Genomic DNA, 57671 nt, shown 5'->3' on the forward strand with positions numbered 1-57671 from the left:
GTATCCTGCGACTCCCAAGGCCTTGTTTACGGATTCTTAGCGTGGGATTGTCACGCTCAAGAGCAGAAATTAACAGGCACTCCCCCGATGAACGCTGCCACGTTTCTTCGTGACGTCTTTGGATTCGACGCCTTCCGGCCCGGTCAGGAAGAAATTGTCGATGCCGTGACCGGCGGCAAAAACACTCTTGCGATCATGCCCACCGGCGGTGGGAAATCGCTGTGTTTCCAACTCCCCGCCCTTGTCCGCGACGGGGTGACCGTCGTCATTTCCCCCCTCATCGCGCTGATGCGCGATCAGGTCCGCGGCCTGCGCGAGTCAGGGGTTGCCGCGGGCGCGCTCACCTCGGGCAACACGCAAGAGGAAACCGATGCTGTCTGGGATGCCCTTACCGATGGCACCCTCAAACTCCTCTACATGGCCCCAGAACGGCTCGCCGCCGGGGGCATCACCCAGATGCTGCACCGCGCCAATGTCAGCCTGATCGCCGTGGACGAGGCGCATTGCGTCAGCCAATGGGGCCACGATTTCCGACCTGATTACCTGCGGATCGGCGAGCTACGAACCGCGCTCGATGTCCCCCTCGCCGCCTTCACCGCGACCGCCGACGCCGAAACGCAGCAGGAAATCGTCCAAAAACTCTTCGGCGGCACCCAACCTGCCACCTTCCTGCGCGGCTTTGACCGGCCCAACATCCACCTTGCCTTTGCGGTCAAGGACGGGCCGCGCAACCAGATTCTCAACTTCGCCGCCGCCCGCAAAGGGCAATCCGGCATCGTTTATTGCGGCACCCGCGCCAAGACCGAAACGCTGGCCAAAGCCCTGGCCGAGGCCGGGCACCCCACCTGCCACTACCATGGCGGGATGGAGGCCGAAGACAGGCGCGCCGTCGAAACCCGTTTCCAGCAAGAGGACGGTCTAATCGTCTGCGCCACCATTGCGTTCGGCATGGGCATCGACAAACCCGACATCCGCTGGGTCGCCCATGCCGACCTGCCCAAATCGATCGAGGCCTATTACCAGGAAATCGGCCGCGCCGGGCGCGACGGTGATCCAGCCGAAACACTCACCCTCTTCGGCCCCGACGACATCCGCTACCGGCGCCAGCAAATCGACGAAGGGCTCGCCCCACCCGAACGGCGCGCGGCAGATCACGGGCGGCTGAACGCACTCTTAGGTTTGGCCGAAGCACTACATTGTCGCCGCCAAACCCTCCTCGGCTATTTCGGGGAAGAGGCCCAGCCCTGCGGCCATTGCGACCTCTGCGACAAACCGGCTGAGGTGTTCGACGGCACGACACCCGTTCGCATGGCGCTCTCCGCGGCCTTACGCGCCGACGAATGGTTCGGCGCAGGCCACCTGATCGACATCCTGCTCGGCAATATGACCGACAAGATCCGGCAGCGCGGCCACGACAGCCTGCCCACCTTCGGCGTCGGCAAGGACTATGACAAACGGCAATGGCAGGCGATCTTTCGGCAGATGATGGGGCACGACCTGCTGCGGCCCGACCGGGAACGGCACGGCGCGCTGCGGATGACCGAACATGCCCGGCCCATCCTGCGGGGCGAGGCGACCATCGAACTACGCCGCGACACGATCCGCACGGCCAAAACGGGCCCGAAGGTCCGGATGCTGGTCAGCGAAGACGACGCACCGCTACTGTCGGCGCTGAAAGCCAAACGCCGCTACCTCGCCGAACAGGCCAACGCCCCCGCCTACATCATCTTCAACGACCGCACGCTGATCGAAATGGCCGAACGCAAGCCGCGCAATCTGGACGAAATGGCCCAGATCGGCGGGGTCGGCGCGAAAAAACTCGAAAGCTACGGCAAGGATTTCCTTCAGGTCATCGCAGGCGCGGTCGAGGATATGCACCCTGCCCGCCGCAAACTCGCTGGGCGCGATGCGGGCACCACCTATGACCGGCTCCTCGCCGCGCAGGCCGAACTCACCCGAGGCCCCAATGGCACCGATAAACCGATGAGCTGCTCTGCCGGGATGCTGTCCAAGGTCGCGCAACTGCACCAACCCGACCGCGACATGCTGACACGCATGATCGGCGAAAAGTACGCGGAACGGTTCGGGGATGCGTTTCTCGAGGTGCTGGAGGCAGGTTAAGCAAATGCCATAGCCGACGCACACGCCCCGCTATTCCAGCGCAAACACCCTTACCTCACCTTCGGTCAAAGTAACCTGGCCCAACTCATTGCGCTTATAAACCATGGTGTAGGTGCCCGGCGCGATCTGGCGTTCGCTTGTCCCGGTCAGGTTCACGACACGCTCACCGTCCTGATAAAGGCCCAGTGCACCGTCGATCCCGGCCACCTTGCTCACCGTCACGAGGCCGTAATCGGAGGGTGAAATGACAACGTCATCGCCCGGCGCAATCGCGCGCGGTGGTGAGGTATAGTGATCAAACTCAAAGCGATACGTGCCCGGTGGAATTTGCTGTTCATTCTGACCCGCCAGACGGGTCAGCTTTTCACCGGTTTCCTCATCGATCATGTCGACACCGCCTGCCTGCGTGCCGTTCATGACAATATCGGCCAGCCCATAATCGGACGGCGAGACGACAACAGATGTCGACCCTTCGATCACCCGCGGTGGCGAGGTGAAGTTGTCAAATTCGAAGATATAGGTCCCGGGCGGAATCTGCTTTTCATTGGTGCCCGCCAGGCGGGTCAGCTTCTCACCCGTATCCGCATTGATCACATCGACACCCCCCACCTGAGTCCCGTCCAATACGATATCCGCCAACGCAAAATCCGAGGCCGCAAATGTGTAGTCCCCACTGGGCTCCACGACGATGGGTGGGGACGTAAAGTTATCAAACTCAAGACGATATGTGCCGGGAGGCACCTGCCGCACGTTCGTCCCGGCAAGGCGGGTGACCTTTTCATCAGTCGCATCCACGATCATGTCGACACCACCGATTTGTTCGCCATCCAAGACGACCCTGGCCAATCCATAGTCGACAGCTGAAATGACATAGTCTTCACCAGCTTCGACGGGTAACGGCGGTGAGATAAAGTTGTCGAATTCCAGCACATATGTGCCCGGTTGCACCTGCTCTTCCGTCGTGCCGGTCAGACGCACGATGGTTTCATTCGTCTCGGCGTCGACAACATCGATACCCCCGATCACGTCCTCACCCCGCACCATATTGCCAAGGGGAAGGATCAGCGTTGTTACAACGGGTTCTGGTGCAGGCTCCTCTGCCGCCTCGACAATCGTCTCGCGCACCGTCGTCAATGCCGCGTTCAGCGCATCGGCAGAACCGGCCTGATAATATTCGCCACCGCCGTTTTCGGCGATACAGCTTAGCTGCTGATCAGCCGCCTCATCTACGTCAAAGCCCACCACGTGGATTGTCACATCAATCCCCTGCTCCCGCAAAGTCGCCGCCGTGGCACAAGGATCACCATCACAGCTTTCGATCCCGTCCGAAACCAGCACGATGGATACCAGATCCTCATTCTCGCGCAGCAATTCACCGGCCCGTACAAGGCTATCGGCAATCGGCGTCTTACCTTGCGGGGTGATCCCGGACAGCGCTCCCAACAGATCAGGACGCGCCGTCTCACCCGGTGTCGCGATCACCTCAATATCGGAACAAGCACCGCGCTCACGATGACCATAGGCGATCAGACCCACATCGATATCCTGGGGCAGCCCGTCGATCAGGCCCGTCATGACCTCCTTGGCGACGACGATCTTTTCGACCTCATCCACCCGGCCCCACATCGACCCCGACCCATCCAGAACGAACAGCACATCGGATGTCGCCGTGTCGCCCTGCGCGACCACGGGATTGGCAAAACAGAGAAACGGAATCGCAAATGTGGAAATCAGCCGCATCAAAATCTCCTTTTGGCTAAATAACTTATGCATCATGCTATACATATGCCCGGCCGGTCGCAACGAACGGCATATCGAGGGCAATTAACCATAACTTAACTTAACGCACCGTGCGGTCCGTTACCGGTGCAAAGCGAGTATCTGAGTCATATGGAATTCATATGCAATTCCGATAGCGAAATTCGCAGAAAACACAGGGGTTAACGGCCATCCGGGCGCTAAGCTGCGATTTTCGGTTTTTCACCCCTTCCTTCGTGCACCGCTCCGTGCCCCGACGCTGCGGCAATTAACCTTTTCCGGCCCTCTTTCCAAAGCCCTGGATTTCCGTTATGGCCCGCCAATCTGAAAGTGCGGCGCCCGCATCCCAGCGCCTGACAAAGAAGATACCGGGATGAGGGGGAATACGCCCCCTACGCAAAAGGCCTCAATGTGGCCAAACAGGAAAACATGATGTTCAACGAAGTGAAAAAATCAATGCAGTGGGGGCAGGAAACGCTCACACTGGAAACGGGCAAGGTTGCCCGCCAGGCCGACGGCACGGTCATCGCCACAGTTGGCGAAACCTCTGTCATGGCCAACGTGACATTCGCTAAGTCACAGAAACCAGGGCAGGATTTCTTCCCCCTGACCGTCCACTACCAGGAAAAATACTACGCCGCCGGTAAAGTCCCCGGCGGCTTCTTCAAGCGCGAGGCACGCCCGACCGAAAAGGAAACGCTGACCGCCCGCCTGATCGACCGCCCCATCCGTCCACTGTTCGTCCCCGGCTTCAAAAACGAAGTTCTGGTCATGTGCACGGTTCTGTCGCACGACATGGTCAACGACCCCGACATCGTCGCGATGATCGCGGCATCGGCGGCGCTGACAATCTCTGGCGCACCATTTATGGGGCCGATTGCAGCGGCCCGCGTGGGCTTTGAGGATGGTGAATACATCCTGAACCCGGAAATCGACGACATGCACAATTTGCGCATGAACCCTGAACAACGGCTAGACCTTGTGGTCGCAGGCACCAAAGACGCGGTGATGATGGTCGAATCCGAGGCCTATGAGCTGACCGAGGAAGAAATGCTCGGCGCCGTCACATTCGCCCACGAACAAATCCAGCCGGTCATCGACCTGATCATCGGTCTGGCCGAAGAATGCGCGAAAGAGCCGTTCTCTTTCGAAGCCCCTGACTATGCGGACCTTTACGAGGCGGTCAAATCGGCAGGCGAAGACAAGATGCGCGCGGCCTATGCGATCACCGACAAGCAGGAACGTACGAGCGCTGTTGGCGCTGCGAAAGAAGAGATCGTCGCCAGCCTGACAGAAGAACAGCAGGAAGACGGCAACCTCGGCGCAGCCCTGAAAAAGCTGGAATCAAACGTCCTGCGCGGCGATGTCGTCAAGAACCGCAAACGGATCGACGGGCGTGCACTGGATCAGATCCGGCCCATTGTGTCCGAGACCGGTATTCTGCCCCGAACCCACGGTTCGGCCTTGTTTACAAGGGGCGAAACGCAAGGGCTGGTCGTCACGACGCTCGGCACCGGCGACGACGAACAGATGATCGACTCGCTGACAGGCATGTATAAATCGAACTTCATGCTGCACTATAACTTCCCGCCCTATTCGGTCGGCGAAGTGGGTCGCGTCGGCTCACCCGGTCGTCGTGAGATCGGTCATGGCAAGCTGGCATGGCGCGCGCTTCAGGCGGTTCTGCCAGCAGCCACGGACTTCCCTTACACGATCCGCGTCGTGTCCGAGATCACGGAGTCCAACGGCTCTTCCTCGATGGCTTCGGTTTGCGGCGGATCGCTGTCGATGATGGATGCCGGCGTGCCATTGAAAGCGCCCGTCGCCGGCGTGGCCATGGGTCTGGTGATGGAAGATGACGGGTCCTACGCCGTTCTGTCCGACATTCTGGGTGATGAGGATCACTTGGGCGACATGGACTTCAAAGTGGCGGGCACCGAAAACGGGATCACGTCGCTGCAAATGGACATCAAGATCGCAGGCATCACGCCGGAGATCATGAAAGAAGCGCTGGCTCAGGCAAAAGCAGGTCGCTTGCATATCCTTGGTGAGATGTCGAAGGCGCTGACCGATGCCAACGAATTCAGCGTCCACGCACCCAAGATCGAAACGATGCAGATTTCGACGGACAAAATCCGCGAAGTCATCGGCTCAGGCGGTAAGGTCATCCGCGAGATCGTGGAAACCTCTGGTGCCAAGGTCGACATTAACGATGATGGTGTGATCAAGCTGGCATCCAACGATGCCGAGGCGATCAAGAAGGCCTATGACATGATCCATTCGATCGTGGCCGAGCCCGAAGAAGGTGTGATTTACAAAGGGACCGTCGTCAAACTGGTCGACTTTGGTGCCTTCGTGAACTTTTTCGGCAAGCGCGACGGTCTGGTTCATGTCAGCCAAATCGAAAACCGGCGTTTGAATCATCCGTCGGACGTTTTGAAAGAAGGTCAGGAAGTCTGGGTGAAACTGCTGGGCTTCGATGATCGCGGCAAGGTTCGTTTGGCCATGAAGATGGTCGATCAGGACACCGGTGAAGAGATCAAGAAAGAGGAAGCGGCAGAGGGTTAAACACCTCTTCCGAAGTGCTTTTTCAGGGGCCTCGATGTGCGCATCGGGGCCTCTTTCGTTTTTTTGGGAAACTGCAACTGAACGGAGAACTGTTGTGAATTGATCACAACTCTTGGTCTTCGCTGACCAAGGCGGATTTCCACGTGATCAATACCCGCAAATTCACTAGCACGGGCACGGCCGGGGCTGTACGTATACGTAAGGAAGTACGAAATGAAATCTATGACTTTTGCCGGTGCGCTTCTGTTGGCTGCATCGGGTGCGTCTGCACAGGACGCAGGTGAAACGTCCATCGCATTGGGTGTGTCGGGCTTTGGCGGAAGTGTCGAAGCTGCCTATCGCATCGATCCAAGTTTTGCCGTTCGTGGTGCATATTGGGGCGGCGTCAGTTTGTCCTACGAAGAAGACGACGGCGAGACCGATATCGAAGGCGATGTCAGACTTGGTGGCCTGGCACTATTGACCGACTATTACCCGACACAAGGCGGCTGGCGCATATCTGGCGGCGTCTTCTTCTCGACTGGTGAGTTCGAAGCGAGCGGCACGGAAAACGTGAGCGGCACCGAACAGCGGGTGACTACCTCTGCAGAGTTCAACAACGATGTTTCACCCATGATCGCAACAGGTTACGAATTTGAGATGTTGCCACAATGGAACCTCAACATCGAAGCTGGTGTGATTTTTACCGGCGGTATCAATGTGGACTTTACCGCGGATGCTCCCGATGCTCAGGACGATGTCGACAACGATCAGGACCTGCAGGACATCAAGGACGATTTCGAAGACCTTGGCATCTTTCCGCATGTTGGCTTGACGGTCGCATATAAATTCTAAGCACGATCCACTTTGCGACAGGCCGCTGTCATCAGGGCAGCGGCCCTTCTTTTCAATCTTTCAGCTGCGTGGTCCGCAGATAGGGCAGCACGGTCGTGAAATCGCCGAATTTGGCCTTGGCGTCTTCGTTGCTGACGGTCGCGGGGATGATCACGTCATCGCCGACATTCCAGTTTGCGGGGGTTGCGACACCCTTACCGATCGACGTTTGCAACCCGTCCAGCGCGCGCAGCACTTCGGCAAAGTTGCGGCCCACGGTCATTGGGTAGGTCATCGACAATTTCAGTTGTTTGTCCGGTCCGATGATAAAGACAGACCGCACCGTCGCGCTGTCCGCAGGGGTGCGACCGTCGGGCAGATAGGCCTCGGCAGGCAGCATGTCGAAGGCTTTCGAAACCTCTAACCCGTCATCGGCGATAATCGGGAAACCGGCTGGCGCGCCGCCGACCTTTTCGATATCGCCCTTCCATTTCTTGTGGTCCTCGACACCGTCCACACTGACGCCGATCACCTTTGTCCCGCGCTTTTCCCACTCGTCAGCAAGCTGCGCTACGGCCCCAAATTCGGTCGTGCAGACAGGGGTAAAATCCTTCGGGTGCGAAAACAGGATCGCCCAGCTATCGCCGATCCAGTCATGCAGTGAAAACGTGCCATGATCCGTCTCAACCGTCAGATCAGGGATAGTATCGTTGATGCGCAGACCCATTGTATTTCTCCTTCAAATGAGGTGCTTTGGCACCAATATATGCCGCAAGGGCAGGCAGCGCCACCAGCGGCTGCATTGTCCGAAAATCAGCAGGAGAAAGCCGATGATCGAGAAGCGTCAGTTTTATATAAATGGCGAATGGGCCGCACCCGCCGCCGCACGCGATTATCAGGTGATCAATCCATCCACCGAAGAACCTTGCGCCGTGATTTCGCTGGGCGATCAGGCGGATACGGATGCAGCTGTCGCGGCGGCGTCTGACGCTTTTCCCGATTGGGACGTCACCGACCCGGCAAAGCGAGCCCGATATGTGAAGGGCATCCTCGAACAGTATGAGGCCCGCAAGGACGAGATGGCGCAGGCGATCTCTCAGGAAATGGGTGCGCCGATTGATATGGCGCGCGGGTCACAGGCGCCGTGCCTGCCGTGGCATCTGGAAAATTTCCTGAAGGCGTTTGATGAGGTCGAGTGGATCAAACCCCTCGGCCCCCACGCCCCGAACGACCGGATCGCGATGGAGCCGATTGGCGTTGTCGGTCTGATTACGCCGTGGAACTGGCCGATGAATCAAGTGACGCTGAAGGTCATCCCCGCGTTGTTGGCTGGTTGTACCGTAGTGCTAAAGCCATCTGAGGAAGCACCACTATCATCGCTGCTGTTTGCCGAATTCGTGCATGACGCGGGCCTGCCAGCGGGCGTTTTCAACCTTGTGAACGGCGACGGCGCGGGGGTCGGCAGTCAGCTCAGCCGCCACCCCGACGTGGCCATGATCAGCTTCACCGGCTCGACCCGCGCGGGCAAGGCGATCTCGGCCGCGGCGGCAGAGACGCTCAAGCGCGTGACGCTGGAATTGGGTGGAAAAGGTGCCAACGTGATCTTTGCCGATGCTGACGAAAAGGCGGTCAAACGCGGCGTGATCCATTGCATGAACAATTCGGGCCAGTCCTGTAATGCGCCCACGCGGATGCTGGTTGAGCGGTCGATCTATGATCAGGCGGTCGAGACGGCTGCCGAAGTTGCTGGCAAGATCGGTGTCGGCCCTGCGTCCGAGCCTGGTCGCCATATCGGCCCGGTGGTTAACAAGACCCAATGGGACAAGATTCAGGAAATGATCGCGGTGGGCATGAAAGAAGGCGCCCGTCTTATCGCGGGCGGCCCTGGCCTGCCGGAGGGGATGAACAAGGGTTACTACGTCCGCCCAACCGTCTTTGCCGACGTCACCAACGACATGCGCATCGCGCAAGAGGAAATCTTTGGCCCGGTCCTGTCAATCATTCCGTTCGAGGATGAAGCGGATGCAATCAAGATCGCCAATGACACGCCCTATGGCCTCACCAACTATGTCCAGTCGCAGGACGGTGAGCGCCGCAATCGCATGGCGCGTGGGCTTCGGTCAGGCATGGTCGAGATGAATGGGCAGGCCCGTGGCGCCGGGTCTCCGTTCGGCGGGGTCAAAATGTCGGGTCAAGCCCGCGAGGGCGGCATTTGGGGCATTGAGGAATTCCTCGAGGTCAAAGCGATCTCTGGCTGGGCCGCCGAGTAACCTCATGTGCAAGGGCGCACCAATGCGGTGCGCTTTCACCTGTTTCGTGCGACCCAATTCCCCCTATCTTTGATGTAAAGGATAGGAGGCATGAACCATGCTGAAACAAATCAAAGGGCTACATCACGTCACCTCGCTGGCCCGCGATGCGCGTGAGAACAACGCATTCTTCACCAACGTGCTTGGCCTGCGCCGGGTCAAGAAAACGGTGAATTTCGACGCGCCGGACGTCTATCACCTGTACTATGGTGATGAGGCCGGCACGCCGGGTACTGTCATGACCTATTTCCCGTTCCCCATGGCCGGTCGCGGCCGCAAAGGGACGGGTGAGGTCGGGCGGACCACCTTTGCGATCCCGAAAGGGACATCGCAGGCATGGCTGGACCGGCTGGCCACGTTTGAGGTCGCTGGCGTTTCGACCGATACGCGCTTTGGCGACAAACGGGTACTGTTTGACGGGCCGGACGGTGACGGCTTTGCGCTGGTCGAACGGGACGATGACCGCATGCCATGGACAGGCAACGGTGTCGCCGAGGACATCGCGATCCGCGGTTTTCACGGTGTGGATATCCGCCTGCGCGATGACGCGGCGACGTGCGAATTATTGGGGTTTATGGGCTACGAGGTTGCCGACAAAACGGACGACCTGACCCGCATGATCGTACCCGGCGGCAACGCTGCCAATACGATCGACCTGGAGGCCATGCCCAACGCGCCACGCGCGGATCAGGGGGCCGGGTCAGTCCATCATATTGCCTTTGCCGTCGATAATCGCGCGCGGCAGCTGGAGGTGCGCGAGGCACTGCTCGACACGGGCTATCAGGTCACCCCGGTCATTGATCGCGACTACTTCTATGCGATCTATTTCCGCTCACCCGGCGGTGTGCTGTTCGAGGTCGCAACCAACGAACCCGGCTTTGACCGGGATGAGGACACAGCGAATCTGGGTCAAAACCTGAAGCTGCCCAGCCAGCACGAACATTTGCGGTCGCGGTTGGAATCAACCTTGGAGCCTCTGGGCGACTAAAACGGCGCCTTCGCCGTGATCCGCATGCCTTTGCCCCCGTCCGGATGACGGAACTGCAAGGTTTCGGAGTGCAGCATCAGCCTTGGATGGTCCCGGGCGGGGCCATCCGCATAGAACGGGTCCCCAAGAATCGGATGGCCCAACGCCTGCATATGCACCCGCAACTGATGTGACCGCCCCGTGCGCGGCATCAGCCGCACACGGGTTTCGCCGTCGCGCGCCCGGACAACGCGCCAATCGGTGATCGCCTGTTTCCCATTTTGGTGATCGATCATTTGCGTGGGGCGGTTTGGCCAATCCACGATCAGCGGCAGATCGACGGTGCCTGTCTTTTCCGCCATCTCTCCCCAAACCCGCGCGACATAGGTCTTCTTCGTCTGACGCTTCTCGAACTGCAGGCCCAGATGCCGTTGTGCATGGGGCGTCAGCGCAAAGATCATGACACCTGATGTATCCCGATCCAGCCGATGCACCAGCAGCGCTGTGGGAAAGGACGCCTGTACCCGGGTCAGCAGGCAATCGGCAAGGCCCGGGCCTTTGCCCGGAACGGACAAAAGACCGCTGGGTTTGTCGACCAGCAGGACCTCATGATCGTCGTGCAGAATGGTCAGCGGGTCGGTCGGCGGATCATAATCGGTCACGAATAAACACGTTCGCCAAAAATGGCCGAGCCGACGCGGATGTGGGTCGCCCCCAGCGCAATCGCACGTTCGAAATCGCCGCTCATCCCCATGGACAGGCCCGTCAGGCCGTTGCGTTCGGCGACTTTGGCGAGCAGCGCGAAATGCAGTGACGGTTCTTCATCCACAGGCGGGATGCACATCAAACCCTGTAGAGGCAGGTCAAGCGCGCGCACCTCGGCAATAAACGCATCCGCCTCCATCGGCAGGATGCCGGATTTCTGCGGCTCTTCCCCCGTATTCACCTGCACGAACAGATCCGGACACCGGCCCTGTTCTTGCGCGAGCCGTGCGAGGGTCTTTGCCAGTTTAGGTCGATCCAACGTATGGATCGCATCCGCCAGTTCCATCGCCTGCCGCGCCTTGTTGGTCTGTAGCGGGCCGATCAAATGCAGCTTGATCCCCTTGTACCGCGTCCGAAAGTCGGGCCACTTTCCTGCGGCTTCCTGCACCTTGTTTTCGCCACAAATCCTGTGCCCTTCGTCGAGAATCGCCACGACCCTGTCGTTCGGTTGGACTTTCGACACCGCAATCAGCTCTACATCTTGGGGTTGTCGCCCTGCCGTATCACAAGCAGCGTCTATTTTCGCCTGAACATCGGCAAGAGGCATGGCGGACTCCTGAAAACAAGGATCACGGGATGTTTCGCGCCTGAAATAGGGCGGTTTCACAGCGATGTCATGGCCGAAAAGCCGGTGTGGCCATGTTGCATCATTTTTCGGTCACAGCTTTGGAAGCTGCCCAATTTGCTTGAGTGTGCAGCGCCGAAAGCGCAGGTAATCGCCAATGCTAGTAAAACTGGCATTCTTGGGAATGCAAAAAAACACGAGGGAAAATATCCATGAAAAGCATCCTTCTTACCTCGACAGCCTTGGTCGCCTTCGCAGGCATGGCCGCTGCCGATGGTCACGCTTCAATTTCGTTCAGCATGGAAACGACGCTGGGCTACAACGACACTGACGGTAACGATGGCCGTCTGTCTGGTGATGACGACGATCCAGCAACTCCGGACGTTGACGAGTCGCTCGCCGACTTCGACAACGAGCTTGGTTTCTATTGGGAAGGTAATCTGAAAACGACTGCATCCGCAGAACTGGACAACGGTCTGACAGCAGGCGCTTACTTCGAAATTACCATTGCGGAAGACGATGACGCAATCGACAACGATGGCGGCTTGGCTCTGAGTTCGAGCGATTTCGTGTTGTCTTTGGAAGCATCTAACGGTGGTTTGTTCTTCGGTGACACGGGTGTTGCTGGCGACAAATACTGGAAGTCTGCCGGTGACATGGAAGCTGACGGCGTCACAACTGCAACTGACTCTGCCGTGATCCGTGGTGATGTTGACGCAGGCGCTTACAAAGCATCCGTTTCTTACATCGTGAATGACGCTTTTGATGACGACGGCGCTGATCCAAATGACTCGCTGGAGCAGTTGGCATTTGGTGCCGAAGCTGACTTTGGCGTTGTCACGTTGACAGCTGCATATCAGGAAGAAACCGACTTCGTTGATGGCAGCGGCGACTTCAATGCTGACGAAATCTACGGTGTTTCGGGTGAAGGTACATTCGGCGGCGCAACTGTTACACTTGCTTACGCTGAAAACAGCACCGATGACCAGCAATCGACTGGTATCAAAGTGGCCTATCCTTTCGGCCCTGTCACAGCAACCGCCTACTATGTTGACGAGCAAGGCGGCGACCTGGACGGTGAGGCTAACCTTGGTCTGAACGTTGCTTATGCTGACGGCCCATTTGCTGTTGAAGCTGACTACCAGGACGACCAAGGCTCTGAAAAGTGGTCTCTGGAAGGTTCTTATGACGTTGGTAACGGTCTGACACTGTTCGCCGGTGTTCTGAACGAGAACGAAGAAGACGAAGATTTCTTCGCTGCTGCGACCTATGACCTCGGTGGCGGTGCTGAACTGCTCGTGTCTTATGCTGAAGACGACGACGGCAGCCAGGAAGACGAAATCGGTGGCGACGAGTACCAGGAAGGTACGACTGTCGAGCTGACATTCTCGTTCTAAGCTGAACGCGATACGATCTAAGTCAGAGCGGCCCATCCGGGCCGCTCTTTCTTTTTGTGCATCCCGCCTTGTCGCCATCGCGGGCCTTCGCTACACCAACACGCAAGCTCTTTGGGAGAGATGCGTTGAAGACTTTTGTGACCCGCATGCGTTTTGGTTTGGCTGCCCTACTGGTCGCCGCTTTGGCGGCATGCGGCGGTGGCCCGGCCCCGACCCCCCGCGGTGCTGAAAATGTCGCGGTGAACCGTTATTTGTGGGCCGCGTCACTGGATGTGCTTAGCTTCCTGCCGGTGCAAACGGCCGATCCATTCACGGGCGTCATTTCGACCGGTTTCGGCACACCCCCCGGCGGCGGCCGCGCCTACCGCGCGACCATTCAGGTGAGCGACCCGGCTTTGGACGCCCGTTCATTGAACCTTGCGTTGCAATCCCGCAGCGGCCCTGTCGCGCTGGAAACGCAGCGTGCGGTCGAGGATGCCATCCTATCGCGTGCCCGCCAGCTTCGCATTGCCGATGGCGCCCTATAGCCAACGGCAACCCGCCCGATTATGAATAGCGCCGGGCCATCTCGCCCGGCGTTTCCCGTTTGAGAGATCGAAAATGACCACATACGCACCCGCCGAGATCGAGGCGAAATGGCAAAACGCCTGGGCCGAGGCCGAGACCTTCAAAGCCGTCCGCACGGACGACAAACCCAAATACTACGTGCTGGAGATGTTTCCCTATCCCTCCGGCAAGCTGCATATGGGACACGTGCGGAACTACACGATGGGCGACGTGATCGCCCGCTACAAACTGGCGAACGGGTTCAACATTCTGCACCCAATGGGCTGGGATGCGTTCGGGATGCCTGCAGAGAACGCGGCGATGGCCTCGGGCGGGCATCCCAAGGATTGGACCTATCAGAATATCGCCGACATGAAGGCCCAGATGAAGCCATTGGGCCTGTCCATCGACTGGTCCCGCGAATTCGCGACCTGTGACCCGGAGTATTACGGCCAGCAGCAGGCGCTGTTCATCGACTTTCTGGAAAAGGGCCTGATCTATCGCAAGAAGGCCGTCGTGAACTGGGACCCGGTCGATATGACCGTGCTGGCGAACGAGCAGGTGATTGACGGCAAAGGCTGGCGCTCCGGCGCCGAGGTCGAGCGGCGCGAACTGGTCCAGTGGTTCTTCAAAATCAGCGACTATTCCGAGGAATTGCTGAACGCCATCGACGGACTGGATAACTGGCCCGCCAAGGTCAAGCTGATGCAGGCCAACTGGATCGGAAAGTCACGAGGGATCGAGATTCCGTTCCACCCAACGGACGGTGGTGACCCAATCGTCTGCTACTCCACCCGCCCCGACACGATGCGCGGGGCCAGCTTTATCGCGATTTCGCCCGAGCATCCTCTGTCGATTGCCATGTCCACCAATAATTCCGATCTGGCCGCTTTCATCGCTGAAACGCGCAAGATGGACACGACCGAAGCGGCAATGGAAAAGGCCGAGAAGAAAGGCATCGATACCGGCATCAAGGTCAAACATCCGGTCTATCCGGATCAGGAACTGCCCGTCTGGGTCGGCAACTTTGTACTGATGGATTACGGTACGGGTGCCGTCTTCGGCTGCCCGGCGCATGATCAACGTGATCTGGATTTCGCGCAGAAATACGACCTGCCGGTGCAGAATGCGTTCTACATGCCCGGCAACCATGTGCCTGTCGAGAACGAGGCATTGGTGCCCGCCAAGACGGAACCAGTCATCTATATCGATCACTTCGCAGGGATCCAGCAGTCCACCAGCCAGGACGGCATCAATGCGACCATCGACTACTTCGAAAAGAATGATCTGGGTATAGGTCAAACCAAATACCGCCTGCGAGACTGGGGCCTGAGCCGCCAGCGCTATTGGGGCTGCCCGATCCCGGTCATCCATTGCGACGATTGCGGCGTGGTGCCTGAAAAGAAAGAGAACCTGCCCGTTGAGCTGCCCTACGATGTCAGTTTCGACATCCCCGGCAACCCGCTGGACCGTCATCCCACATGGCGCGACTGCGCCTGTCCGTCCTGCGGCAAGCCCGCCAAGCGTGAGACGGACACGATGGACACATTCGTGGACTCATCCTGGTACTACGCCCGCTTCACCGCGCCCGATGCTGCGACGCCCACCGATATCGACGATGCCGCTTATTGGATGAACGTCGACCAGTACATCGGCGGGATCGAGCATGCCATTCTGCACCTGCTCTACAGCCGCTTTTTCGCGCGTGCTATGAATATGACCGGCCACCTGCCCCAAGGCACGTCAGAGCCGTTTAACGCGCTGTTCACGCAAGGGATGGTGACGCATGAGATCTATCAGACGAAGGACGCAAACGACCGACCGGTCTATCATTTGCCGGAGGATGTGACAGGTGGGAAGTTGGCGGATGGGAGAGAGGTCGAAATCATCCCATCGGCCAAGATGTCGAAATCCAAGAAAAACGTTGTCGATCCTGACGATATTCTGGCCAAATACGGCGCCGACACCGCCCGCTGGTTCGTCCTGTCCGACAGCCCGCCAGAGCGGGATGTGGAATGGACAGCCTCGGGCGCGGAAGCTGCGTTCAAACATCTGAACCGCGTCTGGACGCTGTGCGACCGGATCGCTGCCATGGATGACACTAAGGGTGAGGGTGACGACGACCTGCTGCGCGCCATGCACAAGACGATCCACGATGTGACAATGGCGATTGAGACCTTCGGCTTCAACGCAGCCATCGCCAAGATGTATGCGTTCACTGCAACCTTGCAGAAATCCGAAGCGTCCAAGGCGGCGAAGCGCCAATCGATCATGACACTTGCCCAACTGATGTCGCCCATGACGCCGCACCTGTCCGAGGATATCTGGGCGCATCAAGGCGGCGAAGGCCTGATCGCCAACGCACCCTGGCCCGTTGCCGATCAAGCGATGCTGGTCGAGGACACGGTCACCATGCCGATCCAGATCAACGGCAAGCGCCGGGCGGAAATCGTCGTGGCCGCCGATGCCGCCAAGGACGCGGTCGAGGCGATGGCTCTGGAACAGGATGCGGTACAAAAGGCCCTGGCTGGCGCGGTGCCGAAAAAGCTGATCGTCGTGCCCGGCCGGATCGTGAACATTGTCATCTGACCGGCTCCCTCGCCGCGCGGCCCTTTTGGGTCTGCTGGCCTTGTCGGGCTGTGGTTTTCGACCGGTCTATGGCAGCGATCCGACGCTGCGCGGAGCATTCGCGTTTGACACTAGCGAAAGCGTGGCTGGGTTCCGCTTGCGCGAGCGGCTTGAACAACGGCTGGGCGTACCCGACGCACCGAAGTTCCTGCTGCGCGTCCGGCAGCCGGGGCGCAGCAGCCCGGCCGCCGTAACCGCCCAGGGAGAAACGGTGCGTTTCAACGTGATCGGCGGCGCGAACTGGACGGTTGAGCGGTTGGACGATGGTCAGCTTGTGCGCATCGGAAACGTCGAGAGCTTTACGAGCTATGCCGCCACAGGCTCGACCGTTGCGACACAAGCAGCGGAGGAAGACGCGCAGGCGCGCTTGTCGGTCGCGCTGGCGGATATGGTGGTCAGCCGCCTGCTGATCCTGTCCACAGAAGGTGTGCTATGAAGCTTACTGGTGCTGCCGCGCAGACCTATCTGCGCAAACCGGACCCCGCCCATGCAGGCATCCTGATCTTCGGCGCCGACCCGATGCGTGTTGCGACGAAGCGTCAGGAGGTCATCGCGGCCCTGGTTGGCCCGACAGGGGAAGAGGAAATGCGCCTGACACGTATCAACGGGGCTGACCTGCGCAAGGACCCAGCACTGCTGGACGATGCGATCAAGGCGCATGGATTCTTTCCCGGCCATCGTGTGGCTTTCGTGGAAGAGGCGACCGATACGCTGGCCAAGATCGCCGCTGTGGCGCTGGCCGATTGGCGCGACGGCGATGCGCAGATCGTTATGACCGCTGGTCAACTGACGGCGAGGTCGGCGCTGCGTAAAGCGTTCGAAGGCCATGCACAGGCCGCCGCGATCGGCATCTACGACGATCCGCCCAGCATCGCCGATGTCGAGGCGCAACTGGCGTCATCTGGTCTTGGTTCTGTGGATCGGGACACGATGGATGCGCTGATGTCGTTGGCGACCAGCCTAGAGCCTGGAGATTTCCGGCAGACGATCGAGAAAGTCAGCCTTTACAAACAAGGCGATCACGCACCGTTAAGCGTTGCGGATGTCCTCATCAACGCGCCGCAATCGGCCGAGGTCGACGTGGATGATGTGCTGGATGTCGTTGCGGGCGGCCAAGCCGATCAGCTTGGCCCGGTCTTGCGCGGCCTTTACGCCCAGGGCGTTACACCTGTTACCTTATGCATCGGGGCGATGCGCCATTTTCGGCGCCTTCACGTCGTCGCGGCGGATCCAGGCGGTCCGGGCAGCGGGATCGGTCGGCTGCGTCCGCCGGTGTTCGGCCAAAGGCGGGATAAGCTGATGGGGCAGGCAAGCCGCTGGGGGCGCGATCGTCTAGAGCGCGCGTTGACCGCCTTGACGGATGTCGATTTGCAGTTGCGATCGGCGAATACGGCGCCACAGATGGCGTTGATGGAGCGAACGCTGATCAGATTGGCGATGATGGTACGGCGCTAGTTGCCGGCTCCTGCCGCGAGCGCCATGATCACGAACGCGCCCAACAGGATATAGCCACCATTCACGGACCCTTGCGCCGGCTCGAACGGTACTTCTGGTTCAGCGACAGGTGCTTCGATGATCGGTTCGGATAGGCCACCAGCCTGCAGGCTTGTGCCCGAATAGGAAATCAGAAGCGCTGCAAGTGCGCATTTGAAATGACGTGGCATGAAAATCTCATCACTCTTCAAGGTTTCATGCGATTGATACGTCCAGATCGGCCGCAATTCAACTGGTCGCAGCCGTCATGCGGCGCAGGCCGGTCATCGCAAATGAAACGGAAAGAAGCTGGCGAATGTCGCCAGCTTCGTTTTTTGTCGTGCCGACTTAGTCGTCGTTCGCGTTGACGGCGGCTGCAATCAGCAGCGCGGCCAGAACACCAACGATGACGAAAGTGCTGTTGATCGAAGAACCGGCAGGTGCGGGCTCTTCAACGACAACAACGGGTGGTTCCATCACCTCGGGTGCAAGGCTACCAGCCTGTGCGGCGACGCCAGCGACCGTCAAAGCGGTAGCAGCGGCAAATGTCGTTACTAGGCGCATATTTTTTTCCCTCGTTGCATTAGGGCCGGTTTGGACCGGCTTTTTGTTTGCGGAAAGAGTTAGTCGTCGTTTGCGTTCACAGCCGCTGCGATCAGCAGTGCAGCAAGTACACCAACGATCACGAATGTGCTGTTGATCGAGGAGCCTGCGGGCTCTTCTTCGACGACAACAACGGGTGGTTCCATCACTTCAGGGGCAAGACCGCCTGCCTGAGCCGCGAAACCAGAGATCGTCAGGGCAGCTGCTGCTGCGAGTGTTGTTGTAAGGCGCATGTTCATTTTCCTTTATTTTAAAAGGGCCGACAAAGCCGGCCCATCAGTTCACCAAATCGCCGACGGTTTAGTCGTCGTTTGCGTTCACAGCCGCTGCGATCAGCAGTGCAGCAAGTACACCAACGATCACGAATGTGCTGTTGATCGAGGAGCCTGCGGGTTGTTCTTCGACAACCACAACGGGGGCTTCCATGACTTCGGGGGCCAGGCCACCCGCGTTAGCAGCAAAACCGGACACTGCCAAAGCGGCAGAAGCGGCAAGCGTAGTAGTAAGGCGCATATCGGTACTCCATTAATGCACGGGCGGATAACGGCCAAAACCGTCCCACATTGCCCTATTAAATCAGTACACTAGCGAAAATCCAAGATACCTTGATGTAGATTAAAAGACATCGATCTGCAGATAGCCCGCGTCGGGCGATACAGCTTGCAAGCTACGAATAACTGCCCCCGCGTCATTTACCCAATAAACATTGGTAAATTCGAGCGTTTCGCTCTCACATTTTTCTTCAAAACGGGTCGCATTTCGGTCGATTTTGAATTGAGAAACTGTTTCACGTCTCTGAGAAGCGATGCGGCACTGCAACAGTTCCGTCGAAATCTGGTCCATATTTGTGAGGTATTCATGAATGCGCGTCGCTTCGCCGCCACCTGCGCGGATCGCTGCCCAGCTTTGTGAAACGTCCGCCGCCATCAGGTCACGGGGTAGACCGCGGGTTGCGACCACAATTCCGTTTTCAAAGGTAATACTGCTGTTTTCGCTATCCACCCATGTCGACCGGTTCGTATTGGTCCCGGCTACGACATGCGTGTCCCACCGCTGTCGGTTGCGTGTATTGACCCGAATGAATTTGCCCGGATTACCCAGGATCTCTTCGCGGGACGGGGCTGCGGCAGGCTGCGGCGCCTCTTGGCCACCTGTGACGACGCTCGTCAGTTGCGATGCGATGCCACCTTCGGCCAACGGTCCACAGGCACCAAGGAACAACATAATGATCGGGCTGAGCCGACTCAGAAGCCTTATTTTCATCGCCAGAATCTCCCCCATGTGTCGGTCAGATCACCCCTGTGCGCGTCGCGGATGACGCCATACAGCCGGTCGCTGACGCCAAGACGCGCGCCGCCATCACCGACGCGGGTCCGGAAAGTGGTGTTATAAGTGCTGCGTGTCGGCTGCCCGCTCAGGAAATCCTGCGGAATGGTAACCTGGACGCCCTTGTTGTAAGAGCCGTTACCGAAATCTTCGTAATCAAGATCGGTTTGTGTGACATAGGCCCCGATCACCCAGCCATTCTCGAATTCCCGATCGACCGACAGTGTCGCACCCCAGTCACCGGCAAGGTAGCGACCGACATCCAGTTGCGTGTGATATCCGTTACCGAAATCGTAATATGCTGAAATATGGCCGGTTGTGATGTCGTAATCGTATTCTTCGAACCCGAACCGCATATCCGAATCACGTTGGGCGACCTGATTCAATTCGATGCCTACTCCCAGCGGGCTTTCCACCGGCTTCCACAGCAATTCCGTAGATACGCCGCCGAACATGCGCTCCAGATACCCGACGGTGACCCGACCATAAAGATCAGTGCCCGGGCGTGAAAAATGGCTGAGCGTCAGCGTTTCCAATACCGGCACACCGTCATTGCCGTAGCGCCCACCGTCCGATCGGACATTCTGGATATCGGGTGTCCGCTCTTCCCCGTCGGGATCATCCTCTGGTTCAAGAAGGCTTTGGCCAATGCTGCCCGACAGGACAAGATTGGGTCTGATCCGATAGACGCCGCGCAAACTCAGGCCCAGATCGATATCAGCCGATCCGTCGCTTGTGAACGGATTGATCCGGAAGTACGGGCCCAATCCCCACGCGAATGCCGGGCTTTCGTTATTGGGTGCGTTCAACTCGGCCCTGATCCCCGCATCGCCGAAATCGGACCGCGATAACAACGCATCCGTCCCGCCAGCGCGATTTTCGAAACGTTCGAGGTCACTGCGCGCGATCGTGATCGCCGCCAAAGGCACGCCATTGCGCTGCGGTTCAAGGATAAATGCCTCGATCGAAGGTGGCAGCACCTGCGTCGCCATCCGCGCCACCCGGCCCGCCGCCTGCGCCTGCGACCGGTAGCGATTGTTCACATAGCGGATCCGCGCGGTGCGATCGGTCAACGACAACCCGGTGAGCGTGATGCCTTCCAGCTTCAGGATACCCGCCAATGCCTGCGTCAACGCAGCCTCGGGCAATGCATCTCTGTCCCAGGTTTGCGCCGCACGGGCATCCGCGCCGCGCACCTTCACCGGGGCAGGGGCCTGATCAAGGCCACTACCATTGGGGCGTTCGTTCGGGTTCAGCGTGAACGTGCCCGACAGGCCGACCTGATTGCCGTACAGATACGACAGACCCAGCTGCACGCCGTCACGGGGCCGATAAGTCAGGCCGTAATTGTAAGGTGAGTCCGACGTAATCGCGACATTGCCAGCAGCAACCGGGTAGGCATTCGTCGAATACTCGGCCTTCACCCCCCAGCGATCGTTGATCTGATACTCCAGCCCGCCAAAAACCGCAGCATCCCCCCGAAACCACTGATCCGAGGCAAGCTGCCCATCAGGCTCAGCCGGGTCATAGATTGGCCTTTCCACGAAATCACCGCCAAGCGGATTCTCGAACCCGTCCCGCGTCCCCAATGCACCCCAACCGACACCTGCAGTGACGATCAGTCTGTCGCCGAACGACTTGGACGCGACGATGTATTCCGATTGAAATCGTCCTGGCGTCAGAAAATCGCGCAGACCAACGGCGACGGCAGGTAGATAGTCGCCTTCGTTGTTCAAGCGATATCGCAAATCGAATCCGCGTTCGACCTCGCGTTCGCTATCGTCGGGCAGGTCCTGGAAGACATCGACATTCGCATAGCGAAAACTGGTCGAAAGACGGTCGGTCAGCTGAAACGTCAGCGTCGCCCGGGCGAAACCATCGGTGTAGGATAGTGAACCGGCCAGCGTATCCCGCGGCGCGCTTTCGGCGGTCGGCATTTCCAAGAGGCCGGGCGTACCATAAAGCGAATAGCTTGCATCGACGCTTTGCCCTAGCGCACTGGTCGCGAGAAGCATGCCCATGGCCGAAGCACATGGCAGTCGATAGGGAAGCCTGCGCATTATCCGCTCTCCGTCTTATTGTTGAGCCTGTCTAACCCGCCCCGTGCGTTTTGGGAATCCCCCGCTGTCGCAGCCTTCATCAGTGCATTTTTCCGGTTTGATGAAATGCACGCCAGGCATATACCCACCAATGCCACGGTTGCATTTCGTGATTTCCGCCAGCGTGCAGTAACTCCGGTTGGCCTCTCACTTGCGCTTCGTACTTCCGATGACTTCGGCAAACCCTTCTTAGCTCATCCGGCGGTACCGGTCGTGTTTCGCTGGACCTAGTCGGCACCGTCACATGCGTCTCGAAATATGGCACCAGAAATGGTCTTAACATTTCCTGACTGAAAAAGTAGGGTAAATCTCGAAGACGTTCGCCCGACCCTTACCTTGCGAGTTTTAGAGTGAAACATGCCACCGCAGACATCGATGCTTTGGCCAACCGGACCGGTACCGTAAGCGCACCACGATTGCGCGCCGATGGTCTTTGTGTCGGATACGCCGCAAAGAGGATTGTCCACGATGTCGACCTGCAGGCAAATCCGGGTGAAGTGACCATCCTTGTCGGGCCAAACGGGTGCGGCAAATCGACATTGCTGAAGGCGATGGCAAGGGTCCTCAAGCCAATGTCCGGGATGGTGTCGCTGGATGGAAAAAATGTCCACCAGATGCCTACACGTAACTTGGCACGGCAACTCGCGCTTTTGCCACAGGGTCCCGTCGCTCCAGAGGGCCTGACGGTGCATGAGCTTGTCAGTCAGGGGCGCTTTCCGCACCAAAGCCTGACGCGGCAATGGTCGGCTGAGGACAGTCGCGCGGTCTCGGATGCGATGCAGGCCGCCGATGTCACAGAGTTTTCGGACCGTCGTGTCGATAGCCTGTCTGGCGGACAGCGGCAGCGATGCTGGATCGCGATGGTTCTGGCGCAGGAAACAGATGTCATCCTGCTGGACGAGCCGACGACGTTTCTGGATCTCAAGGTGCAGGTCGATGTGATGACTTTGCTACGCGCAATCGCGCGCGAGAAGGGTCGGACCCTCGTTGTCGTGCTGCACGAATTGAATATCGCGGCGATGTTTGCCGACCAGATCGTCATCATGCGCAATGGACGGTTGATCGCCCAAGGCGCGCCGGAACGGGTTATCACGACCGAGAATCTCGCCGCAGGTTTCGGCCTGCAAGCGACTGTCATCAAGGATCCTGTGACAGGTCGGCCCGTTTGCCTTCCTGCGATTGCAGGGCCGGCGATATGACGAAAGCTGGATGGTTCGGTTTGCCGGTCCTTCTGGGTGCACTGGTATTGGCATTTGGCTGGCACATTGCAGTGGGCGCAAAAACAGTGCCGTTGCAGGTCGTGTTGGAGGCGCTTGTCGCCTATGACAAAAGCAATTTCGACCATGTTGTCGTGACCGATTTGCGGCTGCCACGCGCCGTCTATGCCGTGCTGGTCGGGGCTGCCTTGGCGGTTGCGGGTGCCCTGATGCAGGGCGTTACCCGCAATCCGCTGGCTGAGCCGGGTGTTCTGGGCCTGCTGACCGGCGCATCGTTCGTCGTGGTCATGGCGGTGGGATATTTTCGGGTGGTCGATCCGGCCTTTATACCAGTGCTTGCGGCCTTGGGTGCGACCGTGACAGCGGCCTTGGTCTGGGGAATCGCGGCGGCCGCACCCGGTGGATCGACGCCGCTGACTCTCGTGCTTGCGGGCGCGGCAATTACGGGGTTCCTCGCTGCGTTCATTTCACTCGCCCATTTGCTGGATCAAGAGAGCTTTGATCGCTTGCGCGTGTGGCTGACTGGCACGTTGGCTGGGCGGTCAACGGATGTATTGATCTGGGCCCTGCCCTGGCTGATCGGTGGATTGGTTCTGGCGCTTCTACTGGCCCCACAAGTCACCGCCCTCGCCATGGGGGATGAAACGGCTGTAGGTCTGGGCGTCGACGTTGCCCGCATAAAAATGCTGGCAATGCTCGCCGTGATTGCATTGACTGCGGCGGCTGTGGCCATCGCCGGCCCAATGGCGTTCGTAGGGCTTGTAATCCCGCATGTCGCGCGCATCCTGGTGGGGGCAGATTACCGCGCGATCGTGCCGGTCTCGGCCGTACTCGGCGCTGTGTATCTGTTGGTCGTGGATATCGCCGCCCGCATGGTTCTGGCCCCGATCGAGGTATCGACCGGGATCGTGACCGCCCTGCTCGGTGCGCCGTTCTTTGTATGGCTTGTAAGGGCGCGACTATGAGTGTGCTGGTGCTGAGTCCCTGGAACGGGCGCGTCTCACTGCGCTTGCATCGCCGTGCATTGGTGGTCGCTGCGATCTTGCTGGCGCTGGTCGTCAGCGTGAGTGTCGCAAGCCTGATGAGCGGGAGCTATCCGCTGAGCCTGCGCGGCGTATGGGATACGTTGACCGGCAATCCATCCGAAGACATCGCCCAAACCGTTGTATGGGAATTCCGGTTCCCGCGTACCATCGTGTCTGCCGTCGCCGGGGCATTGTTCGGGTTATCCGGCGCGATCCTGCAATACGTCACCCGCAACCCGTTGGCCGATCCGTCTCTTGTCGGCGTCAGCCAGGGGGCCGGGCTTGCTGTCGTTTCCGCGATTGTGTTGTTTCCCGAAATGAATCTGGTCTGGCGTCCTGTGCTGGCCTTTGGCGGCGCGCTCGTCGTGGCGGCCCTGATCCAGAGCATTGCGATGCAGCGCACAGGTGGGGCGACGATGCGGTTTATCCTGACTGGCATCGGTGTTGCGGCCTTTATCGCCGCCATCACCAACGCCATGTTGACATATGGTGACATCGATCAGGCGCAGGCGGCCCTTGGCTGGCTTGCCGGATCGATACACGCCGTTGGCTGGGCCGAGGTCTGGAGCCTGACGCTTTGCCTCGCGATCCTGACGCCCGGTCTGATCTGGTCAGGGCGCTATCTGTCAGCACTACGATTAGGGCCAGAGGTGTCTGTCGGATTAGGCGTGCCAATCAGGGCCGCACGTATCGGGATGATCACGCTTTCGGTGGCGCTTGCGGCCTTTGCCGTCGCTGCCGTCGGCCCCCTTGGCTTTGTCGGCCTCGTCGCTCCGCACCTTGCGCGCCGCTTGGCACATTCTGGTGTCGGACAGCACCTGTTGATGACCGCACTGACGGGCGCGTTAATGGTTGGCTTGGCCGACTTTATCGGTCGCATCGCTTTTGCACCGGTTCAAATACCTGCGGGTATTCTCACCGCGATCCTCGGTGTGCCCGTGTTTTTGTTGTTGATCCTCAAGACCCAATCAACCCGCCAGCTCTAAGCGCCAAGCGCCCAGCCAGCACACATCTTGCAATGATAAAGGAGACGTCCATGCGACGCACCAGTCTTGCTGTGCTGGCCACCTGTGCCGCAACGCCAGCACTTGCCCTTGAATGTGACGATGGCATGCGGGCGTTCACCCATCAGGCAGGTGAAACCTGCATCCCGCAAAACCCAAAGCGGATCGTCTCGCTTGGGTCCAAAAACGTCACCGTGCCATTGATCGAGCTTGGCCACACACCCGTCGGCCGTCAGGGTTCCCTGTGCGAGGATGGGACCGCGACCATCCGTGCCTCCGCGGTGTCCACAGGTGTTGAGTTCGACAACTCCGAAATTGCATTTGTGGGTGACTATCCTGTCGATCTTGAATTGGTCGCGGCCCTCGAACCTGACCTGATCATCTGGCCGGACTGGCAGGATGAGGTGAACATCGATCAACTGAACCTGATTGCCCCGACGGTCGCATATGCCACTGACTCGACCATTCACGACGGGCAGGCCTTCTTTGCGCGCTTGTTGGGGGCGGAGGATCATTTGGTTCGCGCAAAGGCACGTTACGATGCCCAGATCGCACAACTCGCCGCGCTGGTGCCCACGGGCACAACGGTCAGTGTCATTCATGGTAGCGACGGTGGGTTCTGGACGAGCTATCCTTACGGTAATCTTACCCTGATCCTTGAAGATGCGGGGTTCGACGTGGTTGATATCCAGGCGTCGATCGCACCGGGCGAATATCCGACCTTCTCGGCAGAGCGGTTACAGGAGTTTGACGCCGACTGGGTGTTCACGACCTATCGGACGGATCGCGAGGAAACCCCCGTGGATGCGACGGCTGCGATGGAAAACGCCTTTCCCGGATACTGCGAGGTCCTGACGGCTTGCGCAGAAGGCCGCTTTATCGCCCTACCGCGAGAGGAATTGACCACCCCGTCCTATGATGCTGTCGGGGCGGCAATCTTTGCGCTGACCACGCATATGTCGAACCCCTTCACACAGCCGACAAAATAGGAGGTTCTGCCAATGTACCACATCGCACGAACGGTCATTTCAATGTTGATAGCCGTGGTTGGCACCCTCAGCGCCGCCATGGCTCAGGAATTCCCGCTCACCATTGAGACCAAATTTGGCACCGCTTTGATCGCCGAACAGCCTGAGCGGGTTGCGACACTTGATTTCAACGGGGCTGATGACCTGCTCTCCCTTGGCATTCAACCGGTCGCGATCCGCTATTGGTACGGCGACTATGAAAAAACGGTCTGGCCGTGGGCGGCTGATCTTCTGACAACCGATCCGCTGGTCGTGCAGCGCGAGATTGACCTTGAAGCACTGGCAGCCGCGAGCCCTGACATCATCCTGGCCATGTGGTCCGGCATCGATGCCGACATGCATGCGAAACTGTCGCAGATCGCACCCGTCGTCGCGGTACCCGATGGTGTCGGCGACTATGAAATGCCGTGGGATGACCGCGCGCGCCTTGCCGGACTGGCGACAGGTCGTTTAGGGCAGGCAGAGGCCGCGATTGCCGCGCTCAACGCGCGATTTGACGATCTGCAAACCGCCAACCCCGGCTGGCAACGAAGTACCGCCAGCGTCGCCTATCTTTGGGATGGACGTCTTGGTGTTTACGGCAGCGGCGACGTACGGCCGCAAATCCTTTCCGGTTTGGGCTTCAAGACACCCGCAGCGGTGGATGCATTGGTGCCCGAAGACGGCTTTGCCGTCGATATCAGCGGCGAAAGCCTGCCTGAAATCGATGCCGACGTGATCCTGTGGTTCGCCACGCAAGAGGATTTCGGCCCGGTCCTCGATCTGCCGGGCCGCAATGTCCTGCAAGGCGGTGAGGTCTTTGTCGATGACCTTCTGACTGGCGCGTTCAGCCATGCATCACTCCTCAGCTTGCCATACGTGCTCGACCGGCTTGAACCCGCCCTGAACGCGGCCTTTGCCGACCGCGAGACACCCGTTGATTTGACAGAAGGAAACAACCAATGACCCGACAATTAACCTTTGCGGCATGCGCCATGACAGTCATGGCTACCCCTGGTTTTGCTTTGACCTGCGACACCGGTTTTCGCGCCTTCATCCACGATGCTGGTGAAACCTGTATCCCAGAGATGCCAGAACGTATTGCCAGCCTGCGTGATGACAGCGTTACGACCCCATTGATGGATATGGGTGCGCCCGTATTCGCAACCATCACCCGCGAGGCTGATGGCGACGGTCCACGCTGGGTCCGCGGCGCCGTCGATATCTTCGGACAGGAAGCCGTAGATGCCGCCGGGCTGATTGACCTTGGCGGGCACAATCCACCCGACGTCGAAGCCGTCGCTGCAGCCGACCCGGACCTGATCATCCTGCGACCCTATCAAATCGACGCGCTGGAACAGTTGCAGACGATTGCGCCAGCAGTCGTGATACCAGATGACATGTCGTTCCTCGATCACATGGCATGGCTGGCCGATGCAGCGGGGATGGAGACCACTTTTGACGCCGAGCTTGCCGTCTACAATGCCCGCATCGCGACTGCTAAAGAGCGTATCGGTGCGCCCGGTGACATCGTCGTATCCCGCTTTGACATGTGGGAGGACGGCCTGTGGTACTACCCCAACTGGGGTGCGATTGATCAGGTCATCAACGACATTGGTTTTGCCAAACCCACAATTCAGGCCGAAGAAACCGAAGGCTTCAACGGGCTAAGCGTCGAACGCATTCAGGAATTCGACGGCGATATCATGTTGGCCAGCATCGCCCCACGCTGGGGCCAGACGGTGCCGATGCTCACCGCGCAGTGGGACAGCATCGCGCCCTTCTGGCGCGAGCTGAGCGGCGTAAGTTCCGGCAATCTGTTCTGGTACGAACGCGATGTGATGGTGGGATACACCTTTACGTCACTGCATCGATCCATCGACCTGCTGACAACCGTGACCGCGGGGCGCGCCATCAACTGATCCTTACACCGCAAGCCACGCCGAGTCTCGGCCAGCCAGCATACCCCATCGAAAAATGGAGTTTGCCATGACCGGTAGAATTACCCTCTCAATCATCTTTGCCACATTGGCCACACCGCTCTTTGCCCTTGAATGCGACGAAGGCATGCGTGCGTTCGCGCATGCCGCTGGCGAAACCTGCATCCCGGTCGATCCGCAACGGATCGTCACACTCCAGGATCAAAACGGCCTTTTGCCCCTAATGGAACTGGGCGTGACCCCGATTGGATCGTCCGGCCACGTCAATAGTGCGGGCGAACAGATCTTTCGCCGGATGGAGGGCTATGACACCTCTGACGTGAGGTGGATTGGCCCTTATGGCAGCCCGCCGGATGTTGAAACCATCGCCGCGATGCAGCCTGACCTGATCATTGCGTCCCCATGGCCGCCCGAGGCGCCGGACCTGCTGGAAGGTGTCGCGCCCGTCGTCGTCATCGACATGTTCAACCAACCGCTCGAAGACGCATTGTTCCAGTTTGCCGACGTCGTGAACCGCACCGACCGTGCGGAAGAATTGCAAGCGCAGATGCAGGCACGCGCGGTCGAGGTGCGCGCAGAGCTGGGCGATTTGATGGACACGACGACCCTGTCGGCCATCACTCGCGAATATGAAGGCGATGGGTTTTATGGAATCGAACCGACGCAAGCCTTCGGCGCAATCCGCCGCGCCCTCGATCCCACCATGACCCCAGCCGAGGCGGATTGGAGCACGGAGCGTGCAAACAAGAGCCTCGAGGTCATCGGGGATCACGCAGCCGACGTCATGATGTTTCTTACCTTTGATGCCGATGAAGGCGGCACCTCGTCAGAATTTAACAGCTTCATGTCCGAACCCATCGTGCAAGCCCTGCCCGTCGCGCAGGCCGGACAAATCTACGTTCTCGACGGATCGCAGATGGTGGGGTCTGCCTGGGGCAAGATCGTCAACGGAATGGAGCAGATCAGTGCCGTTTTACTGGATGACGGCATCAACCGCGATCTGGTGATCGAATGATCCACATGCGCCAAACTTGGCAGGATCTGGCGGTTGCCCTGCCGCGGCTGGACGACGATTTTTCCCCGGTCATCCAGTTTCAGCCGGCGCCAGACTTTGCGGCACTTAACGACATCCCAGAAGCGGCCCTACCGCGGTGGATGGCAGATGCGGCTATCGATGTGGAAGGTCCTGACGCCAAACTTCGCGCGGCCTACCTGATGGGAGATCTGAGTTTTGCAGTGGTACAGACCTTCGCAGCACTCGCACTGCGCGGGTATTGGGTTGTTGCGTCCCATGCAAGCCCGGTCGGCGTCCGCCCGCGTTTTGTGCATTGGACTGAGGACGGCGAAAACGGTGTCTCTCAAACGTTCGATCTGTTCCTAAATCCTGACAGCTTGGTCTTTTCACACGCACCGTCGCCCTATGCCTTTGCAAGGACGATCGAGGACCTTTTCAGCCCGATCGTCAAGGCCATGACCCACCAAAGCAAGCTCAGCAACACCGCGTTTCATCGCCTGATAGGGGACAGCATCGCCTACGCTTTTCTGGCCCATGGTCGGGTGTTGGACCGCGAGCAGGAGGCGATGGTGGCCGCGCTGTCCATTCTGCGCGAGCCGGGCACAAAACTGACCAATCGCAAGGTTCGCTTTGATCACATCACACTGCCCGAAGCACCTGAAATCGGCCAATGGCTACGGGTGCGCGGCGGGTGTTGCCGCGCCTATACCCGCCCCGGCAAGCCCGACTACTGCACAACCTGTGTTTTGCGAGATGATGAAAGTCGCGCTGAACGCTTCCGCAATTACCTGCGTCGTACGCGCCTTCGGGCAGACGCTGAAAAGTCATGAAAAGGAAAACGAACGAATGAGACTTCTTGCTTTCTTGGCCGCGATCGTCTTTGCAACCTCGGTTGTTGCACAGGATGTGCGCACGATCATCGATGCCTCTGGGACAGAGGTCGAAATCCCCGTTCAACCCCAGCGTATCATTGGTATGCACGATCAGTCGATCACACTGACCCTGATCGAGCTTGGCGCGCCGGTCGTCGGTTCGATGGGCCGCACGACGGACGATGGCACGCTTTATATGCGCGCGGTCGATCTTTTTTATGGGCTCGATTTTGAAAACTCCGGCATCGCCTTCGTCGGTCAGTGGGAGGCATGGGATTATGAGACCATCGCCGGGCTGGAGCCCGACCTGATCCTCGAGTGGGAGGATGCAGACGCCAACCACATCGAAAAATTGCGCGCCGCCGGCCCCGTTGTCCTGATCCCGCGATCAAACGAAAAATTCGTCAGCACCCGCGCGATTGCAGAGGCGGCCGGGGTCATGGACAGGTTCGAATTTGAGTTGGCGCGCTACGACGCTTTGGTCGAAGATGCCCGCCGTTGGGTGCCTCAGCTTCAGGGGGCGAGCTATGCCAAGATCCAGGGCTGGGATGGCAGCCTTGAAGTTTACGCAGGCTATGGCGGCATCACGCAGGTTCTTGAAGACCTCGGGATGGTACGGACAGATTTTGCGCAGGCGATGTCGGATCGGGGCGTGATCTGGGGTGAAACCGTCAGTGCCGAGACGATGCCAGAGCACAATGCAGACTATATCTTTGACACATTCACCGTCGCCTATGGCGATACCGCCGCCAGTCCCTACGAGCGACTGAACGAGGTACTGCCGGGCTGGTGTGACATCCTTACGGCTTGCGCCGAAGGGCGCTACATCGTCTTACCGCGTGAGCATTCAACCGGCACGAATTTCGGATCGCTGGAACGGCAGTTATACTACGTAGTGACGCATGTTGGTGGCAGGCCAAGCGTCACAGCAGTCGATTGAGGTGTAAGATCCATAGCCGGAACTTCAATAGCCGCTATGCACGCTCTCCGCAGGCCTGCTGCCTGCGTCACCCTGCCCCACAACGAACGCCACAGTTGGCAGGCCGCACCGTAGCGATGATGAAAGATCACGTCCGCCCGAAACGCCGGATTTTGATACCACGCGGATGAGACAGACGGTCTTTGCCCGTATTCTCAACATGGGGGCCACCACGGTCGCGCAATGGGAAAAGCCTGATGGCCCATCCGCGCGGTTGCGACCGCAGGGGGATCGAAAGCATTGGTAGAAGGGTAGACCGATCAATCCGGCCGTCCCCTACGCTGCGTCTAACTGATACAACAATGTGTCAAGTTTGCCCGCTGCATCCAGTTTTGCCAATTCGCTGTATCCGCCAATATGAAAATCGCCGATGAAGATCTGCGGCACAGTGTTTCTTCCCTGTGACACCGCAATCATTTTTTGGCGCTTTGTGGGGTGGTCGGTGATGTCGATGTTTCTGAAAGTCTTGCCCTTGGCCGTCAGCAGGGCTTTTGGCTGCTTTGCAATAAGGGCAATAGTGCTTCGTATAGATGGTGATATCTGACATTTTGGTATCCTCATGGCGATGGATCGGGCCCTCTGGCACGTTGCGACAGAGGGCCGTCATTTCTATTTTTTGCGCGCCATGCGTTTCAGCGCGTCACCCGTCAGGAAAACAGCTGCGGCCAAAAGGACAATGTCCTTCAGCAGGAATTGACCAGGGACAACGGAAAGCGCAGGAAAGCCGCCAAGGCTAGGTTCTGTAACTGGTGCCGTCAGCAATAGGCTGGACGTGACGAGGAATGTAAGGACAGCGCCAATCGCCCCGATCAATGCGGCCCTTGGAGATTTGAAACCCCATAGCAGTAGAAGGGCCGTCACGATTTCAGTCGTGCCGATCAGATTGGATGCGCCTTGCAGGCTGAACACCTGATAAAGCCAGCTGGTCAGTGGGCTTGACACAACCAGACCTTCGATAGCACCGGCTTCGTATGCGGTGAATTTCATCGCCCCAATCCAGCCGAGGACCGTCGCGGTGCTCAAGCGGATACTGTGTATGCCGACATGGTTAATTCGGTCACCCAGTTCTGCGAGGTCGGCGTTGGGTTTGTTGGGGGCGTAAGTTGAATCGTACATGGCGGTTTCCTTTCTTGACCAATCGGTCTATAATTAGGTAAGCGTGTTTGACTTTGCAGCCAGTTCCGGTCTGATATAAATTAAAGACCGATTGGTCAATAATTGGATTTTCACAGAATGGTGAGAAAGAAACGATGTTAAATCCCGGCAGACCGCGAGAGTTCGATGAGACCGATGCACTGAACAAGATCATGAACCTGTTCTGGCAGAACGGGTATGAAGGTACCGGTTTAAGTGACATTATCAAGGCAACAGGCCTTGCCAAGGGAAGTCTGTATGGCGCTTTTGGTAACAAGCAGTCGATGTACCTGAAGGCATTGATGCATTACGAGCAGCAGGTCATCGATACCGCTGTTGCCGCGCTGCGGGGCCCATCAATTCCACCGCTTGAACGTTTGGATGCGTTTCTGTCACTGCCTATCGCCGCTATTGCGGATGAAGATAGCCGTGGGTGTTTCTTGTGCAATGCATCTGCCGACCGGGCATCGCTCGATGAGGAAACGAAAGCCGCAACCAAGCGTGGCCATGAAAAACTGCGGGCAGCGCTGGCCACTGCGGTGGCAGCCGCTTTGCCCGGCATATCCACGCAACGGGCCGAGCGCAAAGCCGAAGTTCTGCTGAACGTCTATACCGGCATGCGCATCATGTCGCGTGCCGGTAGCTCGGTTGGGATGCTCGAAAGCACCGTTCAAGAAGTGCAGGATAGCGTGATGATGGTTTAGGCAGCGCCTTCGGTGAAAGGCACCAAACTGTCTATTCGATCATGAGCAGCTATTTCTGCTTTTCCAATTTGGCTTTCAGCGCCTCCAGTTTTCTCAGACTGACATCATGTTCGCGTCTTGATTGGTCGAGGTTCTTCCGCCAGAAGGCAACTTCCTTTGTCAGCGGTTCGGTTGCCTTCCCGATGACTAGAGTGTGGGTAAACCAGCCAAGCGCCAGACCAAGCAAGAATGTGCATGACATATAAAGAAGTATCTGGATGATCAGTGAGTCCATGAAATCATAACCCTTATCTTGAGTGATGTTGCCTACCCGACTTAGCGGGTTTGCCATGTAAATGTGATGCGGCGGTTCGCAGAACGGCCAGCGCTGGTGTTGTTTTCGGCAATCGGTTGGCTTTCACCGAAACCAACGGGCCGCATGGCTTCCTGCGGAATGCCAGCTTCGGCGAAGAACGCATAGATCGCCCGTGCACGATCTTCGCTAAGCGCAAGATTGACGGCATCATTCCCCAAGTTGTCCGTGTGTCCGCCGATCTCAACCAAAAGACTTACCTCTGCGCAGTCGCGCGCAATCGCTGACAGGTCTTTCAGCAACGGACCCGTCTCGGATGCCAGCACCGCCGTTCCCGTTTCAAACTCCACGCTAGCCGCCGAAAGGACCTCCTCCATCCGGCTATTGCATGTCGCAGGGGTGATCGCGAGGGCGGTTTCCAGAGGTGGTTCAGATGCGGTTTCAGTCATCGTAATTTCGGTCGCTGTTTCGCGGCGGTCCGCGATGTCGGTCGCCTTTATGGTGGCCAATTCATTCTGTGCTGCCAAAACAACCTCGTGCTGCGCCGCGACCGAATCCTTAAGCGAGGCAATTTCGTCATTGGCGACCATGCGTGCCTGAAATTCTTGCGTAACCCGTGTGGTAAGTTCCTCGATGCGCTCGTTTGCTGACTCCAGCGCGCCGGTCGCCATTTCCAGTCTTGTTTCAAGGTCTGAAATAACCGGATTGGGTGCCTGTTGCGCAGATTGCAGCGAAGCAAGGTTTGCTTCCAACTCACCTAGCCGATCTTTCAACCCTTCCGCGTTCTCTGCCTGATTGGCAAGGATCTCATTACGGGCCGTCAAATCATTTTCAAGCTCCGCCACACGTAGGTTGAGCGAATCGTTCAGCCGCGATGTCGTTTCCTGCTCGGCCATCAGTGTCGTGATTCGACCACGCGCTTCGGTTAAATCCGCCTGAAGCTGATCGCGTTCAGTGCGCAGCGCAATACTCCGTTCGGTCTCAGTCGCCGCAACCTTTTGCAGGTCTGTCACCTGATCCGAAAGCTGCTGTATTTCTTCGATGGATGCTGCATTTACGCTGGTCCGGCGATCAATTTCTGAGGGCAGGAACGATATCGCCGCTCCGAACGACGCCACTGTCAGAAGTGAAATCCCGACGATCAGTGTCAGCTTCATAATAAACCTCTTTAACACAAAACAAACGCACGACTTAAAAATGTTGCGCACTCGCAATAATAACAATAATGATAGCACGGTCAAATTTTAGCCATAGTTTTTTCCTCAACTGATGGTGGATAACCGTGCTGTTTGGTTTGTCTTGATAGTTACTGTGAATAAAGAGTAGATATGACGTATATTAGTCGAAGAAATGCCATCGGCTTGCTCGCTGGCGCGACGACCGCCACACTGGCCACACCGAGCCTTGCACAGGCAAAACCGAAAATAGCTTTCATACTCAACGGTACGCCCGGCGATGTCGGTTGGAACTATGAACACGAACGCGGTATTGCACAGGCCAAGGCCGCATTTGGCGACCAAACCCAAATTGATACGTTCTATGGCGTGAAAGAGTGGGGCGAGGAGGATGCCGCCCAGCTAGAGACGTTGTCCGGTCAAGGCTATGACATGATCTTTGCCTGCTCGTTCGGCTATATGCAATCGATGATGCAGGCTGCTTTTGCGGCCCCTGATATCAAATTCGAACATTGTGGTGGCTTTGTACGCACCGGCAACATGTCGACCTATTCGGCACGTTGGTACGAGGGGCGCGTACCCCAGGGGCTGATCGCGGGGACGATGACAAAGACAAACAAGATCGGGTATCTCGCGTCATTTCCGATCCCGCAAATTCTGCGCGGCATCAATGCCGCCTATCTTGCGGCCAAATCTGCCAACCCGGACGTCGAATTTGAAGTGGTTTGGCTGAACAGCTGGTTTTCACCCGAACGTGAGGAAGAGGTTTCGCGCCAGCTGATAGCAAACGGCGCGGATGTGCTGCTTGCACATACCAACAGCACCAAGCCAACCGAGGTTGCCGAGGATTTGGGCGCATTCGCCTTTGGTCAGGCATCCGATATGTCGGCCTATGGGCCGAATGCCACCCTATCTGCAACGATCAACAACTGGGGCCCATATTATGTGCGTCAGATCGGTGCGATGCTTGATGGTAGCTGGTCAAGCACCAACACGTGGGGCGGATTTGCCGATGAAATGATTGCAGCCGGCGAATTTTCCGACCAGATGCCCAACAGATTGTTCCTGAAGGCCGCTGATACGGTCGAACGGTTGGGCGCAGGTCAGATGAACCCATTCGTCGGTCCGGTGCGCCGTCAGGACGGATCGGCTTGGCTGGCACCGGGTGAAACAGCAAGTGACAGGGATCTTTTAAAAATGGATTTTTTTGTTGAAGGGTTGACCGGCGTTATCCCAAGTACGGGGAATTGATTGAATGAGTGGAGTAACCAGCATGGTCATTGGGGCACGAAAGAAATTGATTTGCCTTTTGTTGTCGGGAACATCGTTGATCCCGTCCGGTGCTCTTGCCGAAACGACGCTGCGGGCGCTTGATGGCAGCTTTGAGATGAAGGGCCAGTCCGTCACCTTTGACGAAAGCAGCTATTTTCTGCAAACGCCGCAAGGCGAATTGGTCGTGCAGCGGGAATTCGTGACCTGCATCGGTGATGGCTGCCCCGTAGATGAAACTGTCGAGAACGTCGATGACAGGATCATTCTGACGTCGCTCGACGGATCTTTTGAGCTGAACGGTACGCTATTGCAAGTGACGGCATCCGATTTTGTGGTGCAAACGGGCGACGGGTCGGTGACCATCCAGCGGGAATTCGTCAGGTGTGAAGGGGCGGCTTGCCCGACATCCGAGGTTGACCGCGCCGATTTCAAGATCGCTGTCGGCGACACTCTGGCGGCAGAGCTTTTGTCCAAGGTGATCACCGACTTTGCGGAGTCAAAAGATTTCAGTGTCACGTTGTCCATGGGAGGCGCCGATCAGATTTCGACAATCCTGGTCGGTGATGAACGCGGGCAGGAGGTTGCCAATATCAGCCTTGAACAAATCGCACCGGCAGAGGCTATCGCCGCCGTTCAACGTGGAGAAGCCGCATTTGCCTTAACGCAGGGGACTTTGTCCGCGACCGATGAAGACGACGACACCGATGCGACGCTCACCGAGACAACGATCGGGTTGGATGGCATTGCCTTTGTGGTCCATCCCGAAAACCGGATCAATGTGCTTGAGATGGAAGACCTGCGGTCCGTATTGACAGGTGGGGTCACGAACTGGTCCGATCTTGGCGGAGCAGACGCGCCAATCGCTGTGCATGTTTTGGCTGAATCATCAGGTGCTAACGCTCAGTTACGTAACAGGCTGCTTAGCGGGCAGGCTCTGTCGACGGGTGTGCGCGTCCATGACACAGCCGTCGATTTGAACACGGCCATCGGGGCGGATCCATATGCGATCGGGGCTGTTTATCGTTCGCAGATTATCGATAGCAAGCCGCTAGATCTGGTGAGCAGCTGCAACATCTTTTTCGATAACAGCGATTTTTCGATACAGACCGAAGAGTATCCGCTGACCATACGCTGGAATCAGTACATGGCTGACGATGATGCGATGCCCGAGTTTGCAAAAAATATCGGTGACTTCATCGTCACCGACTTTGGCCAGCGTTCGGTCGCGTCGCAGGGTCTTGTCGCCCAGGAACTGCGTGTCCTGCCGATTAAAGACCAAGGCGCGCGTATCCTGACATCTGTCCTTGCCGGCGATGCGACTGCATTGCAGGCGAACGTGACGCGGGCGTATCTTGGTGAAACCGCAAATGCCGAACGGCTTTCGACCTCGCTGCGTTTCCTGACCGGATCATCGCAACTTGACCAGAAAGCGATTGATGATGTGAAGCGTATCTCAAGCGTGGTCCGCTCGGATGCCTATGAAGGCTACGAAGTGTTGATCTTTGGTTTTACAGATTCCGTCGGCTCGGACACCAACAACATCACCTTGGCCGAGCGTCGTGCAAATGCGGTCAGAGATATTTTGTTGGCTGAAAATGTCGGCTTTTTGGACGACGACGTTGTTTCGACATTCGGAATGGGGCCGATCGCGCCGGTAGACTGTAATGACACGGCCGAAGGACGCGAATTGAACCGGCGGGTTGAAATCTGGATCAGACCAAAGGCCTAAACGCTGTTCACAGGGGACCGTTGCATTGACGGGTTCGTTCGGCCAATTTCAGCATGATGAGGTTGGTCACGCGGCGCGAATCACTGTTCAAACGTTATGGTTTTCCGCCCGACCGCATGACGCGCCGCGAAGGCTGCCAAAGCCGTTGATCACGATGCATATAGGCTGTTTCATTTAACCGGCCCCGATAGGCCATAAACGCCAGTCACACCCGCTGCATGCGGCTGTTCAAAATGGCCGCCAAAAGCGTAGGATTGCGGCCTGCACCCCTTCATACTTGGGATCGCGTCCCAGCCTGGGATGGCATTGCCACCCGGCGAACTGGTGTGGGGTCACTATAGACAGTACACCGGTCCAGCTGATCCAAGCCAACCGTGGCGCCGTTCTTGTCCCTCTGAACTGACGGTCACTCATGATTTGGCGAACTATTAGAAATCAACCTCGATCGCGACGCCCTTTGCAACGGCCAGATCCACGACGGCTGCTGCGACAGCCAGGTCCTGCAGGCCAACACCGGTACCATCAAACAGCGTGATATCCTCATCAGACGTCCGACCCGCATTGGTGCCGTTGATCACGGCACCCAGTTGCGCGACCTCACTTTCCGTAATCAGACCTTCGGCCACCGCATGCTGAGCCTCGCCGATAGATACTGATTGCGCGACCTCATCCGTGAAGACGGACGCTTTGGCGAGCAGGGCGGATTCAACTTCTTGCTTGCCTTTGGTGTCAGTGCCCATACAGGCAATGTGGGTGCCGGGGCTGACATGATCGGCCATGAGAGAGGGCGCAAAGGCGGACGTGATCGAAATAATAACGTCAGCTTCCGTCATGCCGGGCAAATCGACAGCCTCGAACGGCACACCGGCTTCGGTCGCGACCTTTTCGATATTGGGCAGCATGTCAGGGTGGTAGTTCCAGCCAATGACTTTTTTGAAACGGCGGGTCTCCAGCGCCGCACGTAGCTGGAACGTCGCCTGATGTCCTGCGCCGATCATACCCAGAACCGATGCATCCTTGCGTGCGAGGTGTTTGATCGACACGGACGACGCAGCTGCCGTGCGCAGCGCGGTCAACAAGTTTCCACCAACCATCGCTTTGGCTTTGCCAGTGTCAGGATCAAACAGGAACACTGTGGACTGGTGGTTGATCTCATTCCGTTTTTCGAGGTTATGCGGCCAGTAACCACCGGCCTTCAAGCCCAGAGTCAAACCCGCCTTGTCGAACCCCCCTTTGAAGCCGTAAAGCGCATCTTCATGGCCAATGGCCTCACGGATCACTGGAAAGTTGTAGGCGTCTTTCGCAGCCATGGCCGCAAAAACCTTTTCAACCGCATCGAACGCCGCTTCGCGGGTCATCAGGCTGGCAATTTCGCGTTCGGGTACGATGAGCATCTGTAGAGTCCTTTGAAAAATGGGAGTCGGTGAGCCGCGCGACCAGCACTGGAAGGTCCAGCGGGAACGGGAAACTCGTGCGTTCACATGCATACCGGGGGAGGGCCACCGCATGTGAACGTCTTGGACCAGCCTCCTCGCTGAAACTCCCCCACATTGTTTAGTAGGCTTTGCCGCGGGCGCTGACGGGCCAGACGGTCTCGACCTTGCCGCCGCGCACGCCGACATACCAGTCGTGCACATTGCAGGTCGGATCGCAGTGACCGGGGACGAGCTTCAACTTGTCGTTCACGCTGAGAACGCCCTGGGGGTCCATGACGACCCCGTGTTCATCAGAGCACTTGACGTATTCCACATCGTCACGCCCGAACACGGTGGGCAAACCGGAATCCACCGACTGCGCCTTCAGGCCCGCGTCCACGATCGCCTTGTCGGCCTTTGCGTGGGACATGACCGTCGACAGGATGAACAGGGCATTCTCCCATTCGCTTTCATCGATGCGCTTTCCGTCCTTATCAAGGATACGGCCATAGTCGGCGTCCATGAAAGCGTAGGAGCCACACTGCAACTCGTTAAAAACCCCGGAATTTGATTCAAAATAGTAAGAACCGGTTCCGCCACCACCGACAATGTCACACTCCAGACCGTTAGCCTTGAGGCCGGCGATCGCGTCCTTGACCATATCGATGGCAATCTGTGTCTTGCCCTGACGCTCTTCATAGCTGTCGAGGTGCTGCATGGCGCCCTGATACGCCTGAATGCCTGCAAACTTCAGACCATTAGCGGCATCGATCATCTTGGCGATGTTGACCACATCCTGTGTTGAAGTGACACCACAGCGACCTGCGCCACAGTCGATCTCGACAAGACATTCAATTTCCGTGCCGTGCTTCTGTGCGGCCGCCGACAGGTCCGCCACATTGGCCGGATCATCAACACAGCACAGTGTGCGCGCGCCCAAATTGGGCATCCGTGCCAGACGGTCGATCTTGGCCGGGTCCGTCACCTGGTTGGACACCATGACATCCTTGATCCCACCACGTGCAAACACCTCAGCCTCGGAAACCTTCTGGCAGCACACGCCACAGGCACCACCCAGTTCGATCTGCAGCTTTGCCACATCGACGGATTTATGCATCTTGCCATGTACGCGGTGGCGCATGCCGTGCGCCTTGGCGTAATCGCCCATCTTCTTGATGTTGCGTTCCAGCGCGTCAAGGTCGAGCACCAGTGATGGCGTCTGGATATCCGACTCATCCATGCCAGGTTTGGCGGGGATGTCGTAACCGACTTCAAACTCTTCGAAATTAGGTTGCTTGTTCATGTTTTGTGTCCTCAGTTGAGCCACGGCAGCTTGTCCAGATCGACATTTCCGCCTGTTACGATCACGCCGACTCGTTTGCCAGCAAAGTAGTCCTTGTTCTTGAGTATGATGGCCAAAGGCACGGCACAGCTGGCCTCCATGACGATGCGCAAGTGCTTCCATGTCAGTTTCATCGCATCGATGATCTCTTCTTCGGAAGCCGTCTGAATGTCGGTCACGTAGTTGGATACAAAGTGCCAGGTGCGTTCCTTGAGCGGCACCAGTAGGCCATCTGCGATGGTCTTGGGTGCATCGTCGGCAATGATGTATCCAGCCTTGAAGCTGCGGTAAGCATCATCTGCCTGTTCGGGTTCGGCTGCGATAATCTTGACTTCGGGGGCCAGTGTGGACAGCGTCAGGCAGGTGCCCGAGATCATGCCACCGCCGCCAATCGGGGCCACCATCATGTCAAGACCATCGGTTTGTTCCATGAATTCCTTGGAGCACGTGCCTTGGCCCGCGATCACGCGCGGGTCATTGTAAGGGTGCACGAAATCGCCACCGGTTTCGGCCTGCACCTTGGCAAATGTTGCTTCGCGCGATGTTGTCGATGGCTCACACTCGGTGATTTTGCCGCCGTAGCGGCGCACGGTGTCCTTCTTGGCCTGGGGGGCTGAGCGGGGCATGACCACGTTGCAAGGAATGCCGCGCAGCATGGCCGCGTAAGACAGGCAGGATGCGTGGTTGCCGGATGAATGCGTGGCAACGCCCACCTTGGCCTGCGCATCGTCCAACCCAAAGACCGCGTTCGTTGCCCCGCGCACCTTGAACGCGCCGGGTGCTTGGAAATTCTCGCATTTGAAGAACAGTTCAGCCCCGGTCAGTTCGTTCAGATAGGCAGAGGTCATTACCGGCGTACGCACGATATGTGGCTTGATCCGCTCATGCGCATCCAGCATGTCCTGATAGGTGGGGATATACATCGGTGGCTTCCTTACGATCCATAACGGTAGAATTCCTGGGCTGCGGCCACGCCTGAGCCCAGTTTGATATCAAGACCAAGATCCACCATCACCATTTCTGCGACGCCAAGACCGGACAGCATCATCGCATCCGTGAGCGACCCTAGGTGCCCAATCCGGAACACCTTGCCTGCGACCTCACCCAGACCAACTCCGAAGGCCATGCCGTATTTGTCCGCTGCACGGTTCACGATGTCAGTCGCGTTGAAACCCTCCGGCGTGCGGATCGCCGACACGCTATCAGAATAGACCTCAGGCGAATTGGCGCAAAGCTTCAAACCCCAAGCATCCACGGCGTGGCGCACACCTGTCGCGATCCGGCGGTGACGGGCAAAGACGTTATCGAGACCCTCTTCCTCGATCAGCTTCAGCGACGCTTTGAGACCGCGCATCAGACCGACAGGCGGTGTGTAGGGGTAGGCATTGGCGTCATAGCCCTTTTGCATGTCTTTGACGTCGAAGAAGGTGCGCGGCAGGGTCGCTGTTTCGGTCGCCGCCATCGCCTTTTCAGAAAAACCCACGATGGCCAGACCGGCAGGCAGCATGAACCCCTTTTGGGATCCTGTGACAGCCACGTCCACTCCCCAGTCGTCAAACCGGAAATCCATCGACCCGATTGAGGACACCCCGTCAACAAACAGCAGGGCAGGGTGGCCTGCCACATCCAGCGCCCTGCGTATGGCACCGATATCAGACGTCACGCCGGTTGCGGTTTCATTGTGCGTGGCCAGCACGACTTTGATCTCGTGATTGGTGTCGGCTTTCAGGATCTCTGCGTATTTGTCGGCGGGCAGACCATCACCCCAGGGGGTTTCCACCACCTGAACATCAAGCCCGTGTCGCTGGCACATATCGATCCAGCGGTGCGAGAACATGCCATTTCGGGCTGCCAATACCTTGTCGCCCGCGTTCAGGCAGTTGGATAGGGCGGTTTCCCAGCCACCAGTGCCGGTAGACGGAAAGATAAAGATATGCGCGCCGTCGGATTTCAGAACGCGGCGCACACCATCAAGGATCGGGTGCAGCATCTCGCCAAACATGGAAGAGCGGTGATCGATGGTCGGCATGTAGCACGCCTGACGGATGTGCTCGGGCATGTTTGTGGGACCGGGGATAAAGGCGGGGTTCTGAAAGCTCATGACGACATCCTTTGCGGTTTCCAGTTGTTTACCCGTCCTCCGGATGCATCGCTACTTTTTTGAAATTGTATTTCATATTCGATAAATCAGAATTTTTATATACTTGTCAGTGGCTTGTATTTTTCATATGTTGAACTTATTTTTCAATAATTGCTGTAGGCATCATATGGATTCTCAAGACACTGGATCATTGGCGGGTCGTCGGGCCCGTGGCCGCCCGCGCGATTGGGATGACAAGACCGCCCAGAATACGATCAAATCACTCGACCGTGCGATGGAGGTGTTCGAGCATCTGAGCAAGGCGCAAGGCAAAGCGCTGACCACCATCGCATCAGAGATGAACCAGTCACCAGCCACGGTCTACCGCGTCCTTGTGACATTGGAAGGACGGGGGCTGGTGGAGTTCGACAAAACGGACCAGACTTGGAACATCGGGGCCAAAGCCTTTGTCATAGGCTCGCGGTTTTTGCGGCGCACCTCTCTTGTGGATCGCGCACGGCCAATCTTGCGCAAGCTGATGAATGACACCGGTGAGACCGCAAATCTGGGGGCAGAGCGGGACGGTTCCGTCCTGTTCCTCAGTCAGGTCGAGACGCATTCAAATATCCGTGCCTTCTTTCCGCCCGGGGCGCTTTCTCCGATGCATTCGTCGGGGATCGGCAAGGCGCTATTGGCAGAATTTGACCCCGGCACATTCGCCGCTTGGAAAGCTGATCATGCATTAGAGGCGTTTACGCCCCACACCATTACCGACCCCGATGCGCTGGAGGTTGATCTGGCGCGGATCAGGGCGCGAGGCTATGCGATCGACGGTGAGGAAAAAAACCTTGGCATGCGCTGTATCGCCGCCCCTGTCTTTGATGCGAACACCGAGGCTGTGGCGGGTATTTCCGTTTCCGGGCCCACAAGCCGTGTCGGTGAAGTTGACGTGCCGCGGCTCAGCGATGCGGTGATGCACGCCGCCAAGGCGTTGACGGATGCAATCGGCGGGTCTTCACCCCGCTAAGTTTTAGGCGTGATCCGCAGGTTCATATGCCGGTTCACGTCCTTATAAAGCAAATAGCGAAATTTGCCTGGTCCGCCTGCATAGCAGGCTTGCGGGCAGAACGCGCGCAGCCACATGAAATCACCCGCCTCGACCTCGACCCAGTCGTTGTTCAGATTATAGACCGCTTTGCCTTCCAGCACATAAAGCCCGTGTTCCATCACATGGGTTTCCAGAAACGGGATCACGGCACCGGGTTCAAAAGTCACGATGGTCACATGCATGTCATGGCGCAGGTCGGCAGGATCGACAAAGCGCGTTGTTACCCATTTGCCATCGGTGCCCGGCATCACGGTGGGTGAGATGTCGTTTTCGTTGGTAATGATCACATCTGGCGTATCGAGGCCAGGCACCACGTCATATGATTTACGGATCCAGTGGAACCGCGCTACCGCATCACCCGTATTGCGCAAGGTCCAGCCGGATGCAGGCGGCAGATAGGCATAGCCGCCCTCAGACAGCACGTGATCTTTCCCGTTCACACTCAGCGTGAAAGACCCTTCGACGACGAACAGCACGCCTTCGGCCTGCGCATCCAGTTCGGGTGTATCAGACCCGCCGCCGGGCTGTACTTCCATGATATACTGCGAAAATGTTTCGGCAAACCCCGACAATGGACGCGCAATGACCCAAAGTCGTGTGTCATCCCAGAAGGGTAGAAAGCTGGTCACGATATCGCACATCGTGCCTTTCGGAATTATCGCATAAGCATCCTTGAAAATGGCGCGATCGGTCAGCAGTTGCGTTTGTGGGGGATGACCGCCTGTGGGCGCAAAATACTTGGCTGACATTACAAATCCCGAGAATAGATGCTGTGCCTAGGATGCGGCAAAAAGCCTTCGGCAACCACCGGATAACATCATGTAGGACCTTTCGGGATGATTTGATAATCGCAGGTAGTTGTTCGGAACCGTGGCATTGGTGGGTAGATGCTGCGGGAACGTTTGGGCCACGCCGCAGCCTGTGCCTGTGGTCACGCTTGGCTTACGCGTAATGAGCAGAAAGTCGAATTCACCGTCGGTCCAGCAGACAGCTGAAGCGAATGTGCAAAAAAGGGCCCCCACATCTCTGCGAGGGCCCTTTCCTTTGTCTTGGCGGTGCTTATCTGCCGTCGTCGACAGGCAAAGAACCGCTACCATGGCCATGCAAGCCGCCCGATACTTCTTCGGTCGCTTCCTCTGACAGTTCCTCTGGTAGGACCAGATTGAGGATGATGGCGATGAAGGCCGCAGGCAACAGTCCCGAGGTCATCAGGATGCGTGCCGTATCAGGCAGACCTGCTACCGCGCCGGGTTCCAGCTGCAGACCCAGACCGATGGACAAAGCGATGGCAAAGATCACCATATTGCGGCGGTTCCAGACGACGTCGGAAAGCATGGAAATACCGGCAGCGACGACCATACCGAACATGACGATCACCCCGCCGCCCAGCACCTCGATAGGCACGGTGCGGATGATGCCGCCGACCTTTGGCACGAGACCACAGATGATCAGGAAGATCGCGCCGCAGGTCACGACGTGGCGGCTCATCACGCCGGTCATCGCGATCAGGCCAACGTTCTGGCTGAACGATGTGTTGGGAAAACCACCAAAGATACCGGCAAGTGCCGTGCCGACACCATCGGCGTAAGTCGCACCTTGGATTTCTTTTTCCGTCGCCTCGCGGCCTGCACCACCCTTGGTGACGCCAGAAACGTCACCAACAGTTTCGATGGCAGAGATAAAGGCCATCAGGCAGAAACCGATCACTGCGGCAGCGCTGAATTCAAAACCGTACTTAAAGGGCTGTGGCAGTGCAAAGGCTGCCGAACGCTCCCAGGAGCCGGTCACTGCGCCCCACTCGAGGATACCCACACCAAGCGCGTAGAAATAGCCCACGATCAGACCGATCAAAACGGCGGACACCGAAAGCATCCCAGAGGTGAAGAACTTCAACCCCAGCGTCACGAAGATCACAACCAGTGCAGCTGACCAATTCAGCAGGCTACCGTATTCAGGTGTACCGATCGCAGGCACACCGCCTGCCGCATATTGAATGCCGACCTTGACCAGCGCCAGACCGATCATCGTCACCACAAGCCCCGTCACCAGTGGCGGCAATGCAAAGCGGATCTTGCCGATGAACAGCCCGAGGAAGGCGTGGAAGAGACCACCGATGATCACCCCGCCGAACAGGGCTGCCAAACCATCAACACCCTTGCCCGCAACCAGCGGAATCATGATCGGGATAAAGGCAAATGATGTGCCCTGCACAATCGGCAAAGCAGCCCCGACCGGCCCAATCGTGATGGTCTGCAAAAGCGTCGCGATGCCAGCAAACAGCATCGACATCTGGATCAGATACAACAACTCGGGAAAGTCAGGGCTGTTGGATCCGAAGCCGAACCCAGCCGCACCCGCGACGATGATCGCCGGTGTCACGTTGGATACGAACATCGCCAGCACGTGCTGGATGCCCAATGGAATGGCGCGCTGAAGCGCTGGTGTATAATTGGGGTCGCGGAGTTGCTCCGGTGTCCCGATTGAGTTCGCGGCCATAGTAATTGTCCCTCCCTATGAAACCTCTGCCGGCCCCTCGCCGGCGTCTTCTCTGATCGGAGCGACCGAATACGGGGCATCGAACCAGTGTTCTTCCAAGTTGGCACCCGTTCCGATGCGATCAACGACCGCAAACAGTCCGGGTTCGGACAGCGGGGTCAGCACGCCGTGCCAGATCCCGCGGTGAAAGTTGATGGCTTGTCCCGGCACGCTCTCGAACGCGATGGGCGTACCGGGCGCGCCGTCTTCATCAGGGGCGACGACGATAAGGAACCCATGTTCCGACATCGGGATGAACGCTTGGCTTCCGTCAGGATGACGCTCGACCATTTGCAGCGACAGCGGCAGGCTGCGCGGTTCTGCCTTGAATAGGCTGACACCGGCACGGCCCCCGTTGAAATCAAGGGTCGCGCGATCATGATAGCGCCCGCATTTGCCCTGATTGATCACCTTGTCGGGCGCACCGGCCGTGTCGATGACGTCACCAAAGGGCGCAAAAGCCTCCTTCGTCAGCGGCTGAATATGGATCACGTCATTCATGCGCCCAGCTTCTCGGTCAACCGCAATTCGGCGATCCGCTCCACTTGGCGGCAGGCCTCGTTGAATTCGGTATCACGGTCATTGTCGATGCGGCGATGGAACGCCGCGAGGATCGAGGCCTTGTCGTTGTCCTTGACCGCGATGATGAAGGGAAAGCCGTGCTTGGCCACATAGGCATCGTTCAGTCTCTGGAATGTTGTCCGTTCATCATCGGTCAACAGGTCCAGCCCGACCTCGGCCTGCTCTGCGGTGCTTTCGGCAGTCAGCTTGCCGGCAGCAGCTAGTTTGCCAGCCAGATCCGGGTGCGCTGTCAAAACGCCAAGTCGCCGTTCATCGGATGCGGAACGAAAAATCCGGCATAGTGCGTTATGCACACCTGCGGCACCATCGTGTGTCGGCCCCAGTTCCAGGTCATGTGCACCTTCGGCGATCCAGGCCGAATGTTCGAAGATACCGCCGAAAGCCGCAACAAACTGATCGCGCGACATCTCCGAAGGTCGCGTTTGTGTCATCGGTGGATGTTCCTTTGTCCAATGTTCAGCAATCTCAAGACGGGTGGCGAACCACACACCGTCATGGGCTTTCATGTGGTCGATCGCGCGGCGGAGCGCGGCGGCCCGACCCGGACGGCCAACGATCCGGCAATGCAGCCCGATGGACAGGATCGCAGGACGACCCTGTTGCCCTTCCTCGTAAAGGTAGTCAAAGCTGTCCTTAAGGTAGCTTTCAAACTGATCGCCATTGGTGAACCCTGCCTGAATGCCAAACCTCATATCGTTACAATCCATTGTGTAGGGCACGATCAGTTGATCGCGCCCACGCAGTTTGACCCAATAGGGCAAATCATCGGCATAACTGTCGGCGACATAGGCAAACTGGCCCGTTTCGGCGACCAGCCGCACGGTATTGTTCGAACAGCGGCCTGTGTACCAACCGCGCGGGGCGTCACCTGTGACTTCGGTATGCAGACGAATGGCCTCGGCGATCTGCGCGCGCTCTTCGTCTTCGGGCATGTCTTTGTGTTCGACCCATTTCAGGCCGTGCGACGCGATTTCCCAGCCCGATCGCTTCATCGCAGCCACCTGTTCCGGTGCGCGGGCCAAGGCTGTGGCCACGCCATAGACCGTCACTGGCAGATCCGACAACATCCGGTGCACCCGCCAGAAACCGGCGCGGCTTCCATATTCATAAAGCGATTCCATGTTCCAGTGACGCTGTCCTGGCCATGGCTGCGCACCGGTGATTTCCGACAGAAACGCCTCGGACGCGGCATCCCCGTGCAGGATGTTATTTTCCCCGCCTTCTTCGTAGTTTAGCACAATCTGGACGGCGATCTTGGCGCCGTTTGGCCAGTTGGCTACGGGTGGGTTTTCACCATATCCGATCATGTCACGAGGGTAGCGATTCACACGTATGTCCTTTGTTTCACTCGGCGCGACACTAGGTCAAAACAATCGGATGTATTTTAAAAAAAAACACGAAAGACCCTAACTGCGCTTGTCTTTGCGGATTTACGACCGCGTAGACTATAAGCCGTCAACCAAGTTGCAGGAGATTATGATGGCTGGATATTTGACAACACATGTTCTCGATACCGCACGCGGGTGCCCGGCCGAAGGGTTGAAAATTGAACTTTTCAGTATCGACGGTGATACCCGCACACATCTCAAGACGCTGAGGACCAACGATGATGGCCGGACTGACGAACAGATCCTGCCTGCCACTGAATTCAAGACCGGTATCTATGAGTTGGTGTTTCACGCAGGCGACTATCTGGATACCAGCGGCGTTCCCGCTGAAAGCCCGCGTTTCCTTGACGTGATCCCGCTGCGCTTTGGGATGTCCGAGGCGTCTCACTATCACGTGCCGCTTTTGCTATCGCCGTTCAGCTATTCCACTTATCGGGGCAGCTGAGCCTGAATGGTTGCATTTCGGATGTCCTTGGAAATGCGGTCGATCATAAAGTCCATGAAAAGACGGGCCTTGGGATCCTGTCTCCGTCGATGAGTAAAAAGGCATGCCATCTGAATGGGTTCTGGCGGATTTTGCTTTACCACCGGAACCAGCCGCCCGGCAGCAATATGCTCTGCGACCTCGAAAACCGGCTTCATGGCGATCCCGTGGCCTGCCAGCGCCCAATCGGTCAGCACATCGCCATCGTCCGACTCATAGCGGCCCTGCACAGAGAATTTCCTGATCGCCCCATCGGCCCTAAGCGGCCATTGAAATTCAGTCGCCCCGGGAAACCGCAGGTTTAGGCATTCATGCCCTTCACCAATCAAGTCCGCACCCGTCTGCGGCATGCCCCGCGCCTCGATATATTCAGATGAGGCACAAAGTACCCGTTCGACATCGGCAATCTTGCGAATACGCAGGGTGCTGTCTTCGGGTTGTCCCAGAAAAAATGACAGGTCCAGACCTTCGGTGGTCAAATCGACCTTTCTGTCCGTCAGACGCAACCTGACGCTGACCTCGGGGTATTTTTCAAGGAAAGCAGGAACTTGTGGCGCGATCAGGCGCCGCCCGACACCAAGGGGCGCAGCCACGTAAAGCGATCCCTTGGGGTTGTCGGTGATGTTGATCACCTGCGCTTCCGCCGCCTCGACAGAGTCCAATACCTCGCAGGCCCCGCCATAGAACGCCTTGCCCTGCTCTGTGGGCGTCAGGCTTCGGGTTGTCCGGCGAAACAGGCGCACACTCAGCTTCTCTTCCAGTTGTGAAATGCGCGACGACGTCAACGCAGGAGAGATGCGCAAATCGCGCCCCGCCGCCGACATGCTGCCCAGCTCATATACGCGCACAAACGTACGGATATTATCAAGATATGACATTGTTCAGCTTTTCTTGAGACTGCTTGGTGTTAGGCGGTCGTACCAGAAGAATTTATTCTCGCCTAGTGTGGACCAGACCGGATTCGAGGGAGAGCTACGATGTATGACGTCGCCATTTTGTGGGATTGGATCGCTTTCAGCGTTCGTTGGCTCCACGTCATCACCGCAATGGCCTGGATCGGGGCATCGTTCTATTTCATCGCGCTCGACCTGATGCTGAAACCGAATGAAGACCTGCCCGACGGCGCCTATGGTGAAGAATGGGAGGTCCACGGCGGTGGTTTCTATCATACGGTCAAATACCTCGTCGCTCCGACGCGAATGCCTGAACATCTGACCTGGCACAAATGGCAAAGTTACGCGACATGGCTCTCTGGCGCGGTACTTTTGATGATCATCTACTGGGTCGGCGGTGAGCTTTATCTGCTGGATCCCACGAAAGCTGACCTTGCGCTGTGGCAGGGCATCCTGATTTCAGCCGGGTCACTGACCATCGGATGGCTGATTTATGATGCCGCCTGCAAATCAAAACTGGCTGATACCCCTACCCTTCTGATGGTGCTGCTGTTCGTGATGCTTGTCATCATGTCCTGGGGCTATAACCAGATCTTTACCGGTCGTGCCGCCCTGCTGCATCTTGGCGCCTTCACCGCCACGATCATGACAGCAAACGTGTTCTTTCAGATCATGCCGAACCAACGGATCGTTGTCGAAGATCTCAAGGCGGGCCGCATACCGGATGCAAAATACGGCAAGATCGCCAAGGTCCGTTCGACCCATAACAACTACCTGACGCTACCCGTGGTTTTTTTGATGTTGTCGAACCATTACCCGCTGTCGTTCGGAACGGAATATGCCTGGATTATCGCGTCATTGATATTCCTGACGGGCGTCACGGTTAGGCATTACTTCAATACAATGCACGCGACCGGCAAAGGGCCACACTGGACATGGGGCGTCACCGTTCTTTTGATGATCTTGATCGCCTGGCTGTCGACAGCGTCTACATGGAATGGTGACTATGATACGCTGGAATCAGCAGAGCTGACACCTTATGAACAACAGTTCGCGACTGCTGCCTCATTCGATGACGCGTACAATACGGTGATCGGGAATTGCTCCATGTGTCATGCCCGCGAACCTGCCTGGGGAAGCATGCAGTGGGCGCCCAAGGGCGTTCATCTTGAAACCGAAGCAGACGTGGCCCGCCATGCAGAGGCGATCTTTCTGCAGGCAGGGGTCAGCCACGCGATGCCGCCCCCAAATGCGATCCAGATGACGGACGAGGCCCGCAAGACACTTGTGGCATGGGTTCGGGAAGGCCGCGCCAATCCAATTTCGGAATAGATCACGGTGCACTTCGGTGTGATCGCACGGAATTGCTGCATCGATCGGTTCTTTGGGCCGATTTCAGCGTTTTGAGGTTGGCCATGCCGCACCAGGCACCTTTCAAACGTGATCGTTTTACCCGGCCGCATGTTGCGACGCAAAAGTTGCCAAAGGCTTTCGGGCTATTGAGCATATTAAGCGGCCCTGACCCGGGCAATGTACCGCCCTGACGTTCCGCAGCATCAATCCACTAATGCAGCGCCCCCAAATCAACCGGTTATTAACCTAAATGATTTTCAACTCAGGGTATGTTTGTGTCACATCGTTATCAGTTCGTCCTGTTTCCGGACCCCTTGAATGCCTGCCCGTGGGTCGGCCCGGCCCTGCGTCCGTGGCTGGATCAGCCCGTCGCGTCCAGCCGCAACGGCAATGCCGGCATACCGTTCTTCCACGGCATGTCACCGGCCGAGGCCAGATTGGCATTTGATGTGCAGGGCCTGAATTTCGGCGACTACACCCGTATCGCCATCATCCGAAATCCCTACGCCAAGATGGCGCAGCTCTATTATCGGATCGCCATGACCGATCCGCTGTGGCGGATGCGCGACCATGTGGGAATCGATATTCCGAGATTCGGAAGATGGTTGCGGATGACCCGCCCCGATGGTCTTGGCGCGGGCTATCGTGGCAGCGCGCGCTGGCGTCGCTTCGGCGCCTGGTCCGCCGAACATTGGTGCGGCCCTCACGTGACGCATACCGTGCGCGCCGATGCAGCGGCGGAAGAGTTGACGACGGTCTTCGACAAGATCGGGATTTCGCCGGCCTTCGGTGACCGCACCGTGCATGAACCGACGGGCCAACGACTTGCCCGGCTTTACGACAGCGAAAGCTGGGCGCTGATTCGACAGCGTTATCGGCACGATCTGCTGCGTTACCGGATGCAGGATTGCCAGCGGCCACTCCGCTCTTTGCCCGTGGTGGATGACACAGTCATACCTTACCGGTCGGTCGCGTAACGGATCGCCCCAAGTGCCGCCACCCGGCCCGTCGCGAGGCATCCGGTCAAAAGATAACCCCCGGTCGGCGCCTCCCAATCCAGCATCTCGCCCGCGCAAAAAACACCGGGAAGGTCGCGCAGCATGAAATCATCGGTCAGTGCATCGAACCGCACGCCACCGGCTGTCGATATCGCCTGATCGATCGGTAGCGGACCAGCATGACGGATCGGTAAGGCCTTGACCAAAGGCCCGAGGTCATTGGGAAATGGCCGTCCGAACTCGGACAAAAGGGCAAGGCGGGCGGGGTCAAGGCGCAGCACTCTGCGCAGATGGTTCGACAGGCTGGCCTTGCCGCGTGACCTTTGTAAAGCCGCCACGACCCGGTCCATTGGCCAATCCGGCAGCAGATCGACCGTCAGCGGCGCGCCGTCACGCACCGCACGCGATACGGCATAAATGCCGCCGCCTTCCAGGCCCTTTTCCGAAATGATGCATTCGCCCCGCGACGTCAGATCGCCCGCATGGAGCGCGATGGATTTGATCGGATGCCCAAAGAACCGGCGCATATGGTCGGACCAAGACACGACAAACCCCATATTCGCCGGAGCGAAGGGTGATACGGCGTTGCGCATATGATCCGCCCAGCGCCCATCCGACCCCAGACGCGCCCAACTGGCGCCGCCCATTGCCAACACAGTCACGCCGGGTTTCACCTGCACGACACCGTCGGGCGTTGCAAAGGATACTGCACCCTCCTGCCATCCCTGCCAACGCCAGCGCGTTCGGCGTATGACACCCTGCGCGTCAAGCCGTGCGAGCCATGCCCGCAATAACGGCGATGCTTTCATTACTGTGGGAAACACCCGCCCTGTCGAGCCGGTGAACAACTCTTGCCCCAACCCCTCGGCCCAGCCCATCACCTCCATCGGACCAAAATCCGAGATCGCATCGCGCAAGGCCGGGGGCGCACTCGGATATGCCGCTAGCGCAACCGCCAAAGGCTCATTCTTGGTCAGGTTCAGCCCTGATTTACCCGCCATCAGAAACTTCCGCCCGAATGACGGCATCGCGTCCGCAACCGTCACCGCCATACCCGCGGCCGACATCACATCCGCCGCCATCAACCCAGCGGGGCCTGCGCCAATGACAACGGCCCCTGTCACGTGGGTAGGCTGCCTTTCAGTTCAACCACACGCTGCGGATAGGGAATTTCGATGTTGTTATCTTTCAGCGCATTCCAGATCAGGAACAGCACATCCGACGCAAACTTGTTCTTGCCGTCATCAATCCCATTCACCCAGAATTCGACACCAAAATCGATCCCGCTGTCACCGAAACCACGCAACTCGCAATCCGGGCCTTCGGGGTCATCCAGCACCTCGGGGTGTTTGGCCACCGCAGCCTCGATGATCGCGGGCACCTTGTTGATGTCGGTGTCGTAGCTGACCGAAAAATCGACCTCCAGCCGATTGGCCGAGCCGCTATCGGAATAATTGACGACCCTTGTGGTGATGAAATCCTCGTTCGGGACGACGATCCAGCGACCATCGAATGTTTCAAGGATCGTCGCACGGGCCATCATCTTGATGATCGTGCCCGCCTCACCCCCGTCCAGTTCGATGTAATCACCGACGGTCGCCTGACCCTCGACCAACAGGATCACGCCAGAGATGAAATTCGACGCAATCTTTTGCAGCCCAAACCCAAGCCCGACGCCGACGGCACCACCAATCACCGCCAGCGATGTCAGGCTGATCCCCATGATGTTCATGAGCAAAAGGAACGCGATGCCGAAGATCGCGAACTCCGCAGCCTTGACGATCAACTGCCGGATCGCGGGTCGCATCTCCTGCTGTTCGATATAGGCCGTCGATTGGGTGTTCGACCATTGGCCAAGCCAGAACAGCAAACTGCCCGCGATCGCGCCGCGAATAATGGCAAGCGCGGAAAAGCTGATATTGCCAAGCTGGACAACCGTGCTTTCCAAAGCAGCCAATACCGTATCCAGCAAGCCAACCGCATAAAGTGCCGCGACAGGCACAAGAACGTATTTCGCCAATAGCTTGAGAAACGGATCGGTGACGATCCGTTTTGCCAGGGCACGCGCGGCAAGAAACAGAAAGAACCGCTTACCAAAAGCGATAACCTCACCGGACCCGAAAAGCGACCTCGTGATTCCCTCGCCGATTGCGGTGAAACCATATGCCAGCAGCGGCAAGAGAAGCGGCAGAAAGATCAGCAGGAACCGGCGTCCACTTGCCAGCAAAGAACGGCTTTCGGCGGCGGGCGTCAAAAGCGATCTGATCCGCGGGGTGATGACACCGTTCGCGATCCGCGCCAGCAGATAGGCACCGACCAACAAGCCGAACTGTGACCACGCGGCGGGCGATAACAGCCATTCCTGTGCAAGCGCCGTGCCTTGGTTGAAATAGTCCAGCCCCTGCGCGACCAATGGATTATCGCTCAACATAATCAGCCCTCTGAAATACGGGGGATCATATGCTTGATTCGCGCGATGTGGCCAGCCTCTGCTGTCAGCGCATCGCGGCAAAGGTCTTGGGCCCGCACGATCAAATCATCCTGCGGCACGATGCGGTCGATCAGGCCCCAAGACAGCGCCTCTTCCGCGCTGATTTTCTGCCCACTCATCAGGATCATCTTGGCCCGGCTCGGCCCGATCAACGCCGCCATACGTCCCGGGTCAGAGGGCTGGGGTAAGAAACCCATCTTCATCACCGGATAAAAGAAATTCGCGTTCGGCACAGCCAGCCGCATATCGCAGGCCAGCACCACACCAAACGCACCACCCGCAACCGTGCCGTTCAGGGCTGCAACGGTCAAGCCGTCGAACCCCGCGATCGCGCCCGAGGCTTTTTCCCACGCCGGATCAGTCGCCAACCCCGCCTTCGTCGCCTCCAGATCGGCACCTGCGCTGAATACACGACCAGTGCCCGTCAGGATCAGGGCCTTCGTGCCCGCCGCCTGATCGACCGCCACCGCGACGTCCAGCAGCATTTCCCGGGTCAGCGCATTGGCCTTGTCCGGGCGATCCAGTGTGATCGTGCAGACATCGCCCAGGTGATCGACGCGGATCATACAAGACCGACCTTTTGCCGAATGTCATCCTCACGCAGGCTGACATCCGTACCCAGATGCGCATCCGCCTCCGGCGTGCACATCCACAACAATGCCTGCGCGGGCCATTCGGGCGGGATATGCACCGACCAATCCAGCTGGCTGACCGGGTTGATGCCCGACGCCTTGATCTCGCGCTGCATATCGGTGGCGACCGTGCCCGGCGACAGGCCCAATACGCGCAAACCCTTGTCCCGGCCCTCTTTGTCACCCATCCGGGTGAGCATGTAGACGCCAGCCTTGGACGTACAATAAGCCGACCAGCCTTCGACGGGGCCGTGCGCCGCGCCGGACGAGATGTTGATGATCGTACCGTGCCCCTGCGCGATCATGCCCGGCATCACGGCGTGCATACCATACATCACGCCCTTGAGGTTGACGTCGATCGTGCGTTCCCACGCTCCCGTGTCGATATCCGACAGATGTCCGATCGGGTCGATGATCCCTGCATTGTTGATCAGAACATCAAGACCACCGAACGTCTTGCCCGTTGCAGCAACTGCGGCATCGACCTCGGACTGGCGGGATACATCGCAAGGGATGGCCAGCGCCTTTTCACCGATTTCGCCCGCAATCTCGGCGATTTTGTCCACGTCACGCGCCACCAGGGCGACCTGCGCGCCGGCTGCTGCAAAGGCGCGCGCCGCCGCCGCGCCGATCCCGCGGCTGGCCCCGGTGATGAGTACGGTTTTCCCGACCATATTGATGTTTTTCATGGTTTATCCCTTTCGATCTGCCGCAAGGGCAACTAGGTACAGACTCGTCAAATCCGGCCCCAAGCACCATAGTAGGTCCGCTTGGATCAGTCCGAAAGATACATAACGAAAGGTATTCGCATGACTTACTCGACACCGCTGCGCAGCGCCGTTTGCATCGCCGCCCTATTTGTCGGCGGCACGGCGCAAGCCGATGTCACTGCGGCCCAGGTCTGGGACCACTGGAAAACACAGATGGGCCTTTACGGTGAAGACGGCATCAGCATCGGTTCCGAGGAAGTGGACGGCGACACGTTGACCGTCAGCGATCTGAAGGCGACGATCGATGACGGCGACATCAAGGTCGAAGCCAGCATGGGCGATCTGGTCTTTACCGAACAGGGCGATGGCACAGTCAGCGTCACGATGGCCGAAAGCTATCCCGTCATTCTGACCAACCCCGATGGCGGCGTCATCACGCTTGACGTGACGCAATCGGGGATGAGCATGATCGTCAGCGGCGACCCCGATGCGATGAATTATGAAGTCTCCGCTGACAGCTATGGCATCGCGTTTCGGGACATGGTGGATGGCGACGTGACTGTCACCGGCGATGCCGAACTGGTCGCGAATGACTTCAGCGGTCAATACACAGCCTCCGGGGAAGACCTCCGAGACCTGTCCTACGACCTGAAAATCGCCTCGCTCGACATTCTCGTCGATTTTGAAATTCCGGGCGCCGCGGGTGAGTACGTGACCGGCAGTGGCAAGCTGGAAAATATGGCCATGCAGGCCGATATGACCATTCCCGCCGATCTTGATTTCGAAAACCCCGACGATGCCTTTTCGAAAGGTATGTCGATGAAAGGTGGATACACCATCGACAGCGCCGCCTATGTGTTTGATTTCAATGCCGACGGCGATCAGGCCTCGGGTTCGGCAAGCAACGGCGCGACGGTTCTTGATTTCAACATAGATATCTCGGAAATCGCCTATTCGGTCGAAGCGAGTGACATGTCGATCAACCTGACCGCATCGGAAATGCCGTTCCCGGTCGAAATCGGCCTCGCGAAATACGGTGTCGCGGTCGAGGCACCGGTTGGGAAAACCGAAGAGCCCGAGGATTTCGGGATGAAGATCGATTTGGTGGATCTGACCGTGAATGACATGATCTGGGATCTGTTCGACGCTGGTCAGGTTCTTCCACGCGACCCTGCTACGTTCCAGTTCGACGTATCCGGCAAGGCAAAGGCCCTGTTCGATCTGATGGACCCGGATCAGGCTTCTGAGATCGCGCAATCCGACATGCCGTTCGAGCTTGAGTCACTTTCACTGAACGACCTGCGTCTGGCCGTGGCCGGCGCGCTGGTCACAGGGTCGGGTGAATTCACTTTCGACAACAGCGATCTTGAGACATTCGACGGCATGCCGCGCCCCGAAGGCGAAGCCGTGGTTGAGGTCAACGGTTTGAACGCCCTGCTTGATAATCTTGTCGCGATGGGTCTTGTCCCCGAAGATCAGATCATGGGCGGCCGGATGATGATGGGCATGTTCGCCCGCTCGGTCGGTGACGATCAGTTGGAATCGAAACTTGAGGTCAATGGCGAAGGGCATGTGCTGGTTAACGGCCAGCGGATGCGATAGCTTCGGCTAAGGATGGGGGCGCGGTGAAAGATCACCGCGCCCTTTTTATTTGAAACAAAGGATATCGCGATGAGATTGATCGGACTGCTCGCTTCGACCACCGCCATGCTTGCGACGCATGCTGCAGCGGACATTACCGCAGATGACGTGTGGGCCAACACCACGGCCATGTATCAGGCAACCGGCGGTACCTTGGACGCAGAGGTAACCCGCGATGGCAGCACGGTTTTTGTCGATGATGTCAGGCTGACCTACGAATTTCCGTTCGACTTCGGACGCATCACCTTCGGCCTGCCGCCGATGACCATGATCGAGGAAGACGACGGAAGCGTCACACAGAAACTGCCCAAGAGTTTTGACGTTGATTTCAGCGTAGAAAGCGAACCGGCGATGATCGAGGATTTTCGATTTTCTGCCCTCGTGACACAAGCCGACTTTGTCTCTACCGCGACGGGAACACCCGGCGACATCACCTATGAACGCAGCGCGGGTGCAATCGGTGCGACGGTCGATCTGAACATCGATTTCGAGGATGTGACGGTATCGTTCGAAATCACCGGCGATGGCTACAGCCAAACCACCCGCGTTCAGGAAGGCGACTTGCTGCGCATCACCAGCGAAAGCGAAACCGGTGATATGCGCTATAGCTATCAGAGCGATGGCGGATACGATTTTTCCGATGAGGGAAGTGGTGAATATGGGCCGACTACAGGCGCGTTCGCTGCTGCACTGCCCGCGAACGGCTTTGATCTGAT

At 58.0% G+C, this 57671-nt stretch carries 55 protein-coding genes and 1 pseudogene (1 of these 56 running past the window's edge); 28 read left to right on the forward strand and 28 right to left on the reverse strand.

Annotated features, from left to right (window positions below):
• Positions 1 to 87 precede the first annotated feature (87 nt).
• Complete coding sequence (gene recQ / locus V8J85_RS09505; protein WP_339953500.1) at positions 88 to 2121, forward strand: DNA helicase RecQ; 2034 nt, start codon at positions 88 to 90, stop codon at positions 2119 to 2121.
• A gap of 30 nt (positions 2122 to 2151) precedes the next feature.
• Here the strand turns inward: recQ and V8J85_RS09510 are convergent, their stop codons facing one another.
• Entirely contained in the window at positions 2152 to 3861 is a 1710-nt protein-coding gene (locus tag V8J85_RS09510) for a vWA domain-containing protein (protein ID WP_339953501.1), read from the reverse strand.
• Positions 3862 to 4311: 450 nt separating this feature from the next.
• On the opposite strand from V8J85_RS09510, the gene pnp reads away from it, so the two are divergent.
• Positions 4312 to 6447, forward strand: coding sequence for a polyribonucleotide nucleotidyltransferase (pnp, locus tag V8J85_RS09515; protein ID WP_339953837.1), 2136 nt, complete (start codon positions 4312 to 4314; stop codon positions 6445 to 6447).
• 213 nt (positions 6448 to 6660) lie between these two features.
• Positions 6661 to 7281: a hypothetical protein gene (locus tag V8J85_RS09520; protein WP_339953502.1), complete on the forward strand. Its 621-nt coding sequence runs from the start codon at positions 6661 to 6663 to the stop codon at positions 7279 to 7281.
• A gap of 52 nt (positions 7282 to 7333) precedes the next feature.
• Here the strand turns inward: V8J85_RS09520 and V8J85_RS09525 are convergent, their stop codons facing one another.
• Complete coding sequence (locus tag V8J85_RS09525; RefSeq protein WP_339953503.1) at positions 7334 to 7987, reverse strand: peroxiredoxin; 654 nt, start codon at positions 7985 to 7987, stop codon at positions 7334 to 7336.
• Positions 7988 to 8090: 103 nt separating this feature from the next.
• Here V8J85_RS09525 and V8J85_RS09530 point away from each other — a divergent pair, with 103 nt between their 5' ends.
• Positions 8091 to 9530 carry an aldehyde dehydrogenase family protein gene (locus V8J85_RS09530; protein WP_339953504.1) on the forward strand — a complete coding sequence of 480 codons (1440 nt, stop codon included), beginning with the start codon at positions 8091 to 8093 and terminating at the stop codon, positions 9528 to 9530.
• Positions 9531 to 9627: 97 nt separating this feature from the next.
• Positions 9628 to 10557 (forward strand): VOC family protein, encoded by a 930-nt coding sequence (locus V8J85_RS09535; protein WP_339953505.1) that lies wholly within the window; start codon positions 9628 to 9630, stop codon positions 10555 to 10557.
• Here the strand turns inward: V8J85_RS09535 and V8J85_RS09540 are convergent.
• Positions 10554 to 11198, reverse strand: coding sequence for an RluA family pseudouridine synthase (locus tag V8J85_RS09540; protein ID WP_339953506.1), 645 nt, complete (start codon positions 11196 to 11198; stop codon positions 10554 to 10556). The two genes, V8J85_RS09535 and V8J85_RS09540, sit on opposite strands and share 4 nt — an antisense overlap.
• Positions 11195 to 11848, reverse strand: a complete 654-nt coding sequence (locus tag V8J85_RS09545) for a YggS family pyridoxal phosphate-dependent enzyme (RefSeq protein ID WP_339953507.1) — start codon at positions 11846 to 11848, stop codon at positions 11195 to 11197. The genes V8J85_RS09540 and V8J85_RS09545 overlap by 4 nt, the downstream gene beginning before the upstream one ends.
• A gap of 230 nt (positions 11849 to 12078) precedes the next feature.
• Between V8J85_RS09545 and V8J85_RS09550 the strand changes: the two genes are divergently transcribed.
• From V8J85_RS09550 to holA, 5 genes are all read left to right on the forward strand, one after another.
• Entirely contained in the window at positions 12079 to 13263 is a 1185-nt protein-coding gene (locus tag V8J85_RS09550; RefSeq protein ID WP_339953508.1) for a porin, read from the forward strand.
• Between the two features lie 146 nt (positions 13264 to 13409).
• On the forward strand, positions 13410 to 13790 hold the full coding sequence (locus V8J85_RS09555) for a DUF3576 domain-containing protein (RefSeq protein WP_339953838.1): 381 nt from the start codon (positions 13410 to 13412) through the stop codon (positions 13788 to 13790).
• A 73-nt stretch (positions 13791 to 13863) separates the two neighbouring features.
• Positions 13864 to 16398 (forward strand): leucine--tRNA ligase, encoded by a 2535-nt coding sequence (gene leuS / locus V8J85_RS09560; RefSeq protein WP_339953509.1) that lies wholly within the window; start codon positions 13864 to 13866, stop codon positions 16396 to 16398.
• Positions 16388 to 16873 (forward strand): LPS assembly lipoprotein LptE, encoded by a 486-nt coding sequence (lptE, locus tag V8J85_RS09565; RefSeq protein ID WP_339953510.1) that lies wholly within the window; start codon positions 16388 to 16390, stop codon positions 16871 to 16873. The genes leuS and lptE overlap by 11 nt, the downstream gene beginning before the upstream one ends.
• Positions 16870 to 17892, forward strand: coding sequence for a DNA polymerase III subunit delta (gene holA, locus V8J85_RS09570; RefSeq protein WP_339953511.1), 1023 nt, complete (start codon positions 16870 to 16872; stop codon positions 17890 to 17892). The genes lptE and holA overlap by 4 nt, the downstream gene beginning before the upstream one ends.
• Here the strand turns inward: holA and V8J85_RS09575 are convergent.
• From V8J85_RS09575 to V8J85_RS09600, 6 genes are all read right to left on the reverse strand, one after another.
• Positions 17889 to 18101, reverse strand: a complete 213-nt coding sequence (locus V8J85_RS09575; protein WP_339953512.1) for a hypothetical protein — start codon at positions 18099 to 18101, stop codon at positions 17889 to 17891. The genes holA and V8J85_RS09575 overlap by 4 nt on opposite strands.
• Before the next feature lie 157 nt (positions 18102 to 18258).
• Positions 18259 to 18474: a hypothetical protein gene (locus V8J85_RS09580; RefSeq protein ID WP_339953513.1), complete on the reverse strand. Its 216-nt coding sequence runs from the start codon at positions 18472 to 18474 to the stop codon at positions 18259 to 18261.
• A 59-nt stretch (positions 18475 to 18533) separates the two neighbouring features.
• The gene (locus tag V8J85_RS09585) at positions 18534 to 18746 is read right to left on the reverse strand and encodes a hypothetical protein (RefSeq protein WP_339953514.1); all 213 of its coding nucleotides are present in this window, start codon (positions 18744 to 18746) and stop codon (positions 18534 to 18536) included.
• Positions 18747 to 18813: 67 nt separating this feature from the next.
• Positions 18814 to 19026 carry a hypothetical protein gene (locus tag V8J85_RS09590; RefSeq protein ID WP_339953515.1) on the reverse strand — a complete coding sequence of 71 codons (213 nt, stop codon included), beginning with the start codon at positions 19024 to 19026 and terminating at the stop codon, positions 18814 to 18816.
• Positions 19027 to 19128: 102 nt separating this feature from the next.
• A complete protein-coding gene (locus V8J85_RS09595) occupies positions 19129 to 19776 on the reverse strand; it encodes a YjbF family lipoprotein (RefSeq protein ID WP_339953516.1) in 648 nt (215 codons plus the stop codon).
• On the reverse strand, positions 19773 to 21860 hold the full coding sequence (locus tag V8J85_RS09600) for a YjbH domain-containing protein (RefSeq protein WP_339953517.1): 2088 nt from the start codon (positions 21858 to 21860) through the stop codon (positions 19773 to 19775). The genes V8J85_RS09595 and V8J85_RS09600 overlap by 4 nt, the downstream gene beginning before the upstream one ends.
• Positions 21861 to 22288: 428 nt before the next feature.
• On the opposite strand from V8J85_RS09600, the gene V8J85_RS09605 reads away from it, so the two are divergent.
• The 9 genes from V8J85_RS09605 to V8J85_RS09645 all read left to right on the forward strand — a co-directional run bounded on the left by V8J85_RS09605 (position 22289) and on the right by V8J85_RS09645 (position 30958).
• A complete protein-coding gene (locus V8J85_RS09605; protein WP_445285889.1) occupies positions 22289 to 23137 on the forward strand; it encodes an ABC transporter ATP-binding protein in 849 nt (282 codons plus the stop codon).
• A complete protein-coding gene (locus tag V8J85_RS09610; protein ID WP_339953518.1) occupies positions 23134 to 24120 on the forward strand; it encodes a FecCD family ABC transporter permease in 987 nt (328 codons plus the stop codon). Before V8J85_RS09605 ends, V8J85_RS09610 begins: the two co-directional genes overlap by 4 nt.
• Positions 24117 to 25166, forward strand: a complete 1050-nt coding sequence (locus V8J85_RS09615; protein WP_339953519.1) for a FecCD family ABC transporter permease — start codon at positions 24117 to 24119, stop codon at positions 25164 to 25166. The genes V8J85_RS09610 and V8J85_RS09615 overlap by 4 nt, the downstream gene beginning before the upstream one ends.
• Before the next feature lie 50 nt (positions 25167 to 25216).
• Positions 25217 to 26173, forward strand: coding sequence for an ABC transporter substrate-binding protein (locus tag V8J85_RS09620; RefSeq protein WP_339953520.1), 957 nt, complete (start codon positions 25217 to 25219; stop codon positions 26171 to 26173).
• Positions 26174 to 26215: 42 nt separating this feature from the next.
• Positions 26216 to 27157: an ABC transporter substrate-binding protein gene (locus tag V8J85_RS09625; protein ID WP_339953521.1), complete on the forward strand. Its 942-nt coding sequence runs from the start codon at positions 26216 to 26218 to the stop codon at positions 27155 to 27157.
• A complete protein-coding gene (locus V8J85_RS09630; RefSeq protein ID WP_339953522.1) occupies positions 27154 to 28113 on the forward strand; it encodes an ABC transporter substrate-binding protein in 960 nt (319 codons plus the stop codon). Before V8J85_RS09625 ends, V8J85_RS09630 begins: the two co-directional genes overlap by 4 nt.
• Before the next feature lie 67 nt (positions 28114 to 28180).
• On the forward strand, positions 28181 to 29146 hold the full coding sequence (locus V8J85_RS09635; RefSeq protein ID WP_339953523.1) for an ABC transporter substrate-binding protein: 966 nt from the start codon (positions 28181 to 28183) through the stop codon (positions 29144 to 29146).
• Between the two features lie 5 nt (positions 29147 to 29151).
• Positions 29152 to 29976, forward strand: coding sequence for a (2Fe-2S)-binding protein (locus V8J85_RS09640; protein WP_339953524.1), 825 nt, complete (start codon positions 29152 to 29154; stop codon positions 29974 to 29976).
• A gap of 16 nt (positions 29977 to 29992) precedes the next feature.
• Positions 29993 to 30958, forward strand: coding sequence for an ABC transporter substrate-binding protein (locus V8J85_RS09645; RefSeq protein WP_339953525.1), 966 nt, complete (start codon positions 29993 to 29995; stop codon positions 30956 to 30958).
• 315 nt (positions 30959 to 31273) lie between these two features.
• On the opposite strand, the gene V8J85_RS20060 is transcribed toward V8J85_RS09645, so the two are convergent.
• The 3 genes and pseudogenes from V8J85_RS20060 to V8J85_RS09655 form a co-directional block, all read right to left on the reverse strand.
• Complete coding sequence (locus V8J85_RS20060) at positions 31274 to 31414, reverse strand: hypothetical protein (protein ID WP_445285890.1); 141 nt, start codon at positions 31412 to 31414, stop codon at positions 31274 to 31276.
• A 76-nt stretch (positions 31415 to 31490) separates the two neighbouring features.
• Positions 31491 to 31604, reverse strand: a pseudogene (locus V8J85_RS20065) (hypothetical protein); the annotation flags it as partial.
• Between the two features lie 2 nt (positions 31605 to 31606).
• Positions 31607 to 32113, reverse strand: a complete 507-nt coding sequence (locus tag V8J85_RS09655; protein ID WP_339953527.1) for a YkgB family protein — start codon at positions 32111 to 32113, stop codon at positions 31607 to 31609.
• A 134-nt stretch (positions 32114 to 32247) separates the two neighbouring features.
• Here V8J85_RS09655 and V8J85_RS09660 point away from each other — a divergent pair, with 134 nt between their 5' ends.
• On the forward strand, positions 32248 to 32835 hold the full coding sequence (locus V8J85_RS09660) for a TetR/AcrR family transcriptional regulator (protein WP_339953528.1): 588 nt from the start codon (positions 32248 to 32250) through the stop codon (positions 32833 to 32835).
• A 49-nt stretch (positions 32836 to 32884) separates the two neighbouring features.
• Here the strand turns inward: V8J85_RS09660 and V8J85_RS09665 are convergent, their stop codons facing one another.
• Together V8J85_RS09665 and V8J85_RS09670 are read right to left on the reverse strand one after the other, a co-directional pair.
• The gene (locus V8J85_RS09665; RefSeq protein WP_339953529.1) at positions 32885 to 33166 is read right to left on the reverse strand and encodes a hypothetical protein; all 282 of its coding nucleotides are present in this window, start codon (positions 33164 to 33166) and stop codon (positions 32885 to 32887) included.
• Complete coding sequence (locus tag V8J85_RS09670; RefSeq protein ID WP_339953840.1) at positions 33151 to 34362, reverse strand: OmpA family protein; 1212 nt, start codon at positions 34360 to 34362, stop codon at positions 33151 to 33153. Before V8J85_RS09670 ends, V8J85_RS09665 begins: the two co-directional genes overlap by 16 nt.
• A gap of 93 nt (positions 34363 to 34455) precedes the next feature.
• On the opposite strand from V8J85_RS09670, the gene V8J85_RS09675 reads away from it, so the two are divergent.
• Positions 34456 to 35553 (forward strand): BMP family ABC transporter substrate-binding protein, encoded by a 1098-nt coding sequence (locus V8J85_RS09675; protein ID WP_339953530.1) that lies wholly within the window; start codon positions 34456 to 34458, stop codon positions 35551 to 35553.
• 4 nt (positions 35554 to 35557) lie between these two features.
• Positions 35558 to 37303: a phosphate ABC transporter substrate-binding/OmpA family protein gene (locus tag V8J85_RS09680; RefSeq protein WP_339953531.1), complete on the forward strand. Its 1746-nt coding sequence runs from the start codon at positions 35558 to 35560 to the stop codon at positions 37301 to 37303.
• A 428-nt stretch (positions 37304 to 37731) separates the two neighbouring features.
• Here the strand turns inward: V8J85_RS09680 and bhcD are convergent, their stop codons facing one another.
• The 4 genes from bhcD to bhcA form a co-directional block, all read right to left on the reverse strand.
• On the reverse strand, positions 37732 to 38697 hold the full coding sequence (gene bhcD / locus V8J85_RS09685; RefSeq protein WP_339953532.1) for an iminosuccinate reductase BhcD: 966 nt from the start codon (positions 38695 to 38697) through the stop codon (positions 37732 to 37734).
• 160 nt (positions 38698 to 38857) lie between these two features.
• Positions 38858 to 40021, reverse strand: a complete 1164-nt coding sequence (bhcC, locus tag V8J85_RS09690; RefSeq protein ID WP_339953533.1) for a 3-hydroxy-D-aspartate aldolase BhcC — start codon at positions 40019 to 40021, stop codon at positions 38858 to 38860.
• 11 nt (positions 40022 to 40032) lie between these two features.
• Complete coding sequence (gene bhcB / locus V8J85_RS09695; protein ID WP_339953534.1) at positions 40033 to 40983, reverse strand: beta-hydroxyaspartate dehydratase BhcB; 951 nt, start codon at positions 40981 to 40983, stop codon at positions 40033 to 40035.
• Positions 40984 to 40994: 11 nt separating this feature from the next.
• Positions 40995 to 42161 carry an L-aspartate--glyoxylate aminotransferase BhcA gene (bhcA, locus tag V8J85_RS09700; protein WP_339953535.1) on the reverse strand — a complete coding sequence of 389 codons (1167 nt, stop codon included), beginning with the start codon at positions 42159 to 42161 and terminating at the stop codon, positions 40995 to 40997.
• 166 nt (positions 42162 to 42327) lie between these two features.
• On the opposite strand from bhcA, the gene bhcR reads away from it, so the two are divergent.
• A complete protein-coding gene (gene bhcR / locus V8J85_RS09705; RefSeq protein WP_339953536.1) occupies positions 42328 to 43167 on the forward strand; it encodes an HTH-type transcriptional regulator BhcR in 840 nt (279 codons plus the stop codon).
• Here bhcR and V8J85_RS09710 read toward each other — a convergent pair.
• From V8J85_RS09710 to puuE, 4 genes are all read right to left on the reverse strand, one after another.
• Positions 43164 to 43997, reverse strand: coding sequence for a bifunctional allantoicase/(S)-ureidoglycine aminohydrolase (locus tag V8J85_RS09710; protein ID WP_339953537.1), 834 nt, complete (start codon positions 43995 to 43997; stop codon positions 43164 to 43166). The genes bhcR and V8J85_RS09710 overlap by 4 nt on opposite strands.
• 310 nt (positions 43998 to 44307) lie before the next feature.
• Positions 44308 to 45744 (reverse strand): uracil-xanthine permease family protein, encoded by a 1437-nt coding sequence (locus V8J85_RS09715; RefSeq protein WP_339953538.1) that lies wholly within the window; start codon positions 45742 to 45744, stop codon positions 44308 to 44310.
• A 15-nt stretch (positions 45745 to 45759) separates the two neighbouring features.
• Positions 45760 to 46284, reverse strand: a complete 525-nt coding sequence (locus tag V8J85_RS09720; protein ID WP_339953539.1) for an ureidoglycolate lyase — start codon at positions 46282 to 46284, stop codon at positions 45760 to 45762.
• A complete protein-coding gene (puuE, locus tag V8J85_RS09725) occupies positions 46281 to 47693 on the reverse strand; it encodes an allantoinase PuuE (RefSeq protein ID WP_339953540.1) in 1413 nt (470 codons plus the stop codon). The genes V8J85_RS09720 and puuE overlap by 4 nt, the downstream gene beginning before the upstream one ends.
• Before the next feature lie 151 nt (positions 47694 to 47844).
• On the opposite strand from puuE, the gene uraH reads away from it, so the two are divergent.
• Complete coding sequence (uraH, locus tag V8J85_RS09730; protein WP_339953541.1) at positions 47845 to 48198, forward strand: hydroxyisourate hydrolase; 354 nt, start codon at positions 47845 to 47847, stop codon at positions 48196 to 48198.
• Here uraH and V8J85_RS09735 read toward each other — a convergent pair.
• The gene (locus tag V8J85_RS09735; protein WP_339953542.1) at positions 48183 to 49115 is read right to left on the reverse strand and encodes a LysR family transcriptional regulator; all 933 of its coding nucleotides are present in this window, start codon (positions 49113 to 49115) and stop codon (positions 48183 to 48185) included. The two genes, uraH and V8J85_RS09735, sit on opposite strands and share 16 nt — an antisense overlap.
• 99 nt (positions 49116 to 49214) lie before the next feature.
• On the opposite strand from V8J85_RS09735, the gene V8J85_RS09740 reads away from it, so the two are divergent.
• Both V8J85_RS09740 and V8J85_RS09745 read left to right on the forward strand, forming a co-directional pair.
• The gene (locus V8J85_RS09740) at positions 49215 to 50462 is read left to right on the forward strand and encodes a urate hydroxylase PuuD (RefSeq protein ID WP_339953543.1); all 1248 of its coding nucleotides are present in this window, start codon (positions 49215 to 49217) and stop codon (positions 50460 to 50462) included.
• Between the two features lie 296 nt (positions 50463 to 50758).
• Entirely contained in the window at positions 50759 to 51460 is a 702-nt protein-coding gene (locus V8J85_RS09745; RefSeq protein ID WP_339953544.1) for a hypothetical protein, read from the forward strand.
• On the opposite strand, the gene V8J85_RS09750 is transcribed toward V8J85_RS09745, so the two are convergent.
• From V8J85_RS09750 to V8J85_RS09765, 4 genes are read right to left on the reverse strand one after another with little or no spacing between them, the layout of a single operon-like run.
• The gene (locus V8J85_RS09750; RefSeq protein ID WP_339953545.1) at positions 51442 to 52605 is read right to left on the reverse strand and encodes a TIGR03862 family flavoprotein; all 1164 of its coding nucleotides are present in this window, start codon (positions 52603 to 52605) and stop codon (positions 51442 to 51444) included. The two genes, V8J85_RS09745 and V8J85_RS09750, sit on opposite strands and share 19 nt — an antisense overlap.
• A complete protein-coding gene (locus V8J85_RS09755) occupies positions 52602 to 53912 on the reverse strand; it encodes a mechanosensitive ion channel family protein (protein WP_339953546.1) in 1311 nt (436 codons plus the stop codon). Before V8J85_RS09755 ends, V8J85_RS09750 begins: the two co-directional genes overlap by 4 nt.
• A gap of 2 nt (positions 53913 to 53914) precedes the next feature.
• Positions 53915 to 54538, reverse strand: a complete 624-nt coding sequence (locus V8J85_RS09760; protein ID WP_339953547.1) for an enoyl-CoA hydratase/isomerase family protein — start codon at positions 54536 to 54538, stop codon at positions 53915 to 53917.
• Entirely contained in the window at positions 54535 to 55293 is a 759-nt protein-coding gene (locus V8J85_RS09765; protein WP_339953548.1) for an SDR family oxidoreductase, read from the reverse strand. Before V8J85_RS09765 ends, V8J85_RS09760 begins: the two co-directional genes overlap by 4 nt.
• 120 nt (positions 55294 to 55413) lie before the next feature.
• Here V8J85_RS09765 and V8J85_RS09770 point away from each other — a divergent pair, with 120 nt between their 5' ends.
• Positions 55414 to 56916, forward strand: coding sequence for a DUF2125 domain-containing protein (locus V8J85_RS09770; RefSeq protein WP_339953549.1), 1503 nt, complete (start codon positions 55414 to 55416; stop codon positions 56914 to 56916).
• Positions 56917 to 56985: 69 nt separating this feature from the next.
• Positions 56986 to 57671: the 5' end (the start) of a DUF2125 domain-containing protein gene (locus tag V8J85_RS09775; RefSeq protein WP_339953550.1), read on the forward strand. The gene runs 826 nt beyond the window's last position; the window shows 686 of its 1512 coding nt (coding positions 1-686); the start codon lies at positions 56986 to 56988; its stop codon lies off the right edge, out of view.

Source organism: Yoonia sp. 2307UL14-13, from assembly GCF_037572755.1.
In the GTDB taxonomy this organism is placed as follows: Bacteria; Pseudomonadota; Alphaproteobacteria; order Rhodobacterales; family Rhodobacteraceae; genus Yoonia.

Excerpts from the sequence above, each read along its gene's own strand:
- recQ (WP_339953500.1), top strand. The coding sequence starts at position 88 with ATGAACGCTGCCACGTTTCTTCGTGACGTCTTTGGATTCGACGCCTTC.
- V8J85_RS09510 (WP_339953501.1), bottom strand. The coding sequence starts at position 3,861 with ATGCGGCTGATTTCCACATTTGCGATTCCGTTTCTCTGTTTTGCCAAT.
- pnp (WP_339953837.1), top strand. The coding sequence starts at position 4,312 with ATGTTCAACGAAGTGAAAAAATCAATGCAGTGGGGGCAGGAAACGCTC.
- V8J85_RS09520 (WP_339953502.1), top strand. The coding sequence starts at position 6,661 with ATGAAATCTATGACTTTTGCCGGTGCGCTTCTGTTGGCTGCATCGGGT.
- V8J85_RS09525 (WP_339953503.1), bottom strand. The coding sequence starts at position 7,987 with ATGGGTCTGCGCATCAACGATACTATCCCTGATCTGACGGTTGAGACG.
- V8J85_RS09530 (WP_339953504.1), top strand. The coding sequence starts at position 8,091 with ATGATCGAGAAGCGTCAGTTTTATATAAATGGCGAATGGGCCGCACCC.
- V8J85_RS09535 (WP_339953505.1), top strand. The coding sequence starts at position 9,628 with ATGCTGAAACAAATCAAAGGGCTACATCACGTCACCTCGCTGGCCCGC.
- V8J85_RS09545 (WP_339953507.1), bottom strand. The coding sequence starts at position 11,848 with ATGCCTCTTGCCGATGTTCAGGCGAAAATAGACGCTGCTTGTGATACG.
- V8J85_RS09550 (WP_339953508.1), top strand. The coding sequence starts at position 12,079 with ATGAAAAGCATCCTTCTTACCTCGACAGCCTTGGTCGCCTTCGCAGGC.
- V8J85_RS09555 (WP_339953838.1), top strand. The coding sequence starts at position 13,410 with ATGCGTTTTGGTTTGGCTGCCCTACTGGTCGCCGCTTTGGCGGCATGC.
- leuS (WP_339953509.1), top strand. The coding sequence starts at position 13,864 with ATGACCACATACGCACCCGCCGAGATCGAGGCGAAATGGCAAAACGCC.
- holA (WP_339953511.1), top strand. The coding sequence starts at position 16,870 with ATGAAGCTTACTGGTGCTGCCGCGCAGACCTATCTGCGCAAACCGGAC.
- V8J85_RS09575 (WP_339953512.1), bottom strand. The coding sequence starts at position 18,101 with ATGCCACGTCATTTCAAATGCGCACTTGCAGCGCTTCTGATTTCCTAT.
- V8J85_RS09580 (WP_339953513.1), bottom strand. The coding sequence starts at position 18,474 with ATGCGCCTAGTAACGACATTTGCCGCTGCTACCGCTTTGACGGTCGCT.
- V8J85_RS09585 (WP_339953514.1), bottom strand. The coding sequence starts at position 18,746 with ATGCGCCTTACAACAACACTCGCAGCAGCAGCTGCCCTGACGATCTCT.
- V8J85_RS09590 (WP_339953515.1), bottom strand. The coding sequence starts at position 19,026 with ATGCGCCTTACTACTACGCTTGCCGCTTCTGCCGCTTTGGCAGTGTCC.
- V8J85_RS09595 (WP_339953516.1), bottom strand. The coding sequence starts at position 19,776 with ATGAAAATAAGGCTTCTGAGTCGGCTCAGCCCGATCATTATGTTGTTC.
- V8J85_RS09600 (WP_339953517.1), bottom strand. The coding sequence starts at position 21,860 with ATGGGCATGCTTCTCGCGACCAGTGCGCTAGGGCAAAGCGTCGATGCA.
- V8J85_RS09610 (WP_339953518.1), top strand. The coding sequence starts at position 23,134 with ATGACGAAAGCTGGATGGTTCGGTTTGCCGGTCCTTCTGGGTGCACTG.
- V8J85_RS09615 (WP_339953519.1), top strand. The coding sequence starts at position 24,117 with ATGAGTGTGCTGGTGCTGAGTCCCTGGAACGGGCGCGTCTCACTGCGC.
- V8J85_RS09620 (WP_339953520.1), top strand. The coding sequence starts at position 25,217 with ATGCGACGCACCAGTCTTGCTGTGCTGGCCACCTGTGCCGCAACGCCA.
- V8J85_RS09625 (WP_339953521.1), top strand. The coding sequence starts at position 26,216 with ATGTTGATAGCCGTGGTTGGCACCCTCAGCGCCGCCATGGCTCAGGAA.
- V8J85_RS09630 (WP_339953522.1), top strand. The coding sequence starts at position 27,154 with ATGACCCGACAATTAACCTTTGCGGCATGCGCCATGACAGTCATGGCT.
- V8J85_RS09635 (WP_339953523.1), top strand. The coding sequence starts at position 28,181 with ATGACCGGTAGAATTACCCTCTCAATCATCTTTGCCACATTGGCCACA.
- V8J85_RS09640 (WP_339953524.1), top strand. The coding sequence starts at position 29,152 with ATGCGCCAAACTTGGCAGGATCTGGCGGTTGCCCTGCCGCGGCTGGAC.
- V8J85_RS09645 (WP_339953525.1), top strand. The coding sequence starts at position 29,993 with ATGAGACTTCTTGCTTTCTTGGCCGCGATCGTCTTTGCAACCTCGGTT.
- V8J85_RS20060 (WP_445285890.1), bottom strand. The coding sequence starts at position 31,414 with ATGATTGCGGTGTCACAGGGAAGAAACACTGTGCCGCAGATCTTCATC.
- V8J85_RS09655 (WP_339953527.1), bottom strand. The coding sequence starts at position 32,113 with ATGTACGATTCAACTTACGCCCCCAACAAACCCAACGCCGACCTCGCA.
- V8J85_RS09660 (WP_339953528.1), top strand. The coding sequence starts at position 32,248 with ATGTTAAATCCCGGCAGACCGCGAGAGTTCGATGAGACCGATGCACTG.
- V8J85_RS09665 (WP_339953529.1), bottom strand. The coding sequence starts at position 33,166 with ATGGCAAACCCGCTAAGTCGGGTAGGCAACATCACTCAAGATAAGGGT.
- V8J85_RS09675 (WP_339953530.1), top strand. The coding sequence starts at position 34,456 with ATGACGTATATTAGTCGAAGAAATGCCATCGGCTTGCTCGCTGGCGCG.
- V8J85_RS09680 (WP_339953531.1), top strand. The coding sequence starts at position 35,558 with ATGAGTGGAGTAACCAGCATGGTCATTGGGGCACGAAAGAAATTGATT.
- bhcD (WP_339953532.1), bottom strand. The coding sequence starts at position 38,697 with ATGCTCATCGTACCCGAACGCGAAATTGCCAGCCTGATGACCCGCGAA.
- bhcC (WP_339953533.1), bottom strand. The coding sequence starts at position 40,021 with ATGAACAAGCAACCTAATTTCGAAGAGTTTGAAGTCGGTTACGACATC.
- bhcB (WP_339953534.1), bottom strand. The coding sequence starts at position 40,983 with ATGTATATCCCCACCTATCAGGACATGCTGGATGCGCATGAGCGGATC.
- bhcA (WP_339953535.1), bottom strand. The coding sequence starts at position 42,161 with ATGAGCTTTCAGAACCCCGCCTTTATCCCCGGTCCCACAAACATGCCC.
- bhcR (WP_339953536.1), top strand. The coding sequence starts at position 42,328 with ATGGATTCTCAAGACACTGGATCATTGGCGGGTCGTCGGGCCCGTGGC.
- V8J85_RS09710 (WP_339953537.1), bottom strand. The coding sequence starts at position 43,997 with ATGTCAGCCAAGTATTTTGCGCCCACAGGCGGTCATCCCCCACAAACG.
- V8J85_RS09715 (WP_339953538.1), bottom strand. The coding sequence starts at position 45,744 with ATGGCCGCGAACTCAATCGGGACACCGGAGCAACTCCGCGACCCCAAT.
- V8J85_RS09720 (WP_339953539.1), bottom strand. The coding sequence starts at position 46,284 with ATGAATGACGTGATCCATATTCAGCCGCTGACGAAGGAGGCTTTTGCG.
- uraH (WP_339953541.1), top strand. The coding sequence starts at position 47,845 with ATGGCTGGATATTTGACAACACATGTTCTCGATACCGCACGCGGGTGC.
- V8J85_RS09735 (WP_339953542.1), bottom strand. The coding sequence starts at position 49,115 with ATGTCATATCTTGATAATATCCGTACGTTTGTGCGCGTATATGAGCTG.
- V8J85_RS09740 (WP_339953543.1), top strand. The coding sequence starts at position 49,215 with ATGTATGACGTCGCCATTTTGTGGGATTGGATCGCTTTCAGCGTTCGT.
- V8J85_RS09755 (WP_339953546.1), bottom strand. The coding sequence starts at position 53,912 with ATGTTGAGCGATAATCCATTGGTCGCGCAGGGGCTGGACTATTTCAAC.
- V8J85_RS09760 (WP_339953547.1), bottom strand. The coding sequence starts at position 54,538 with ATGATCCGCGTCGATCACCTGGGCGATGTCTGCACGATCACACTGGAT.
- V8J85_RS09765 (WP_339953548.1), bottom strand. The coding sequence starts at position 55,293 with ATGAAAAACATCAATATGGTCGGGAAAACCGTACTCATCACCGGGGCC.
- V8J85_RS09770 (WP_339953549.1), top strand. The coding sequence starts at position 55,414 with ATGACTTACTCGACACCGCTGCGCAGCGCCGTTTGCATCGCCGCCCTA.